The sequence below is a fragment of the Agrobacterium rubi TR3 = NBRC 13261 genome (assembly GCF_000739935.1).
In the GTDB taxonomy this organism is placed as follows: domain Bacteria; phylum Pseudomonadota; class Alphaproteobacteria; order Rhizobiales; family Rhizobiaceae; genus Agrobacterium; species Agrobacterium rubi.
The window spans coordinates 169,187-226,857 of sequence record NZ_BBJU01000014.1; the positions used below are offsets into that span (position 1 = coordinate 169,187).

The 57,671-nt window shown below is 56.9% G+C and carries 53 protein-coding genes and 1 pseudogene (2 of these 54 running past the window's edge); 16 read left to right on the top strand and 38 right to left on the bottom strand.

Going from position 1 to position 57,671, the window contains the following annotated elements:
- Positions 1-956, bottom strand: partial view of a tRNA dihydrouridine(20/20a) synthase DusA gene (gene dusA / locus RRU01S_RS11955; RefSeq protein WP_045230495.1) — the 5' portion only. The gene continues 58 nt to the left of window position 1, outside the view; the window shows 956 of its 1,014 coding nt (coding positions 1-956); the start codon lies at positions 954-956; its stop codon lies off the left edge, out of view.
- 138 nt (positions 957-1,094) lie between these two features.
- Here dusA and RRU01S_RS11960 point away from each other — a divergent pair, with 138 nt between their 5' ends.
- Both RRU01S_RS11960 and RRU01S_RS11965 read left to right on the top strand, forming a co-directional pair.
- On the top strand, positions 1,095-1,784 hold the full coding sequence (locus RRU01S_RS11960; RefSeq protein ID WP_045230496.1) for a fumarylacetoacetate hydrolase family protein: 690 nt from the start codon (positions 1,095-1,097) through the stop codon (positions 1,782-1,784).
- A gap of 13 nt (positions 1,785-1,797) precedes the next feature.
- Positions 1,798-2,325, top strand: a complete 528-nt coding sequence (locus tag RRU01S_RS11965; RefSeq protein WP_045230497.1) for a gamma carbonic anhydrase family protein — start codon at positions 1,798-1,800, stop codon at positions 2,323-2,325.
- Between the two features lie 7 nt (positions 2,326-2,332).
- Here the strand turns inward: RRU01S_RS11965 and RRU01S_RS11970 are convergent, their stop codons facing one another.
- Genes RRU01S_RS11970 through znuC form a run of 3 tightly spaced genes read right to left on the bottom strand, consistent with a single transcriptional unit; the run spans position 2,333 to position 4,459 of the window.
- On the bottom strand, positions 2,333-2,737 hold the full coding sequence (locus RRU01S_RS11970; protein WP_045230498.1) for a Fur family transcriptional regulator: 405 nt from the start codon (positions 2,735-2,737) through the stop codon (positions 2,333-2,335).
- Complete coding sequence (gene znuB / locus RRU01S_RS11975) at positions 2,734-3,552, bottom strand: zinc ABC transporter permease subunit ZnuB (protein ID WP_045230499.1); 819 nt, start codon at positions 3,550-3,552, stop codon at positions 2,734-2,736. Before znuB ends, RRU01S_RS11970 begins: the two co-directional genes overlap by 4 nt.
- Positions 3,545-4,459 (bottom strand): zinc ABC transporter ATP-binding protein ZnuC, encoded by a 915-nt coding sequence (gene znuC / locus RRU01S_RS11980; protein WP_045230500.1) that lies wholly within the window; start codon positions 4,457-4,459, stop codon positions 3,545-3,547. The genes znuB and znuC overlap by 8 nt, the downstream gene beginning before the upstream one ends.
- A 103-nt stretch (positions 4,460-4,562) precedes the next feature.
- Between znuC and znuA the strand changes: the two genes are divergently transcribed.
- Positions 4,563-5,531, top strand: coding sequence for a zinc ABC transporter substrate-binding protein ZnuA (gene znuA / locus RRU01S_RS11985; protein ID WP_045230501.1), 969 nt, complete (start codon positions 4,563-4,565; stop codon positions 5,529-5,531).
- Positions 5,532-5,634: 103 nt separating this feature from the next.
- Here znuA and RRU01S_RS11990 read toward each other — a convergent pair whose 3' ends face one another.
- From RRU01S_RS11990 to RRU01S_RS12000, 3 genes are all read right to left on the bottom strand, one after another.
- On the bottom strand, positions 5,635-5,961 hold the full coding sequence (locus RRU01S_RS11990) for an RcnB family protein (RefSeq protein WP_045230502.1): 327 nt from the start codon (positions 5,959-5,961) through the stop codon (positions 5,635-5,637).
- A 168-nt stretch (positions 5,962-6,129) separates the two neighbouring features.
- Positions 6,130-7,164, bottom strand: coding sequence for an L-glyceraldehyde 3-phosphate reductase (gene mgrA / locus RRU01S_RS11995; RefSeq protein WP_045230503.1), 1,035 nt, complete (start codon positions 7,162-7,164; stop codon positions 6,130-6,132).
- An 85-nt stretch (positions 7,165-7,249) separates the two neighbouring features.
- Positions 7,250-9,721 (bottom strand): beta-mannosidase, encoded by a 2,472-nt coding sequence (locus RRU01S_RS12000; protein ID WP_045230632.1) that lies wholly within the window; start codon positions 9,719-9,721, stop codon positions 7,250-7,252.
- A 480-nt stretch (positions 9,722-10,201) separates the two neighbouring features.
- On the opposite strand from RRU01S_RS12000, the gene RRU01S_RS12005 reads away from it, so the two are divergent.
- Complete coding sequence (locus RRU01S_RS12005) at positions 10,202-11,263, top strand: LacI family transcriptional regulator (RefSeq protein ID WP_045230633.1); 1,062 nt, start codon at positions 10,202-10,204, stop codon at positions 11,261-11,263.
- Between the two features lie 50 nt (positions 11,264-11,313).
- Here RRU01S_RS12005 and eno read toward each other — a convergent pair whose 3' ends face one another.
- The 3 genes from eno to RRU01S_RS12020 all read right to left on the bottom strand — a co-directional run bounded on the left by eno (position 11,314) and on the right by RRU01S_RS12020 (position 14,532).
- Entirely contained in the window at positions 11,314-12,588 is a 1,275-nt protein-coding gene (eno, locus tag RRU01S_RS12010) for a phosphopyruvate hydratase (RefSeq protein WP_045230504.1), read from the bottom strand.
- A gap of 223 nt (positions 12,589-12,811) precedes the next feature.
- Positions 12,812-13,660: a 3-deoxy-8-phosphooctulonate synthase gene (kdsA, locus tag RRU01S_RS12015; RefSeq protein WP_045230505.1), complete on the bottom strand. Its 849-nt coding sequence runs from the start codon at positions 13,658-13,660 to the stop codon at positions 12,812-12,814.
- A complete protein-coding gene (locus tag RRU01S_RS12020) occupies positions 13,657-14,532 on the bottom strand; it encodes a VOC family protein (protein WP_045230506.1) in 876 nt (291 codons plus the stop codon). The genes kdsA and RRU01S_RS12020 overlap by 4 nt, the downstream gene beginning before the upstream one ends.
- Before the next feature lie 205 nt (positions 14,533-14,737).
- Between RRU01S_RS12020 and lexA the strand changes: the two genes are divergently transcribed.
- Both lexA and RRU01S_RS12030 read left to right on the top strand, forming a co-directional pair.
- Positions 14,738-15,451, top strand: a complete 714-nt coding sequence (gene lexA / locus RRU01S_RS12025; protein ID WP_045230507.1) for a transcriptional repressor LexA — start codon at positions 14,738-14,740, stop codon at positions 15,449-15,451.
- Positions 15,452-15,926: 475 nt separating this feature from the next.
- Positions 15,927-16,604, top strand: coding sequence for a glutathione S-transferase family protein (locus tag RRU01S_RS12030; protein ID WP_045230508.1), 678 nt, complete (start codon positions 15,927-15,929; stop codon positions 16,602-16,604).
- Between the two features lie 33 nt (positions 16,605-16,637).
- Here RRU01S_RS12030 and RRU01S_RS12035 read toward each other — a convergent pair whose 3' ends face one another.
- Positions 16,638-19,121, bottom strand: coding sequence for a ComEC/Rec2 family competence protein (locus tag RRU01S_RS12035; protein ID WP_244446083.1), 2,484 nt, complete (start codon positions 19,119-19,121; stop codon positions 16,638-16,640).
- A gap of 262 nt (positions 19,122-19,383) precedes the next feature.
- Between RRU01S_RS12035 and gltA the strand changes: the two genes are divergently transcribed.
- Positions 19,384-20,673, top strand: coding sequence for a citrate synthase (gene gltA / locus RRU01S_RS12040; RefSeq protein ID WP_045230509.1), 1,290 nt, complete (start codon positions 19,384-19,386; stop codon positions 20,671-20,673).
- An 82-nt stretch (positions 20,674-20,755) separates the two neighbouring features.
- Here gltA and RRU01S_RS12045 read toward each other — a convergent pair whose 3' ends face one another.
- The 19 genes and pseudogenes from RRU01S_RS12045 to RRU01S_RS12135 all read right to left on the bottom strand — a co-directional run bounded on the left by RRU01S_RS12045 (position 20,756) and on the right by RRU01S_RS12135 (position 38,823).
- Entirely contained in the window at positions 20,756-21,487 is a 732-nt protein-coding gene (locus tag RRU01S_RS12045; RefSeq protein WP_045230510.1) for an amino acid ABC transporter ATP-binding protein, read from the bottom strand.
- Positions 21,465-22,124, bottom strand: a complete 660-nt coding sequence (locus tag RRU01S_RS12050) for an amino acid ABC transporter permease (RefSeq protein ID WP_045230511.1) — start codon at positions 22,122-22,124, stop codon at positions 21,465-21,467. The genes RRU01S_RS12045 and RRU01S_RS12050 overlap by 23 nt, the downstream gene beginning before the upstream one ends.
- Positions 22,121-22,792 carry an amino acid ABC transporter permease gene (locus RRU01S_RS12055; protein ID WP_045230512.1) on the bottom strand — a complete coding sequence of 224 codons (672 nt, stop codon included), beginning with the start codon at positions 22,790-22,792 and terminating at the stop codon, positions 22,121-22,123. Before RRU01S_RS12055 ends, RRU01S_RS12050 begins: the two co-directional genes overlap by 4 nt.
- Positions 22,793-22,861: 69 nt before the next feature.
- Positions 22,862-23,647: pseudogene (locus RRU01S_RS12060) on the bottom strand (transporter substrate-binding domain-containing protein).
- An 11-nt stretch (positions 23,648-23,658) separates the two neighbouring features.
- Entirely contained in the window at positions 23,659-24,366 is a 708-nt protein-coding gene (locus RRU01S_RS12065) for a GntR family transcriptional regulator (protein WP_045230513.1), read from the bottom strand.
- Positions 24,367-24,504: 138 nt separating this feature from the next.
- Positions 24,505-25,701 carry a lipid-A-disaccharide synthase gene (gene lpxB, locus RRU01S_RS12070; RefSeq protein WP_045230514.1) on the bottom strand — a complete coding sequence of 399 codons (1,197 nt, stop codon included), beginning with the start codon at positions 25,699-25,701 and terminating at the stop codon, positions 24,505-24,507.
- Entirely contained in the window at positions 25,698-26,564 is an 867-nt protein-coding gene (locus RRU01S_RS12075; RefSeq protein ID WP_045230515.1) for an LpxI family protein, read from the bottom strand. Before RRU01S_RS12075 ends, lpxB begins: the two co-directional genes overlap by 4 nt.
- A 3-nt stretch (positions 26,565-26,567) precedes the next feature.
- Positions 26,568-27,380, bottom strand: coding sequence for an acyl-ACP--UDP-N-acetylglucosamine O-acyltransferase (gene lpxA / locus RRU01S_RS12080; RefSeq protein ID WP_045230516.1), 813 nt, complete (start codon positions 27,378-27,380; stop codon positions 26,568-26,570).
- A complete protein-coding gene (gene fabZ, locus RRU01S_RS12085) occupies positions 27,377-27,844 on the bottom strand; it encodes a 3-hydroxyacyl-ACP dehydratase FabZ (protein ID WP_045230517.1) in 468 nt (155 codons plus the stop codon). The genes lpxA and fabZ overlap by 4 nt, the downstream gene beginning before the upstream one ends.
- Positions 27,837-28,901 (bottom strand): UDP-3-O-(3-hydroxymyristoyl)glucosamine N-acyltransferase, encoded by a 1,065-nt coding sequence (gene lpxD, locus RRU01S_RS12090; protein ID WP_045230518.1) that lies wholly within the window; start codon positions 28,899-28,901, stop codon positions 27,837-27,839. Before lpxD ends, fabZ begins: the two co-directional genes overlap by 8 nt.
- Before the next feature lie 49 nt (positions 28,902-28,950).
- Entirely contained in the window at positions 28,951-31,293 is a 2,343-nt protein-coding gene (gene bamA / locus RRU01S_RS12095) for an outer membrane protein assembly factor BamA (RefSeq protein ID WP_045230519.1), read from the bottom strand.
- A 201-nt stretch (positions 31,294-31,494) separates the two neighbouring features.
- A complete protein-coding gene (rseP, locus tag RRU01S_RS12100) occupies positions 31,495-32,628 on the bottom strand; it encodes an RIP metalloprotease RseP (protein WP_045230520.1) in 1,134 nt (377 codons plus the stop codon).
- A 36-nt stretch (positions 32,629-32,664) separates the two neighbouring features.
- Entirely contained in the window at positions 32,665-33,498 is an 834-nt protein-coding gene (locus RRU01S_RS12105; RefSeq protein WP_045230521.1) for a phosphatidate cytidylyltransferase, read from the bottom strand.
- Positions 33,498-34,241: an isoprenyl transferase gene (locus tag RRU01S_RS12110; protein ID WP_045230522.1), complete on the bottom strand. Its 744-nt coding sequence runs from the start codon at positions 34,239-34,241 to the stop codon at positions 33,498-33,500. The genes RRU01S_RS12105 and RRU01S_RS12110 overlap by 1 nt, the downstream gene beginning before the upstream one ends.
- Positions 34,242-34,300: 59 nt before the next feature.
- Positions 34,301-34,858, bottom strand: coding sequence for a ribosome recycling factor (frr, locus tag RRU01S_RS12115; protein ID WP_045230635.1), 558 nt, complete (start codon positions 34,856-34,858; stop codon positions 34,301-34,303).
- A gap of 65 nt (positions 34,859-34,923) precedes the next feature.
- Positions 34,924-35,646 (bottom strand): UMP kinase, encoded by a 723-nt coding sequence (gene pyrH / locus RRU01S_RS12120; protein ID WP_045230636.1) that lies wholly within the window; start codon positions 35,644-35,646, stop codon positions 34,924-34,926.
- Positions 35,647-35,843: 197 nt separating this feature from the next.
- A complete protein-coding gene (tsf, locus tag RRU01S_RS12125) occupies positions 35,844-36,770 on the bottom strand; it encodes a translation elongation factor Ts (protein ID WP_045230523.1) in 927 nt (308 codons plus the stop codon).
- Between the two features lie 248 nt (positions 36,771-37,018).
- Entirely contained in the window at positions 37,019-37,798 is a 780-nt protein-coding gene (gene rpsB / locus RRU01S_RS12130) for a 30S ribosomal protein S2 (protein ID WP_045230524.1), read from the bottom strand.
- Positions 37,799-37,980: 182 nt separating this feature from the next.
- Positions 37,981-38,823 carry a cell envelope integrity EipB family protein gene (locus tag RRU01S_RS12135; RefSeq protein WP_045230525.1) on the bottom strand — a complete coding sequence of 281 codons (843 nt, stop codon included), beginning with the start codon at positions 38,821-38,823 and terminating at the stop codon, positions 37,981-37,983.
- 115 nt (positions 38,824-38,938) lie between these two features.
- Between RRU01S_RS12135 and RRU01S_RS12140 the strand changes: the two genes are divergently transcribed.
- From RRU01S_RS12140 to RRU01S_RS12155, 4 genes are read left to right on the top strand one after another with little or no spacing between them, the layout of a single operon-like run.
- Positions 38,939-39,409, top strand: coding sequence for a RidA family protein (locus RRU01S_RS12140; RefSeq protein WP_045230526.1), 471 nt, complete (start codon positions 38,939-38,941; stop codon positions 39,407-39,409).
- Entirely contained in the window at positions 39,406-40,146 is a 741-nt protein-coding gene (locus RRU01S_RS12145) for a glycerophosphodiester phosphodiesterase family protein (RefSeq protein WP_045230527.1), read from the top strand. The genes RRU01S_RS12140 and RRU01S_RS12145 overlap by 4 nt, the downstream gene beginning before the upstream one ends.
- Complete coding sequence (locus RRU01S_RS12150; RefSeq protein WP_045230528.1) at positions 40,143-41,333, top strand: GNAT family N-acetyltransferase; 1,191 nt, start codon at positions 40,143-40,145, stop codon at positions 41,331-41,333. The genes RRU01S_RS12145 and RRU01S_RS12150 overlap by 4 nt, the downstream gene beginning before the upstream one ends.
- Before the next feature lie 27 nt (positions 41,334-41,360).
- The gene (locus RRU01S_RS12155; protein ID WP_045230529.1) at positions 41,361-41,786 is read left to right on the top strand and encodes an HIT family protein; all 426 of its coding nucleotides are present in this window, start codon (positions 41,361-41,363) and stop codon (positions 41,784-41,786) included.
- Between the two features lie 25 nt (positions 41,787-41,811).
- Here RRU01S_RS12155 and RRU01S_RS12160 read toward each other — a convergent pair whose 3' ends face one another.
- The 5 genes from RRU01S_RS12160 to clpS form a co-directional block, all read right to left on the bottom strand.
- Entirely contained in the window at positions 41,812-42,753 is a 942-nt protein-coding gene (locus RRU01S_RS12160; RefSeq protein ID WP_045230637.1) for a phosphatase PAP2 family protein, read from the bottom strand.
- A gap of 58 nt (positions 42,754-42,811) precedes the next feature.
- Positions 42,812-43,159, bottom strand: a complete 348-nt coding sequence (locus RRU01S_RS12165; protein WP_045230530.1) for an AzlD domain-containing protein — start codon at positions 43,157-43,159, stop codon at positions 42,812-42,814.
- Complete coding sequence (locus RRU01S_RS12170) at positions 43,156-43,911, bottom strand: AzlC family ABC transporter permease (RefSeq protein ID WP_045230531.1); 756 nt, start codon at positions 43,909-43,911, stop codon at positions 43,156-43,158. Before RRU01S_RS12170 ends, RRU01S_RS12165 begins: the two co-directional genes overlap by 4 nt.
- Positions 43,912-43,982: 71 nt before the next feature.
- Entirely contained in the window at positions 43,983-46,499 is a 2,517-nt protein-coding gene (gene clpA, locus RRU01S_RS12175) for an ATP-dependent Clp protease ATP-binding subunit ClpA (protein ID WP_045230532.1), read from the bottom strand.
- 10 nt (positions 46,500-46,509) lie between these two features.
- Positions 46,510-46,863: an ATP-dependent Clp protease adapter ClpS gene (clpS, locus tag RRU01S_RS12180; protein WP_045230533.1), complete on the bottom strand. Its 354-nt coding sequence runs from the start codon at positions 46,861-46,863 to the stop codon at positions 46,510-46,512.
- Positions 46,864-47,510: 647 nt separating this feature from the next.
- On the opposite strand from clpS, the gene RRU01S_RS12185 reads away from it, so the two are divergent.
- Both RRU01S_RS12185 and RRU01S_RS12190 read left to right on the top strand, forming a co-directional pair.
- Entirely contained in the window at positions 47,511-48,584 is a 1,074-nt protein-coding gene (locus RRU01S_RS12185) for a bifunctional transcriptional activator/DNA repair enzyme AdaA (protein WP_045230534.1), read from the top strand.
- Positions 48,581-49,345, top strand: a complete 765-nt coding sequence (locus RRU01S_RS12190) for an isocitrate lyase/PEP mutase family protein (protein ID WP_045230535.1) — start codon at positions 48,581-48,583, stop codon at positions 49,343-49,345. Before RRU01S_RS12185 ends, RRU01S_RS12190 begins: the two co-directional genes overlap by 4 nt.
- Positions 49,346-49,415: 70 nt before the next feature.
- On the opposite strand, the gene RRU01S_RS12195 is transcribed toward RRU01S_RS12190, so the two are convergent.
- Entirely contained in the window at positions 49,416-50,072 is a 657-nt protein-coding gene (locus RRU01S_RS12195; protein ID WP_045230536.1) for a helix-turn-helix transcriptional regulator, read from the bottom strand.
- Positions 50,073-50,228: 156 nt separating this feature from the next.
- Positions 50,229-52,826: a cell cycle histidine kinase CckA gene (gene cckA / locus RRU01S_RS12200; RefSeq protein WP_045230537.1), complete on the bottom strand. Its 2,598-nt coding sequence runs from the start codon at positions 52,824-52,826 to the stop codon at positions 50,229-50,231.
- A 355-nt stretch (positions 52,827-53,181) separates the two neighbouring features.
- On the opposite strand from cckA, the gene RRU01S_RS12205 reads away from it, so the two are divergent.
- The 3 genes from RRU01S_RS12205 to RRU01S_RS12215 all read left to right on the top strand — a co-directional run bounded on the left by RRU01S_RS12205 (position 53,182) and on the right by RRU01S_RS12215 (position 56,707).
- Positions 53,182-54,420 carry a flagellar biosynthetic protein FliO gene (locus RRU01S_RS12205; protein WP_045230538.1) on the top strand — a complete coding sequence of 413 codons (1,239 nt, stop codon included), beginning with the start codon at positions 53,182-53,184 and terminating at the stop codon, positions 54,418-54,420.
- A gap of 137 nt (positions 54,421-54,557) precedes the next feature.
- The gene (locus tag RRU01S_RS12210; protein ID WP_045230539.1) at positions 54,558-55,496 is read left to right on the top strand and encodes a DMT family transporter; all 939 of its coding nucleotides are present in this window, start codon (positions 54,558-54,560) and stop codon (positions 55,494-55,496) included.
- Between the two features lie 83 nt (positions 55,497-55,579).
- Positions 55,580-56,707 (top strand): S-(hydroxymethyl)glutathione dehydrogenase/class III alcohol dehydrogenase, encoded by a 1,128-nt coding sequence (locus tag RRU01S_RS12215; RefSeq protein ID WP_045230540.1) that lies wholly within the window; start codon positions 55,580-55,582, stop codon positions 56,705-56,707.
- Positions 56,708-56,813: 106 nt separating this feature from the next.
- Here the strand turns inward: RRU01S_RS12215 and RRU01S_RS12220 are convergent, their stop codons facing one another.
- A protein-coding gene (locus RRU01S_RS12220) for an aminodeoxychorismate synthase component I (RefSeq protein WP_045230541.1) crosses the window boundary here: on the bottom strand, positions 56,814-57,671 show its 3' portion. The gene runs 288 nt beyond the window's last position; only the last 858 of its 1,146 coding nucleotides appear in the window; its start codon lies beyond the right edge, outside the window — the gene reads right to left on this strand; its stop codon occupies positions 56,814-56,816.

The window sequence follows — 57,671 nt, forward strand, 5'->3', positions numbered from 1 at the left end:
ATAACCTCGGGGCCTGCACCTGGTTTTGTGGCATCGCTAGAGAGGATCTGGCGAAAGCGGCGTGCACCCGGTAGCCCCTGAAAAAGACCAACCATGTGGCGAGTAACATGGTTCAGCCGACCTCCCTTGGCGATGTAGTCGCTGGCATACGCCATCATCCTGTCGCGCAGATTCGACCAATCCGGCGTAGTCTGTGCCTCGCCGTAGATGCGGTGATCGACTTCGGCGAGAATGGAGGTGTTGTGATAGGCCGTCCGGCCCAGCATGACGCCATCCATATGCTTCAGATGCTCTTCGGCTTGTTCAAGATCGGTAATGCCGCCGTTTATGCCGATGAAAACGCCGGGGTTCTCCTGTTTCATATTATAAACGAGTGCGTAATCCAGCGGCGGCACATCGCGGTTTTCCTTCGGCGACAGGCCTTGCAGCCAGGCCTTGCGGGCATGGATCCACACCGCATCTGCCCCTGCCGCGACAACGCGCGCAATAAAGTCCGGAAGCACCGTTTCGGGTTCCTGATCGTCCACCCCGATTCTGCATTTGACGGTGACAGGCACCGTTGCAACCGCCTTTATGGCCGCTACGCAGCGGGCGACCGTTTCCGGCTCTCGCATCAGGCAGGCACCGAATGTGCCGGACTGGACCCGGTCTGAGGGGCAGCCGACATTGAGGTTGATTTCGTCATAGCCATAATCGCTGGCGATCTTCACCGCTTTAGACAGCTTTGCCGGGTCAGAGCCACCGAGTTGAAGCGCCACCGGATGTTCCTGGAGGTGGTAGCCAAGAAGCTTGTCGCGCTGCCCATGAATAATCGCATCGGCCACGATCATTTCAGTATAGAGCAGCGCATGGCTGGAGAGCTGCCGGTGGAGGAAACGACACCTGGTATCCGTCCAGTCGATCATCGGTGCTACGGCGAAAATCTTGCCGCCGGTTACGAGCGCTTGTTTGTACATGAGTAACGAAACCTTTTTCTGCGGGGGCTTCTACCGCAATGTGCTCAGGAAAGCCAGTTTTCTGCCAAGCCCGATTTTAAACTGGAAATCCCGGCAGAATCGCGGGACAAACGTCATCTGAAATCAGGAGCCAGACCCATGTCCGCGACCGTCATTCCCGTCCCACCAACCACTCTGTTGCCCGTGGAGGGCACGGATGAGACATTTCCGGTGCGCCGGGTCTATTGCGTCGGCCGCAATTATGCCGACCACGCGATTGAGATGGGGCATGATCCGTCTCGCGAGCCGCCCTTCTTCTTTCAGAAGAACCCGGACAATCTGCTGCCAGCGGGCAAGGTTTTCCCCTACCCTGCACTGTCTTCGAATGTGCATTACGAGGTGGAGTGCGTGGTCGCTCTGAAAAGCGGCGGCTCGGATATTTCGGTGGATGACGCGCTGGAGCATGTCTGGGGTTATGGCGTCGGGATCGATATGACGCGCCGCGACCTGCAGGATGCGCTGAAGAAAATGGGCCGCTCCTGGGAAAGCGCCAAGGCATTCGAATTTTCCGCACCCGTATCGCCGCTCGTGCCAGCCTCCAAAATCGGCCACCCGGCAAAAGGTGCCGTCTGGCTTGAAGTAAACGGCGAGCGCAAGCAGACCGGCGATCTCGATCAGATGATCTGGAAGACGGCGGAAATCATTGCCGAGCTTCCCAAGCTGTTCACGCTGGCAGCTGGCGATGTCATCATGACCGGCACACCGGCGGGTGTCGGGCCGATCGTCGTGGGTGATCGTATCGATTGCGGCGTGGATAGCGTTGGAACGCTGTCCGTGAAGGTCGCTTAAGCGAGGAGAAGACATGCCGCTTTACAGGCTCGGAGAACGCGTACCGCAAACCCCTGCCCGTGAAAGCTACTGGGTGGCGCCCGATGCCAATGTCATCGGGTCCGTCATTCTTGGTGAGGACGTTGGCATCTGGTTCGGCGCAACGCTGCGCGGCGATAATGAGCCCATCACGATTGGGCGCGGCAGCAATATTCAGGAAGGGGTGATGGTGCACGCCGATCCCGGTTTTCCGGCAACGATTGGTGAAGGTTGCACCATCGGCCACCATGCCATCATCCACGGCTGCACGATTGGCGACAACTCGCTGGTCGGCATGGGCGCGACCGTGCTGAACGGCGCAAAGATCGGCAAGAACTGCCTTGTTGGAGCCAATGCCTTGATTACGGAAGGCAAGGAATTTTCCGACAACTCGCTGATCGTCGGCTCGCCTGCACGCGCAATTCGCACATTGGATGACGCGGCGGTCGAAGCATTGCGGATGTCGGCGGAAAATTATGTTCGCAACTGGCAGCGTTTCGCCGAGGATTTACAGCCGCTCTGACCCGCGCTCAGGCGGCGCAGGCTTCGCACAGGCCGCGAATTTCAATTGTGGTCTTTTCCGCCTTGAAGTGACGCTTCTTCGCCCACTCGCCCAAACGGTGATCCACGTCGTGGTCATGAAACTCCGTCACCTGGCCACAGGCATTGCAGATGGCGAAGGCCACGGTGCCATGGTGATGCGTGCAGCAATCCGACTTGGTGTGCGAACAGGCCACGAAAGCATTGAGGCTTTCCAGCCGATGCACCAAGCCAAATTCAATCAGCTTTTCCAGCGCGCGATAGACCTGAAGAGGGGCGCGAAAGCCTGCATCGCGTAGTTTGTCGAGAATGACATAAGCGCTGAGCGGCGCTTGCGAACGGGTCAGCGCATCGTACACCAGAGACTGGTTGCGGGTGAGGTTCTGTGTGGTCATGAACGGCCTCCTTGCTCTGCCTTGCGCGCCAGTTTTGGCGTGGGCAGAAGACTCAAGATGAAAAGCATAACGGCGGCAACGACGATGGATGGGCCGGATGGGGTGTCATAATTCAGCGAGCCGAAGAGGCCGCCCACCACCGCTACCGCGCCGATCAGAGAAGCCAGAACGGCCATGATTTCAGGCGTGGATGAAAAACGACGTGCGGTGGCTGCCGGTATGATGAGCAGAGAGGTGATCAGCATGATGCCGACGATTTTCATGGCAATGGCAATGACAAGCGCCATCAGCAACATGAACAACAGCTTGGATCGCTCCGGCCGCATGCCTTCGGCTTCCGCCAGCTCTGCGTTCACGGTCGAGGCCAGCAGCGGCTTCCACAGATAGGCAATGGCGAACAGCACCACTACTCCGCCACCCCAGATGAGATAGATATCCGACACGGAGACAGCGAGAATATCACCAAACAGGAAGGCGACGAGATCGATGCGGACCCATGTCATGAAGGCAACGATGACGAGACCGAAGGCAAGCGCCGAATGCGAGAGAATGCCGAGCAGCGCATCTGACGATAAAGCCTGACGGCGTTGCAGGAACAGCAGAATGAGCGACACGACAGACGCGACGATGAAGACGCTGACGATCAGGTTCAGCTGTAACAGCAAAGACAGCGCGACGCCGAGAAGCGCCGAGTGTGCCATGGTATCCCCAAAATAGGCCATGCGCCGCCAGACGACGAAACAGCCCAACGGACCCGCCATCAGGGCGACGCCAACACCGGCAACCATGGCTCGCACGAAGAAATCGTCAAACATGCTTGGCTCCCTTGGCGTGATGGTCGTGGCGAGCGTGATCGTGACTGTGATCATGCCCGCAACCGCATGCATCCTCCTCGCTCCCGTGCTCATGCACATCATGATGATGACCGTCATCGGGGTGGCAATGGTCTGTCACCGAACCATCGGCATGTTGCACGCGACCATCCGGCAGATGCGTGTGATCGTGGTCATGGCTATACACCGCAAGCCCACGCCCCGCAGCCCCGCCGAACAGCCGCATATATTCTGGGCTCTGGCTGACGACCTGTGGGGTGCCGCGGCAGCAGACATGGCCGTTGAGGCAGATCACCGTATCGGTCTCGGCCATCACCACATGCAGGTCATGCGAAATCAGCAGAATGCCGCAGCCGGTGGAGTTGCGGATATTCTTGATGAGATCGTAAAGCGCGATCTCGCCGGAAAAATCCACGCCCTGCACCGGCTCGTCCAGAACCAGCAAATCCGGTTCGCGGGCAATGGCGCGGGCCAGCAGCGCACGCTGAAACTCGCCGCCGGACAGATGCTGCACTTCGGCCTTGGCCAGATGCGCGATGCCGGTGGCGTTGAGAGCCGCATCGATTTCGCGTGCGGGAAGCTGTCCGGTCAGCGTCATCAGCCTGCGCACCGTCAGTGGCATGGTCCAATCGACGGACAGTTTTTGCGGCACATAACCGACCTTCAGCCCGGTAACGCGCGACACGTTGCCCTCGTCCGGTCTCAGCACGCCCGTCGCCATTTTGGCGCTGGTGGATTTTCCGGAACCGTTCGGGCCGATGAGCGTCACGATCTCGCCGCGGCTGACGGAAAACTCCACGCCACGCACCAGCCAACGCCCGCTGCGCTTCACGCCCGCATTGGAAAGGGAGACGAGATGTCCGTCACTTTTGACTGGCGAATGAAGCATGTGTTTTTCCGATTGTCGGTGTTGCCTAGGGCTATCGCATACGTTATAGCGTTACGCAACATATGTAATAACATAACAAATCCATACAAGTGGAGCATACCACATGAAAACAATCGTCACGCTTCTTCTCGCCTCCGCAGCCATGATTGCGTCTTCGAACGCCATGGCAGCGCCCAATGTGGTGGTGTCGATCAAGCCGATCCATTCGCTGGTTGCTGCCATCATGCAGGGCGTGGCAGAGCCGGAGTTGATTGTCGATGGCGGTGCGTCTCCGCACACCTACGCGCTTAAGCCTTCTAATGCTCGCGCCATCGAGGGTGCGGATGTGGTGTTCTGGGTTGGTGATGGGCTGGAAAAGTTCCTGGAAAAGCCTCTTCACTCGCTGGCAGGCAAGGCGACGGTTGTCGAACTGGACGATGCGAAAGGCCTTGAAAAACTGCGCTTCCGCGAAGGCGGCCCGTTCGAAGGTCATGACCACGGCGAACACGAAGGCCACGACCATTCAGCAGAAGCTGGCGACGCTCACAGTCATGAGGACGGGCATGATCATGAAGAGGGCGAATACGACATGCACCTCTGGCTAGACCCCGCCAATGCAAAGGCGATGGCTGTCGAGATCGAGAAGACGCTGATGACGGTCGATCCGGCCAATGCGAAGACCTATCAGGAAAATACCAAAACGTTGGTGGATAATCTCGACGTGCTGGACAAGGAAATTGCAGAAACCGTGGCGCCGATCAAGGACAAGCCTTTTGTCGTCTTCCACGATGCCTATCAGTATTTCGAACACCATTACGGCGTGAAGACCGCAGGCTCGATCACCGTCAGCCCGGAAAGCATTCCCGGCGCCGAGCGCATCAAGCAAATCCATGCGAAGGTGAAAGAACTGAACGCAACATGCGTCTTTGCCGAACCGCAGTTCGAGCCAAAACTGGTCAACGTCGTGATCGAAGGTACCCAGGCAAAGTCCGGTACGCTCGATCCTGAAGCGGCAACGCTCGAGGCTGGCCCTGATCTCTACTTCAAGCTGATGCGCGGTATCGCGACCTCGCTGAAAGACTGCCTGTCATAAAAATCCAGTCACGGAACGATGGAGCCGTGACAGAAAATATTGCCCTTGAAACGACTGCGGCCGTGGACATGATCCACGGCAGCAGGTGTTATGAAGAGATGGATCAACGGCTGCTGGAAAGGCCGATAATGATGCCGTTGACAGCGTTGATCAGAAGATACTGGTTGTCGACGCGCACCCAGCGCTGACCACGACCTGGCTCTCTCAGATTGTGACGACGATAGTCACGACGATCTACCATATGACGACGTTCCGCCGCTGACAGACGCTGGCCACGATCCCAACGGTGCTTCTTGATGATCACCTTCTTGGTGGTCACAGAGCGTTCCATTCTGTGGCCGGGGCGGTCATCATGACGGCTCTGGGCCTGAGCTGCCAAGGGAGCTGTAAGAACCGTTGCAGCGAGAAGGATGGATAGAAACTTTTTCATCGGTATTTCCTTTCGTAAAGTGATGAGCAGACCATATCGTCACAACAATGAACGGAAACTGAACCGGGGAATTACAATTCTGTAATGGTTGTTAATGCTTAGCGTCGTCAATTAAAGTTCCTCAATAAAAAAGCCGCCCCCGGATGTGTTCAGGGGCGGCTCATTTTTCTATTTCGCCCGTTCGGCAGACTTGGCCCACAGATTGATATCTGCATCCTTGGCAAAACGGTCGATTTCCGCCAGCTCGTCCGCAGTAAAATCGGGCTTGTCGAGCGCCTTCACGCAATCCTCTACCTGCTCGGGACGGCTGGCGCCGATGAGCGCGGTGGTGATGTGACCGCCACGCAGAACCCAGGCAATGGCCATCTGCGCCAAGGTTTGTCCACGGCGTTCGGCAATTGCGTTGAGACCGCGAATGTTTTCGATGTTGCGTTCGTTGAGGAAAGCGGGGTTGAGCGACTTACCCTGGCTGGCGCGGCTCGTGTCCGGCACGCCGCCGAGATATTTCGTGGTCAGCATGCCCTGCGCCAAGGGTGAGAAGACGATGGAGCCGATGCCCAGTTCCTCCAGCGTATCGACCAGACCATCCTCTTCGATCCAGCGATTGATCATAGAGTAGCTGGGCTGGTGGATGATGCAGGGCGTTCCGAGATCCTTCAGGATGGCTGCGGCCTCACGGGTGCGCTGCGAGTTGTAGGAGGAAATGCCGACATAAAGCGCCCTGCCCGACCGCACGATATGATCCAGCGCGCCGCAGGTTTCTTCCAGCGGGGTATCTGGGTCGAAGCGGTGCGAATAGAAGATATCCACATAGTCCAGCCCCATACGCTTCAGGCTCTGGTCGCAGGACGAAATCAGATATTTGCGGCTGCCCCATTCGCCATATGGACCGGGCCACATATTGTAACCGGCCTTCGAGGAGATCACCAACTCGTCGCGATAACCGGAGAAGTCGGTCCGCAAGATTTCACCGAAGGCTGTCTCGGCGCTGCCGGGCGGTGGGCCGTAATTGTTGGCAAGATCGAAATGGGTGATGCCGAGATCAAACGCCTTGCGGCAAATATCCTGCTTTGTTTTATGCGCAAAATCATTGCCGAAATTGTGCCACAGGCCCAGCGAGATCGCTGGAAGTTTTAGGCCGGATGTGCCGCAATGATTGTATTTCATGGACGCGTAACGGTTTTCAGCCGGTTGCCAAGCCATGGATAGTCCTCCCTAAACTGCTGGTGCCTTGCGCAGAGTGCGCAGGCCTTGATGTGGTTGGTGAAACCTAGAGACTGCGTTCGCCTCAATCTTGAGATTGCGACGAATACAGGTCGAAGATCTTGAAGGATGGACGGGACATCTCATTCCTGTCCTTGGGTGAAAATACGATGCGCCGTGTCTCGCCTGCTGCCAGATCGAACAGATTGTCGGAATAACGCCCGGCCACATCGGCTTCGATCATCACGAAAAGCGCAAGCCCGGCCGCTGTAACCTCCACCTCGAACTGACCGTCATCCAGCGGTTTGACACTGTGCTCCAGGCCGGAGGATTGCAGGTCCAGCGCCTTATAGGTCTGCGGGACGTGGTGCCCCTCGCCGGTCATGCCGTTGGAAGCGATGAAGTTCCAGGACAGCAAAGCGCCATCGGCAAGTTGGTGCATGTCGATGTCCGTCATGGTCACGGCTGCATCCGGGCCGCAGGTGCCGCTCGCGGATTTTAGCGGCGTTCGCGTTCCATCGGTCGAGAGCGCGAAGATGTTCATATCGATCTCCACTTCATCCGCCGTATCGTTGACGGTGGAAAACCGCACCGTGCTGCCGTCATCGGATGGAATGGCAGCAACGGTGACTGGCTGGAAGAAACGCCGCGCGGCGTAATGCAGGGCTTTCCAGCTGCCGCCATAGTCGAGGCTCGACCATGATGCCACCGGCCACGTGTCGTTCAGCTGCCAATACAGCGTACCCATGCAATGGGGTTTCAGAGAACGCCAATATTCCACCGCCGTTTTTATGGCGAGTGCCTGCTGCACCTGGCTAATATAGACGAAATTCTCGAAGTCCTTGGGGAAGCGGAAATAGCGGAACATGGTCCCGGCAATGCGCTCGTTGCCACCGGCATTCTTTTGGTGAAGCTCGATCACCGGTGAGGAGATATTCATGTCCTTTTCATCTGCATAGGTGCGGATAACCGGCATCGATGTGTAGGATTGGAAACCGAACTCCGAGCAGAAGCGCGGCTTTACGGCACGGTAATTGTCGAAGGATTTGTTTTCGTGCCAGACAGACCAGTAGTGCATATCGCCCGAGCCATCAGCATGCCAGGCATCGCCATAATCCATGTAGCCGGACGCGGGGCTGGATGGCCACCACAGCGCCGACGGCGCGGCTTTCTTCAACGCCTTCTCGATCGTCCGGTTCAGCCGATCATAGGCCACCAAATAGCGATCGCGATTGTCGCGGGATTGATCGAACCAGGTGAGAGCACCGACAAGCTCATTATCACCGCACCACAGCGCTATAGACGGATGCGAGGACAGGCGCTTCACCTGATAGGTGACTTCGTGCTCGACGTTGTCCAGAAAATCTTCGGTACAGGGATAGAGATTACAGGCGAACATAAAGTCCTGCCACACCATCAGCCCCATCTGGTCGCACAGATCGTAGAACCAGTCCTGCTCGTAAAAGCCACCGCCCCAGACGCGGATCATGTTCATATTCGCTTCGACAGCCGAAGACAGCAGATCCTCGGTCTTTTCGCGGCTGCTCAGCGAATGCAGCGCATCGGCCGGAATCCAGTTCGCACCCCGGCAGAAAATCTCCCGGCCGTTGACGCGAAAGGCAAAACGGCTGCCCGCCTCGTCCTTGTCCGTCAGCACCTCGATGGTGCGAAAACCGATCTGCCGCTTCACGACTTCGTCCGGCAGTTCCACTGTCAGCGTGTAGAGCGCCTGCTCGCCGCTGCCTGCTGGCCACCAGAGTTTTGGCTTCTCGACAAAGAAGACATGCCGCAGCACGGTGTCTCCGGCATTGACGCCGCAATCCAGACGCAGCCTTTCATCTCCAAGCATAAGGTAAATGGGCACGCTCGCCGCCTGTGCGGCATGAAGCGTGACCTCCACATGCAATTCTACACCGTCATTCCCATGGTGCTGCAAGGTGCTGACACTCTCGATCCGCGCCGTATCCAGCCGCCGCAACGCTATGTCGCCATAGATGCCGAGCGGTGCGAGTGCGATATTCCAGTCCCAACCGAAATGGCATTGCGGCTTGCGCAGCATGTTGCCGTGCGGAATGGGTGAGTTGCCGGGGTGGTAGGGCACATAAAACGGCTGCGCCGCCTGCCGTTCCGCACCCGCCTTGATGCTGGAATGGAAATGGATGCGGATGGTGTTTTCGCCCGGCACCACAGCGCTGGAGACATCCGGTCTGTAACGGCGAAAGCAATTATCGGCTGAGAGCACCGGAACGTCATTCAGGAAGACCACGGCGACCGTATCGAGATAATCGACATCCAGATACCAACTGGCATCGGCATCAGCGATGTGAAAGCGGCGTTCGATCATCCAGTCCCGCTCAGCTACCCACTGCACGTCATTTTCGTTTCGCCCGAAATAGGGGTCGGGAATGATCTTCGCCTCACGCAGAGCCGTGTGCACATCGCCTGGAATGGTGATGCGAGCATGATGTTCACCCTCAGCGCATGAAAGTTCCCATTCCCCGGAAAGGTCGATCGTCACGTCGTGTGCATAAGATGATGTCATGTCCTGCCCTGTCATTTCGCCATGCCGCATCGGAAGACGGATGAATCATGGCGCTACGGCAACGTCGTATGATTGCCCCTGCGACGCGCGATGGACGCGCATCAATCTCCACGAAACACCAGATCATCCTCCCAGCGGCAACGTTACCGGAAAATTTTCTAGAGGTCACCAAGGTATTGAAAGTGATAGACGACGCATTGGGAAGTCGCACCGAACCTATCGCGACCGGCAATCGTTTATCTAAAATAAAATAAATAATATCATGTATATAGATAATTTTCTTAATGTGAAAACGGGATCAATTATAGCCTTCATAACGAGTCATTTTTCTTACCAACGGCGGTAACGGTCCTCCCCTGATTCTGCCAAAATCACGCATTCACCGCTGTATCGTTACTGCTCGCTACCACGCAATCCGCACCCAAAGCGGCTCTGCGCTTTGCAACGGTCGAAAAGCGCTCTACCATATCACGAGAACGTATGGTGAGTGGCGACATGAATGACAGCATAAAACCCGGACAGAGCGGCCAGCCATTTGCGGGTTACGAGCGCCCCACCCTCAAGACGATCGCCTATATGACAGGCCTCGGCATCACCACCGTATCCCGCGCCTTAAAGGATGCACCGGATATCGGCGCCGAAACCAAGGAGCGTGTGCGCCAGGTCGCGCAACAGATCGGTTATCAGCCGAACCGTGCCGGCGTACGTCTTCGCACCGGCAAGACCAATGTCATAGCTCTGGTTCTCAGCGTCGATGAAGAGCTGATGGGCTTCACAACCCAGATGGTGTTCGGCATTACCGAGGTGCTAGCCAGCACCCAGTATCATCTGGTCGTCACGCCGCACACCCACGCCAAAGACCCGATGATCCCGATCCGTTATATTCTGGATACGGGCTCGGCCGATGGCGTCATCATCTCAAAAATGCAGCCGGACGATCCGCGTGTGCGCTTCATGACGGAGCGCAATATGCCCTTTGCTGCCCATGGGCGCACCGAGATGGGCATCGAGCATCCCTATCATGATTTCGACAACGAGGCTTACGTCTATGAGGCGGTCAAACGGCTGTCGCAATGCGGGCGAAAGCGCATCGCCGTTCTTTTACCACCTAAGCAGTTTTCCTATCACGACTTCGCCCGGCGTGGCTTTGAGCGCGGCTTGCGCGATTTCAGTGTTGGCGAGTTTGCGCTGAACGGCATCATCAGCAACGACACGCCATTGGACCAGATCAAGGAGGTCAGCCAAACGCTGATGAGCGCACCGGATTGTCCCGACGGGCTCGTCTCGATCAGCGGCACATCCACCATCGCCTTCATCGCAGGTGTTGAGGAAGCGGGGAAAAAGGTTGGCAAGGATATCGACGTCGTATCCAAACAATCTGCAGACTTTTTGAACTGGCTTCGTCCGGAAATTCACACGGTGAATGAAGACATCAAGCTGGCGGGCCGTGAACTGGCCAAAGCCCTGCTGGCGCGCATTGACGGAAAGCCGGTGGCGGGCTTGCAAACCTTGAGCCAGCCCGTCTGGTCCAGTCGCACCCCCAAATTCGGCGCATAGAAAAGGCCCGGAGCGATCCGGGCCTCTTGTTCGAATATCGTGTGAATAGCTTAGCCGCGCAGGATCGAACGACCGGCGTAGGCGGCCTGTGGACCCAGCATTTCTTCGATGCGGATCAGCTGGTTGTATTTGGCAAGACGGTCGGAGCGCGAGAGCGAGCCGGTCTTGATCTGTCCGCAGTTGGTCGCAACCGAAAGATCGGCAATCGTGGAATCTTCCGTCTCGCCGGAGCGGTGAGACATGACGGCGGTGTAGCCAGCCTTGTGTGCGGTTTCGACGGCGTCGAGCGTTTCCGTCAGCGAGCCGATCTGGTTAACTTTGACCAGGATAGAGTTGGCAACGCCCATCTTGATACCGTCACGCAGGCGTGCGGAATTGGTGACGAAAAGATCGTCGCCGACTAGCTGAACCTTGGAGCCGATCTTGTCGGTCAGGTACTTCCAGCCGTCCCAATCGTCTTCGGCCATACCGTCTTCGATGGAGATGATCGGGTACTTGGCTGCGAGTTCCGCGAGGTAATCCGCCATGGCTTCAGGCTCGAGCGTGCGGCCCTCGCCTTCCATCTCGTACTTGCCGTTCTTGAAGAATTCTGTCGAGGCGCAATCGAGAGCGAGCGCAACGTCGTCGCCTGGCTTGTAACCAGCCTTTTCGACCGACTTCATGATGAAGTCGAGAGCTTCAGGCGCGCTTTTCAGACCCGGCGCAAAACCGCCTTCATCACCAACGTTTGTATTGAAGCCCTGTGCCGACAGTTCCTTTTTCAGAACGTGGAAGATTTCCGCGCCGATGCGCACGGCGTCACGGATGCTTTCCGCGCCAACCGGCATGATCATGAATTCCTGGAAGTCGATTGGGTTGTCGGCATGCGCACCGCCATTGATGATGTTCATCATCGGAACCGGCAGCAGATGCGCGTTCGGGCCACCAACGTAACGATAGAGCGGCAGACCTGTGGTTTCGGCCGCAGCCTTGGCGACAGCCAGGGAAACACCGAGGATGGCGTTTGCACCGAGGCGGGACTTGTTCGGCGTGCCGTCGAGTTCGATCAGCGTGTTATCGACATGGATCTGGCTTTCGGCATCGAAACCACCGAGAGCATCGAAGATTTCCGTGTTGACGGCTTCAACGGCCTTCTCGACACCCTTACCGAGGTAACGCTTGCCACCGTCGCGCAATTCGACAGCTTCATGCGCACCCGTCGAGGCACCCGATGGAACCGCTGCGCGACCAAAGGAACCGTCTTCGAGATAGACGTCGACTTCAACAGTCGGGTTGCCACGGCTGTCGAGGATTTCGCGTGCGATGATGTCGGTAATGGCTGTCATGATCTCTCCCTTTGGGACTGGAACAGGATTTTCAGTTGCCTGTCTTAGAGCGCATACCGAAGCCTGTGAAGCGCTTTTCCGAAGAGTTGCGCGATAAACAGAGCGTCGGAATGACGACTCGATGGAATTTCCTCAGTCGCTTTAGACGACCATCAAGAAATTACAATGACGGCGCCCGATCAGGCGCCGTTTGTGCATAAAAGTCGATTGAGGCCAAAACCCGTCACACCGATTTGGCGATATCGTCAAAGGCCAGCAGCTTTTCCAGAAGCTTCGGCATGTCTTTCAGGTGAACCATGTTCGGGCCATCAGACGGCGCATTGTCAGGGTCTTCATGCGTTTCCACGAACAGACCGGCAATACCGACCGCGACAGCCGCCCGCGACAGTGTTTCAACAAATTCACGCTGACCACCCGTGGAACCGCCCTGCCCGCCTGGCTGCTGAACCGAATGGGTCGCATCGAACACGACTGGCGCGCCGAGCGACGCCATGATGGGCAAAGAGCGCATGTCGGAGACAAGCGTGTTGTAACCGAAGGACGCACCGCGTTCGCACAAAAGCACATTCGGATTGCCGCTGTCATTCAGCTTGGCCAGCACATTCTTCATATCCCAAGGCGCCAGGAACTGGCCTTTCTTGACGTTGATCACGCGACCGGTCTTGGCGGCTGCAACGAGAAGGTCTGTCTGACGGCTGAGGAAGGCAGGGATTTGCAGAATGTCGATGACAGGCGCGACGGTCGCGCACTGTTCTTCCGTGTGGATATCGGAGAGAACCGGAAAGCCGAACTGCTGCTTCAACTCCGCAAAGACTTCAAGCGCCTTATCGATGCCAATGCCGCGCTGACCGGACAGAGAGGTGCGGTTGGCCTTGTCGTAAGACGACTTGTAGACCAGCCCCAGCCCCAGCTTGCCGCAAAGCTCAGCTAGGTTTTCGGCAATCATGAAGGCATGGTCGCGGCTTTCCATCTGGCAGGGGCCAGCGATCAGCGAGAATCGTTTCGTGTTGGAAAAGGTGACCTGTCCGGCACCTTCGCCGACGACCACCTCAAGATTGTTCTGAACGCTCATTCTAGCTCCTCAAAAGCAAATATCGCACCTTGACCGGATGCTGGCTGGACCAGCAAACGGGTGCCCTTGCGCGTGTATGCAACGCCATTAGCAGCAAGCACGGCTGCTGTCACGGCGAGATCGGACACCGAAAAGACGATTCCCTCGCCGGTTAAACCAGAAGCGGTATTCTGCGTCGCCGTGTCAAAAAGATGGTGTGCACTCGCTGGTGTGAGAACCCGGATACCGACATTCGACGTCTGGATATAAAGTTCGCCATCACTGTCTTTAACCGCCGACACACCAAAGACTGTCTCGACCAAAGCAGCGAAGTCATCGGGGCTGTTAGCGCTCAACACCACCTCATGGATGCCGGTGACACCGTTTTCGTGGCGCTCGAGGCTGGAGCGGTCAGCCGGAAGTGCTGCAATGCGCTGACACGCGAAGAAGAAAAAGTCACTCTCGTCATAGCTCGCAAAGGCCAGACGAAAGCTGGCTTCAGACACACCGCCATCTGGCAGTGTGACCGGCCGACTGAAGGAAAAGGCGTCTCCGCCAGACATTTGTGCGGCCACGAAGCGCTGGTGATCCGAATCGGCGTCATCGCTCTTGGCAACAAGCGCCGAAAAACCATCCTGGCCGCGTTTATCGCGAAACTGTTTGTCCTTCGCAACGAAGGCGTTTCCAGCCGCCGCATTGGCCGAATAGGTTTGAGCATCAGAGATTGCCAAAGGTTCGAGATATGTCCCGTCTTTCAGAAAGACGCAGGCATTATCTGTTCCGAAGGGGTGTCTGGCGTTCGCAGCGATAGTAAAGCCTAACAACGAAAGCCTTTTCCGTGCCAAATCGAGGCTCGAAACCGGCAGGACGAGATGATCGACGTCACAGCTCATTTGGAAATCCTTGCCTGTTTTATATGCCACACATACGCTCTGAACTGTTCACAACTCTTGGACTGTGACTATGTCACGCGAGACGAAGCAAAATCATGGGGCCTTCACAAAATTTTAGGGGATTGCAGAACACATATGGAACATATAGTGTTCGTTCTGTATTTGTTTCGCGAATCTTCGCCTCGAATTCCAAGGGTATTTGTCCATGCTCACGCGCAAACAGCAGGAATTGCTTCTCTTCATTCATGAACGAATGAAAGAATCAGGCGTGCCCCCATCCTTCGATGAAATGAAGGACGCACTCGATCTCGCTTCCAAATCCGGCATCCACCGATTGATCACGGCTCTGGAAGAACGCGGCTTCATTCGCCGGCTACCGAATCGTGCCCGTGCCCTCGAAGTCATCAAGCTTCCTGAGTCCTATACACCCACGGCCAAGCCGCCGCGCGGCTTTTCGCCGAGCGTTATCGAAGGCAGTCTTGGCAAACCAAAGGCTGTCGAGCCACCGCCACCCGCAAACGATGCGATGTCCAACGCCGTCAGCGTGCCTGTCATGGGCCGCATCGCAGCGGGCGTTCCCATCTCCGCCATCCAGAACAACACGCATGACGTGGTCGTTCCCATGGATATGCTGGGTTCGGGCGAGCATTACGCGCTGGAAGTCAAAGGCGATTCGATGATCGAAGCGGGTATTTTCGATGGCGACACCGTCATCATTCGCGACGTGAACACCGCAAACCCTGGCGATATCGTCGTTGCCTTGGTAGATGATGAAGAGGCAACCCTGAAACGTTTCCGCCGCAAGGGCGCGTCGATTGCGCTGGAAGCCGCCAATCCTGCCTATGAAACCCGTATTTTCGGGCCGGATCGCGTCAAAATCCAAGGCAAGCTGGTTGGCCTCATTCGCCGCTATCACTAAAGGCAGATGATGCAAGGTGGATTCGTTGAAGCGCTCTGATTGAGGGCGCTTCGCCTCTTAACGGACGCTGAATGTCTCACCAAAAAATTGCTTATGGTCGATGATCGATAACCGTCGATGTGGTGGTAGGCGGTGGAGGACGCACACTCATTTGCGCTCAAGACCCACATAGCCTCGATTTAATTGAGATTGATCAATAGTGACGTCAATTCTGAAGTTTCCGGTTCCGCTGGCAGCGCCTCATTTTACAGACAAAGTGGAATGTCATCTAACTCATTAGCCGACTTACGATTCGCTTCAGTAAGAAGCGTGTGATCGGTATTTTATCCCGCCCTGACTGTGTTTCGGCGGAGCTTATGCCCTCGCAATCAACATCCACATTCCCCATCAATTAATTTGACGTCTGCCATCGCTCGATCTGTCTGTATCGGCTGTGGCACCTGCGGTAACCTCCTATTACAACAAGGGGCGTCTTATGTATGAACTGTATATAACCAACAAGAACTACTCGTCTTGGTCGTTACGGCCGTGGGTGTTGATGGAAGAGCTTGCAATTCCGTTTGCAGAAAAGCTGGTGCCCTTTGGCGAGGCGGCGCACGACTTCACATCATTTTCGCCAACGGGCAAAGTCCCCTGCCTGGTTGATGGCGACCTCACCATTTGGGAATCCGTCTCCATCATCGAGTATCTGGCGGAACGGCACGAGGGCGTCTGGGCCCATGACGCCAAGGCGCGTGCGTGGTCCAGATCTGCCACAGCGGAAATGCACGCGGGGTTCTCAACGCTGCGCAACCAGCACCCCATGACGGTCGGCCTTCGTATCCGGCCAAGCCAGATCAGTGCGAGCCTGCAAAATGACATCTCCCGCGTCGACGCCTTATGGCAGCAAGGGCTTTCTGCATTTGGCGGTCCCTTTCTTGCGGGTGAGACGTTCACGGCGGTCGATGCTTTTTTCTGCCCTGTCGCGTTCCGGTTCCAGACCTATGGAACGGTTCTGTCTGAGGCAGGCGCGCGCTACAACAACCTGCTTCTGTCCGTCCCCGCGATGACAAAATGGCAAACAGCTGCGTTGCAGGAAGTGTGGCGAGACGCTGGGCATGAGGCCGAAGCGCGGGCGGTCGGAGAGTGGTTGGAAGATTTACGCGGCAACTAGGCCGAAGGAGACGAATATCGGCCAAGCGGATTACTAGTTGGCTGACAACATCTGCTCGATATGGTCAGGCAATGCGGCATCATAGCTCTTGCTGCGCCAATCATAATTGCGATGCATCGTCCAGAAACGGTTCTGCCCTTGCATCGCAGCACTTGCGCGCACCACCGGCTGATCCTTGCTCCCAAGCCATAGTTCCAGCGAGCCGGTGCGTCGCAACGTATCGGAGCTGATGAGAATGGCACCGGATCGACAGGTGGCAAAGGGTGATCGGCGCGTGGTCACGACGATGTCGGCGACATCGCAAGCCGTACCGGTGAAGGCCGTGTTGCCGACGACGGCGACGGTCACGTCCTTGGCAGATTTCGCCACGCACCACATGTCCTTGCGACAGGTAAACACCTCCGCAGCCGATATCGCCGCCGTCATGTCCTGCGCAGCTTTGCGTCTGTCTGCATCGCTGAGCGTGGTAAAACGCCGCGACGGTGTGGCTGCGGTCTCTCCTGTGTCGTCCTCATCGGGCGTCGGGGAATCGAGCATTTTCGCTCCAATGTGCTGGGCTGGCAGTGGCAGCGCTCTATCCCACTGCTCATAGACGAAACCGGAGCCGCGTTGTTTGGTCGTCGCCACCGCATCGTTGGACAGGAGAGCGACAAGCGAGCCATCTTCATAGATCAGCACATCCGGCTTGCTGCGCCATTGCTCGGTCACCAACATGACAAATCCGGCGACAATGAAGGGTAGTCCGATCAGCGCAAGCCGTGTCCGCAGCAGCGCAATCAGCATGAACCCGCTGGTCGACACCGCCAGAAACCAGCCGTTCTGGCGGCCGATCGTGGTGTCGCCGCCCCAGCTCGAAACCTCCTTGGCGATTTCGATGACCATGGCCATGCCATAGCCCATGACCTTGAGGAAAGGTCCATCCAGCCCGAACGGCATCAGCAGCATTCCCACCAGTCCAAACGGCATGACGATCAGCGACATGATCGGCATCGCCGCAAGATTGGCAGCCAGACCATAGGCGGTGATACGGTGGAAATGTTCGATGGAATAGATGGCCGTCGAGATGCCACCGATCAGTGACGTGATGACCACACCGCCGATGACGGTCGCCACCTTGGACGACAGCGACAACCACCATGGCGGATGCGCCATCGCCAGACCTTCGCGGTCGCCACGCCACCGGCTCCAGGCGGCATATCCCGATACCAGCGCAAGGGTTGCGGCAAAGGACATCTGGAAGCTCGGCCCCATCACCTCGTGCGGTGATAGGACGATGATGATGATCGCAGACAGCGCCACGTTGCGCAGGCTGATCGAGGGCCTATCGACCAGCACGGCAAACAGCATGATCGACATCATCAGCCACGCACGTTCCGCCGAAACGGCAAAGCCTGAGATCAGGTAATAGGCCAGCGTCATCAAAAGGGCGGCGAAGGCGGATATTTTCTTGACGGGCCAGCGCTGCGAAAACCCCGGAAAAAGGCTGAATGCCGTTCGCATGCCCACAAAGAAGATGCCGGCCGCCAGCGCCATGTTGAGCCCTGAGATCGCAACAATATGCGCCAGACCGGAAACGCGCAGCGCCTCCATCGTATCATTGGAAATCGCACGTCTCTCATCGGTGACAATGGATGCCGCGAAAGCACCCGCATCGCCGCCGATCAGATCACGGATGCGCTGGGCGATGTCACTTCGAAGTTTGTAAAGCCACGTATCGGCCGCCTGAGCCCATGGTTTTGTCTCTTGCTGATCCGGGTTGGATGAGACCGGCTTGGGTGCACCGTAGAAAAATCCTGTCGCGCCGACGCCATTGAAATAGGATGCGAAGGCAAAATCATTGAGCCCCGGCAAAGCCGGGCCGGATGGCGGCGAGAGGCGGGCTTTGCCGGTGATCGTCTGGCCGATACCCACTGCCTCATGGCGACTGCGCGACACAACGGAGACCCGCTCCGGCGGGCGCGTGATTGTCGGCTCCGTGGTGGATTTCAACGCAACCAGATAGCGCCAGTACCCCCTCGCATCCAGTTCGCGGCGTTCCACGGTTCCGCTGATCATCGTCGTTACCGACGTGTCGAGAATGATGGTCCCTGCCCGACGCGCCTCCCAATCGGACAGCAGCATGCCGACAAAGATCAGCACCGCGGCCTTCAAAATAGCGGGCATCACGCCCGGGCGATGAAACGTCGCAACAGCGATCGCGGCCATGCAAACGGCAACACCCAACAACATCAACGGTGATGGTGTGATCGGAAGCGCAAACCAGAATGCGGCACCCGCGGCGATGAAAACGGGAATGAAGAGAAAGCCCTGCCGATAGGCGCTTTCTTCCGCGAGGCACCGGCGAAGGCCTTCGCTGAAACGCAAGGCCTTGCTTTTTGAGCGATGCGGAAAATGCTCAGTCGCGACCAGCGCGCCTCTGGAGGTATGCAGCGGCAACAGCAAATCATCGAGGTCCGTCTGCGAGACGAAACCCGTTGCTGCAGCTCGGATCTGCTGTTTGTCTTCCTGCACGTTCACACGACTGGCGCCCCCTGCCGCAAGGGCTTAGTTTGCAACCAGGAAAGGCAGATTGCAACGGGTTGCGCGATTAAGGAAGCGTTGACCTAGAATGAAACACGATGCCGTAGAAATGCTCCATTTCGGGATTTTGGCGTGCCGCAATGCACAATTCGCCCTTCGCATAGCTTGGCTTTATCGCTCGGATCATATAGCTAAATCGCTGACGCTTAAACTGGCTGATGCGTCACCCCGCATCGCCTGCATATTTCGGAGGTATGGTATGACGGAAACTAGCGCGACAGTGACACTCGGCGACAATAAGGTCGATCTTCCTGTCCGAGAAGGCACGATCGGACCTAAGGTTGTCGATATCGGCACGCTTTACAAGAACACCGGCACCTTCACCTACGACCCCGGCTTCACATCGACTGCGTCTTGCGAATCCAAGATCACCTATATCGATGGTGACGAAGGCGTTCTTCTGCACAGCGGTTACCCGATCGAGCAATTGGCCGAACAGGGCGACTTCCTCGAGACCTGCTATCTGCTGCTCTACGGCGAATTGCCGACGACGGCGCAGAAGAAGGACTTCGACACCCGCGTCACGCGCCACACCATGGTGCATGAACAGATGAGCCGCTTCTTTACCGGCTATCGCCGCGACGCCCACCCCATGGCCGTCATGTGCGGCACGGTCGGTGCGCTCTCGGCCTTCTATCACGACTCGACCGACATCACAGATCCGCACCAGCGCATGGTCGCTTCGCTGCGCATGATCGCCAAGATGCCGACGATTGCGGCGATGGCCTATAAATATCATATTGGCCAGCCTTTCGTTTATCCGAAGAACGATCTGGATTACGCATCCAACTTCCTCAACATGTGCTTCGCCGTTCCCTGCGAAGACTACAAGGTCGATCCTGTTCTGGCCCGCGCCATGGACCGCATCTTCATTTTGCATGCCGACCATGAGCAGAACGCATCCACATCCACCGTGCGTCTCGCCGGCTCTTCGGGTGCCAACCCGTTTGCCTGTATCGCAGCGGGCATTGCCTGCCTCTGGGGCCCTGCCCATGGCGGTGCCAATGAAGCGGCGCTCAACATGCTCAACGAAATCGGCACGGTTGATCGTATTCCGGAATATATCGCCCGCGCCAAGGACAAGAACGATCCGTTCCGCCTGATGGGCTTTGGTCACCGCGTTTACAAGAACTACGATCCGCGCGCCAAGATCATGCAGAAGACGATGTATGAAGTTCTGGAAGCCACCGGCAATGGTGACGACCCGATCATGCAGGTTGCGTTGGAGCTGGAAAAGATCGCTCTGTCTGATCCATATTTCGTTGAAAAGAAGCTCTACCCGAACGTCGACTTCTACTCCGGCATCACGCTGAAGGCGCTCGGCTTCCCCACAACCATGTTCACCGTTCTCTTCGCTCTCGCCCGCACCGTCGGCTGGATCGCACAGTGGAACGAAATGATCGAAGACCCGCAGCAGCGCATCGGTCGCCCTCGCCAGCTCTACACCGGCGAAGCCAAGCGCGATTACACGCCTGTTTCCAAGCGCTAAGTTTGGGCGTCTGAATAGAAAACAAAAGCCGGGTCAACGCCCGGCTTTTTTTATGTCTTTTATCCGCGCCGGATCATCGATCTTAATGCGTCGTCATTCCCAAGAACTGTTTCAGTTCCGCTGTCCTCGGCGCTGAGAACACCTCCTCCGGCGGGCCGATTTCGTGGACCTTTCCCTCATGCATGAAGACGACGCGGGAGCAGACATCGCGGGCGAATTTCATTTCATGGGTGACCATGACAAGCGTCATGCCTTCCGCTGCCAGTTCTCGTACGACGGCTAAAACTTCGGCCACAAGTTCCGGGTCAAGCGCCGAGGTGATCTCATCGCACAAAAGCGCTGTCGGCTGCATGGCGAGCGCGCGGGCGATGGCAACGCGCTGCTGCTGGCCGCCGGAGAGTTCGTCGGGATAGGCATCGAACTTGTGGGCCAGACCCACGCGTTCCAGCATCTTGCGCGCCAGCGCCGCCGCTTCCGCTTTCCGCGTTTTCTTGACGACAGTTTGCGACAGCATGACGTTTCCGCCGACAGTCAGATGCGGAAACAGATTGAACTGCTGGAAGATCATGCCAACCTTCAGGCGCAGCGCCTTCAGATGCAGTTCGTCATCCAGAAACTGCGCGCCTGCGACGGAGATCGCGCCCGATGAGATCGTCTCCAGACCGTTGACACAGCGCAGCAGCGTCGACTTTCCCGAGCCGCTCTTCCCAATGATCGCGATAACCTCGCCTGGTTCGATATCGAGGTTGATGCCTTTCAGCACCTCGTTGGTGCCGTAGCTCTTGCGGACTTCAGTGATTTCGATGAGCGACATTAAGCTTCCTTTCGAGAATCTGGCTGCTTTTCGACAGTGGCCAGCACAGCGCGAAATAAATGAGGGCAACGAGGCCATAAACGGTGAAGGGCTGGAAGGTGGCGTTGGTAACCACCGTGCCTGCCTTGGAAAGCTCCACGAAGCCGATGATCGATGTCACCGCCGTTCCCTTGATGACCTGAACGGCAAAGCCGACGGTTGGCGGAATGGCGACGCGCATGGCCTGGGGCATGATGACATAGCGCATCTGCTGAAAGCGTCCCATGCCAAGGCTGGCGGACGCCTCCCACTGCCCCTTGTTGACCGCCTCGACACAGCCACGCCATATCTCCGTCAGAAACGCCGCTGCCCACAGAATGAGGGTTATCGTCGCGGCAAGCCAAGCGGGAACGTCGATTCCCACCAGCCCCAGCCCAAAAAACGCGATGAACAGCTGCATCAGCAGCGGCGTGCCCTGAAACAGCTCGACATAATATTTGGAAAAGATCCGCAGCGATTTCTTTTTGGAAATGCGCATGAACAGCAGCACAAGGCCGACCAGTGCGCCGCCGATGAAAGAGACGAGCGATAGCAGCACCGTCCAGCGCGCTGCCAGCAGCAGGTTTCGCAATATGTCCCAAGTGGAAAACTCGATCATCGGGCACTCCTTCTGGAAAAAACCAAGCCGCCGACCACAAGCAGTATCTGTCGCAGCAGGATGGCAAGGACGAGATAGATGACGGTCGAGACCATATAGGCTTCAAAGGCGCGGAATGTGCGCGACTGGATGAAATTGGCGGCAAAGGTCAGGTCCTCGGCTGCAATTTGCGAAACCACGGAAGACCCCAGCATGACGATGACAACCTGTGACGACAGAGCCGGCCAGATGCGCTGAAGCGACGGCACGATCACCACGTGGCGAAACGTCTCGAACGGCGTCATGGCAAGGCTTGCACCCGCCTCGAACTGGCCCTTTGGCGTTGCCTGAATACCAGCGCGAATGATTTCGCAGCTATAGGCACCCAGATTGATGACCATCGCGATGTTGGCCGCCGTCAGTTCCGTCAGCTGCAATCCGAGCGATGGCAGGCCGAAAAAGATGAAGAACAACTGGATCAGAAACGGTGTGTTGCGGATCAGCTCGACATAAAGGGCAATCGGCGGACGCAGCCATGTTGGCCCGAGCGCACGAACCCAGGCACAGAAAATACCAAGCGCGATCCCCAGGATGCCACCGATTGCGATCAGTTGAAGGGTGATCAACACGCCTTTGACGATGGCCGGATAATATTCGAGAAGCCACCCGAACTCGAAGGTGTAATTCACGACGGTTCCTTTCGAAAAAGTACAAGGAACCGCGCCCCGCGTGATGACGAGGCGCGACTTTAAATGGTCTTAAATATCCTTGGGAAGATCGGTCTTCAGCCACTTTTGCACAATGGCGTTCAGGCTGCCATCCGCCTTGGCAGCGGCAAGGATCGCATCGACCTTTTCACGCAGAGCCGGCTGGTCCTTGTTCAGGCCGATGAAGCAGGGAGAATTCTTCATGAGGAACTTCAGCTCCGGGCGCTTCGGCGGGTTCTTTTCCAGAATAGCCGCCGCGACGACATTGCCCGTCGCGACGGTCTCGACCTGGCCGGAGAGGAATGCCGAGATCGTGCCGTTGTTGTCTTCGTAACGCTTGATGGTGGTGTCGGCAGGCGCGATTTTCGTCAGTTCAAGGTCTTCCACCGCACCGCGTGTGACGCCGATGGTCTTGCCGGAGAGGTCTTCGGCCTTTTCGATCTTGACGCTATCAGGCGCGAACACACCATTGAAGAAGGGCGCTTAGGCAACAGAGAAATCGATGACCTTCTCTCGGTCCGCGTTTTTGCCAAGGCTGGAAATGACCAGATCGACTTTGTTTGTCTGGAGGTAAGGCACGCGGTTGGCGCTGGTGACAGGCACGAGTTCGGCCTTTACGCCGAGCTTTTCGGCAATCAGGTTTGCCACATCGATGTCGTAGCCGCGGGGTGCCATATCGATGCCGACGCTTCCAAAAGGCGGGAAGTCCTGCGGCACGGCGACGCGGATTGCGCCGCGAGACGAGATGTCACTCAGGGCATCTGCAAAGACTGGCGCGGCAAAACCTGTGCCGGCAGCAATGGCGATGGCGGCAAAAAAAGCACGTCTGTTGAACATCTTGAAATCTCCTATGGGTTAACAACATGAAGCGGTGGAAGGGAAAGAGAACTGCGAAGGTCCGAGAGGCGGTCTCTTTGGCGTGTGAGGTCCAACCCCGTCTCGACCTCATCCAGATGCGTGACGGCAAGCTCTGCCGCATGCGTGAAATCACCCGCATCCATCGCATCGAAGATGCGGCAGTGCCCTTCATGGGACTGCGCGGCGTAAAAATCGGATTGATAGAGCATCGAAATGAGGATGGTGCGTGCAGTGAGATCACGTAGCAAATCGATGATGATCGTGTTGCCGGCAATCTCAGCAATGCGGATATGGAAATCACCCATTAGGCAAGTCAGCCGCTGACGGTCGGCGACAGCCAACGCTTCCTTCTCTGCGTCCAAATGGTCGAGAAGGATCTGGCGTCCGGTCGCCGGTAGCTTCGTCATCGTGCGCAGCAAGCCAAACTCGATGACACGCCGCGCCTGATACACCGTTACCGCCTGCTCCGCTGATGGCTCCACAACGAACCAGCCCCGGCGCGGGCTGACCTCAACGACACCCCGCGTCACGAGCCGCATCATGGCTTCGCGAATCTTGGTTCTCGAGACACCATAAATTTCCGCAAGCTGCGTCTCGCCCAGCCGGGTGCCCGGGCGTATGCGTGCTGACAGAATGCCAGATACGATGGCCTGTTCTATCGTGCTTTGGTCTGACTGGACTGTATGTCTATCTTGCATACAAGACTGGTAAGCAAGCTGTGTGCCAGTCTGCAGGATCGGGGAGAATACAGCTCTGCGAACGGTAGACAACCGATTTTGATGATTTTTTAATCGCCGATGATTTTCATCGCGGCTATAAATTGGGCGGCAACAGGCTCAGGTGGTTGGGTTGATGGCGCCTGTTTTGCTGCGATAAACGGACAGCAATATCTGTGCGCCCACCTCGCCCGGCGGACGTTCCGTGCGCAGGCGCTCCTGTACCAACGCAAACCCGTCCAGCATCGCCTGACGCTGGAGTGTGTCAGACGACAGACGCTCGGCCCACCGCAGCATGGAGCCTGCACGCACGACTTCGTTGATATATTCCGGAACGACCGCATAATCTGCGATGAGGTTGGGCAATGCGCCGGTCCAGGTCTTGATACGCCTGCTCAGCATCGTGAAAATCCAATCCGTTTTGTAAACAGAAACAACCGGCACATTGGCCAGCGCCAGCTCCAGAATGACCGTGCCGGATGCAGCGATTGCGGCGTCTGCTTGAGCAAAAGCTTTCCATTTGAATGCGGTGTCCGTGCCGATCTCCGGGCGGATATGATCCGGCCAGGATGCGGCAAGTTCACGAATGCGTGCCTCCTGTCGCGGAACCGTGGGCAACACAAAGCGCGTCGGGCCATTCCGCTCAACGAAAGCGATTGCTGCGGTTTGAAATGGCTCCATCAAACGGGTTGTCTCGGTAGAGCGTGAACCAGGCAACAAAAGAATAGTTCTCGGTTCACCGCCTGTGGGCAGCGCCCTTGCCGCGCGTTGTTCACGAACGGCCAGCAAATCCTTGTCCACACTCAAACGATGCCCGACGAAGGTCGTCGGGGGACCACCAAGACGGCGCATGGTCTCAGGCTCAAATGGCAGCAATGCCAGAACGTGGTCCACGTAAGACAGCATGGCCGGTGCGCGCTGTTCTTTCCAGGCCCAAACACTTGGGCACACATAGTTGACAACCGGCAGGGTTGGCAAAGCCTTGCGAACCCGCTTTGCCACGCGGTGCGTGAAGTCAGGGCTATCGATGATCAGCAGCACATCCGGTTTTGCGGCAATGATGGCATTCGCCGTTTCCTTGATCCTTGCGATCAGCTGCGGCAGTTTTTTCAGGACTTGAGTAAATCCCATGATCGACAATTCGGAATAATCAAAAAGCGAGGTCAGGCCTTCTGCGGTCAAGGCATCGCCACCGACGCCCACCAGTTCAACACGGCCTGGATATTGGGTTTTCAAGGCACGCACCAGATCGGCGCCCAACAGGTCGCCGGAGACTTCGCCCGCAATCACGGCCAGCTTCAAAACACTCTCGGTCACATCATGTCTCCCGCAAGTCGCGTATCGATACCGCAGACAAACAGTCCGGCCTCATTTGCTGCCTGCAACATAGTTTCGCGATCCAGAATGAACGCCCTGCCCGCCTCCACGGCTATTCCAGCTAGTCCGGCCTTGGCTGCGTTGTGCACGGTCGATGGACCGATGGTGGGCAGATCGGCGCGGATATCCTGCTGCGGCTTGCACAGTTTGACCAGAACACCTTTTCTACGACTGGAAATGCGGCCTTCGGCGCGCAACGCGGCAACGCGGCCCAGCATCCCATCAGTGCCCTCCACACCCTCCAGCGCGACCAGACGACCGCCGACGGAGACGGCGCCCTGCCCGACATCGAGCGCGCCAAGCGCCAGAGCCGCCTGGGCCGCCTTGGCAATGTCGCGTCGATCGTCTTCGCTAGGTTCGATCTTGCCGAGAGAACCCGTCGTCGCCAGCAGACCGGGTGCGATCTCATGGGCTCCGATCACCCGCGCGCCCTGCGCCTCGATCAAACCGATCACCATTTGCAGTACCGTATCGTCCCCGCCCGACAGAAGCGTGCGGATGATGGACGGCATTTTCGCGATCATTTTGAGGTTGGGGCGGATTTCGCGCCACTCGGGCCGGTGCGAGACGGCGCCTGAGAGAACGACGCGATCGATGCGATGACCGGACAAAAGCTTACCAAGGCTCGATACATCGCCAACGCTGACCGATGCATTCTCGAATTTCGACCAGTCGAGATCGGCCTGGTTTTGCAAGCGGATGATGAAGGGCGTTTCTCCGCCATCGCGTGCGGCCTCTGCCACGTAATAGGGAAGAAAACCACTGCCCGCGATGATCGCCAAACGCCCCGCTTCCTGTGGCACGGGCTATTTTCCCCGGTTGGGCGAAGAAATGGCCCTGTCATTGGCCGCAGCGATGAAGTCGATGATCTCCAGCGCCTCAGGGCAATCCAGAAACTCGTCGCGAATGGCGGCAGCATTCGCCCGCACATTGCCTTCGCTTTCGAATATCTGCTTGTAGGCGCGGCGAACCTTGTGGATTTCCGCGCGCTCGATACCTGCACGTGTCATGCCAACGATGTTCAGGCCGCTGAGAAGGCCCGGATTTCCGTTCAGCATACCGTAAGGAATGACGTCATAGCTGACGGCCGAAAGGCCACCGATAAAAGCCTGACGACCAACGCGGGTGAACTGGTGAACGGCGGAACCGCCGCCCAGGATGGCGCGGTCCTCGATCGTGACATGGCCTGCCAGCATGACATTGTTGGAGAGGATAATGTTGTTGCCCAGACGGCAGTCATGCGCCACATGTGCATAGGCCAGAAACAGATTGTTGTTGCCAACAACCGTCGTGCCGCCATGCTCCACCGTGCCGGTGTTCATCGTCACCCCTTCACGGATGGTGCAATGCTGACCGATGACCAAGGTGGTATCGACGGCACTGTGATGCGCGCTCTGCGAGTCCCCGCCGATCACGGCAGAGGGCCAAATCTTGGTACCTTTGCCAACGGTCGTGCAACCCAGAACGACGACATGGCTGATCAGTTGGACATCTTCATGCAGCGTTACCTTCGGCCCGACATGGCAAAACGGACCCACGACGACGTTCTCGCCGATGACAGCGCCATCTTCGATGAAGGACATCGGATGAATTTTAGCCGAAGCCGCAATCTTGCTCATTGCTGATCCTCGGGGATCATCATCGCACCGATATCCGCCTCGGCCACCAGAACGCCGTCCACCTTCGCATCGCAATGGAATTTCCAGACATTGCCGCGCTGACGCTGCTTGACGACGTAAATCTCCAGCCGGTCACCCGGCACGACAGGCTTGCGGAAGCGGGCATTGTCTATGGTCATGAAATAGACGAGATGACCGCCGTCGCCCTGCTTGCGCGCACAGATCGCGCCAGCCGTTTGCGCCATCGCTTCCACGATCAAAACGCCTGGCATGATCGGGCGGTCTGGGAAATGGCCGGTGAAATGCGGTTCGTTGACCGTGACGTTCTTGATGCCGGTCGCCGAATTATCGGCATCGATATCGATGATCTTGTCGATCAGCAAGAATGGATAACGATGTGGCAGCAGCTTCATCACTTCGAGGATGTCAGCCGCGCCAAGCGTCGTTTTCGTCTCTTCAGACATTTTTCTCTCCTGTCTTCTTATCTCGCTCCTCGGCGCGCGCCAGCAATTCCGCCATGTCGCGCAGGAAATGTTTGAGAGGCCGCGCCGGAACGCCGCCGTATTTGGCACCGGCAGGTACGTCGGCGACAACGCCGCTCATGGCTGCAATCTGCGCGCCGTCGCCGATGGTGATGTGGCCGTTGATGCCGCTGGCACCGCCGATCATGACACCGTCGCCGATGCGCGTGCTGCCAGCGATGCCCACCTTGCTGACGATGCCGCAATGGCGACCGATGCGCACATTGTGGCCAATCTGAACCTGATTGTCGATTTTCGTGCCTTCGCCGATGACCGTGTCATCCATTGTCCCGCGATCGACGGTGGTGTTGGCACCGATCTCGACATGATCCTGAATGATCACGCGGCCGATCTGCACGATCTTGATCATGCCGCGGGGACCGGGCGCATAACCGAAGCCATCTTGCCCGATGCAAGCACCATTGTGAATGATGACGCTGTTGCCAATCAGAGCCGACAGAATGCTCGCGCCACCCGCAATCGTGCAGTCGCGCCCGATCTGGACATCCGCGCCAATGATCGCGCCCGGCCCGATGCGGGTACCCGAACCAATATGCACATTGGCACCGATGACAGCCAGCGGCTCGACAATCACGCCGGCCTCAAGCTTTGCAGTGGGATCGATATGCGCTGACGGAGAAATTTCTGCGTCCTGAACCACGATCGCCGATGGCTTCATGGCGGATGCGTGTAGCAGAGCACCAGCCTGAGCAAACACGGTGTGTGGATTTTTGCAAATCAATGCGGGAATATGCGCTGGCAAAAGGCTTTTCAGAGCTGCATCACAGATGATGGCTGCGGCTTCGCAGGTCAGCAGTTCTTCCCGGTTTTTTCGCGACAGAATGTAGCAGAGCTGGTCGGACTTTGCCCGATAGACAGGTGCTATGGAGCGCACCAGACGATCAGCAGCCGTCTCATCAGACAGTTCCGCCCCAAGACGGTCAACGATATCTCTCAATCGCATGCCTTCATGGGGCGGAAAAAAAGCATTATATTCCATCAACCGAATACTCCAGAACGTTCAAACTTGCAGTTCTGGACTGCCGATATCAGAAAGTGTTGGACATGCCAAACCGGAAGTTCTGCACTTCGTCGTAGTCTTCCTTCATGAACGGCACTGCGTAGTCTACGCGCAGAGGACCGAACGGAGAAGCCCACATCAGGCCGATACCGGCAGATGCACGGATCGAGCTGTCGTCTTTCACACCGGCGCTGTTGGCAACCTTGTTGCCGTAGAGCGTACCGGCATCAACGAAGCCAGCGAGACGAAGACCGAAGTCCTCGGGAACGCCTGGCATTGGTGCCGTGACTTCAGCAGAGGCAGCAAAGTATGTCGTGCCGCCAATTGCGTCATCGCCGATGCGTGGACCGATACCGTCATTTTCGAAACCACGGATCACGCGGCCACCGATCTTGAACTGATCGAAGACCAGCAGATTGTCACCAGTCGGTGCAACGTAACCAGCCTGGCCGGTCAAGGAGCCGATGATGTCATACTCGTCAGACAGCGTGTGATAGTAGCGAGCCTTGGCATAGATCTTGTAGTATTCGGAATCGCCACCCAGTCCGGCAAACTCGTTGGTCAACGCACCCTGCCAGCCTTCGCGTGGCATGTTGCGGTCATCGAGAGAGTTGTACGTCAGCGTGTTGGAGATAATCGACTGCGTCCAGTCCTTGCCATTGATCAGATCAACGTAAGGGGCAGCCAGATTTGTGTAGTTGCCACTTGCATCGACATCATCGAAGCCCGACTTGCCGTCATATTGAATCTGCTTGTAGGTATATTTGAACGTCGTCGCCAGATTTTCAGTAATAGGAGCGGTTACGCGAAGTGCGAAGCCCTGCTCGTCATAATCATAATAATCTTCGCTCGAGCTCTGGCTCTTGAACAGGTCGAAGCCTGCAGCAAGACGATATCCAAGGAAATAGGGCTCGGTGAACGAGAAGTTGTAGCTCCGCGCATCATCCTGACCTGCACCCGCTGCAATGCGGATATACTGGCCGCGACCGAGGAAGTTCTTTTCTTCGATCGATGCTTCGAGCAGCGCGCCATCGTTCTGAGAGTAACCAGCACCGATACCGAACGAGCCGGTTGCCTGATCTTCGACATCCACCACGATCACGACGCGGTCCGGGGCACTGCCCTGGGACGTGCCGATATTGACCTTGGAGAAATAGCCGAGAGCTTCCAGACGACGCTTTGCAGCCGTGATGATCGTCTGGTTGAAGGCGTCGCCTTCGCTGATGTCAAATTCGCGGCGGATAACATAGTCACGTGTACGGGTGTTACCGCGGATTTCGATACGCTCGACATAGGCGCGCTCGCCCTGGTCGACGATATAGGTAACACCGATGGTGTTGCCGTTCATGTCGCGGTCGCCACGGGGCGTAACACGGGCAAAAGGATAACCTTCAGCAGAAACGCGCTTGGAAATCGCTTCCATGCTCTGCTGAACTTCCTTGGCGCTATAGCCGGAGCCAGCCTTGGTTTCTACGAGGCCTTGCAACTGCGAACCATCGACACCAGGAACCGTGGACTCGACAGCAACATTACCGAATGCGTAACGCTGACCTTCATCAACAGTGATGGTGATCGTGTACTCGTTGGTCGCTTCATCCAGCACGGCGTCCGAAGACGTGACGCGGAAGTCGGCATAACCACGGTTGTAATAGAACTGGCGCAGCGCTTCTTCGTCAGCGCGCAGCTTGTCCTCATTATAGACATCCTTACGCGTCAGGAACGACAGCATGTTGGATTTCTTGGTGTTGAGAACGGCAGCAAGACGACCATCGCTGTAGGCATTGTTGCCGACGAAATCGATGCGGGCGATCTTGGTGCGCTCACCTTCGTTGATGACGAATGCGAGATTGACGCGACCCTGACCGACATTGACGACCTGCGTGGTCACCTGAACATCGCTACGACCGATGGCAGCATAGGCTTCCTTGATGCGGGCAATATCGGCCGTTACCAGTGTCTGGTCGTACGGGCCCAGAGACTGGGTCTGCACGATGCCCTGAAGCTTGTCGTCCTTGATCTTGCGGTTGCCGTTGAACACGACCTGGTTGACGAGATTGTTTTCACGCACCGTCACAACCAGCGTGCTGCCGGAAACGCTCATGCTGACATTGGAGAAATAGCCGGTCGCGTAAAGACGCTTGACCGATTCATCAATGTCGGCGTTGGAAAAATTACGACCGGGAGCAATGGTGATGTTGGAGCGAACTGCATCCGCACCGGCGCGCTCAGCGCCCCGCACATCAACGCGCTGGATCACCGCTGCATTTGCAACACCAGAAGAAGCAAGCACCCCCAGGACTGCGACGGAAGAAACACCAGCAGACAGCGCAACCGCCGACACCGCGTTCAAAAATCTTGAACCAGCCTTCATTTTCAATTCTTACCTTTTCCCGTTGTCCCTCAGCGGGCGGAACCCGACTCCGGCCATCTGCGTCGTTTTTACCTGCTTTTACTCTACAAGCAAGCCCGACGGTTAATTTCTATTTACTTCGCAAGCCACCGTGGCTCAATCGCCACTTTGGCATCAAAACAAGGTAAATGCCCCCTTAACAAAACAGCCTCAAAGCCACCTTTAGCCTATCAAGCTGCTGATATCATTCCATGTGGCGAAAACCATCAAACTGAAAATCATCGCCAGACCAATGCGGAATGCAACCTCCTGCGCACCCGATCCTAGCGGCCTGCCCCGCACCGCCTCGATGGCGTAAAACAGCAGATGGCCACCATCCAGAATCGGGACGGGCATTAAATTAAGAAGACCTATCGACACCGAAAGCAAGGCTGCAAGCTGAATTACCGCTGCAAAACCGAGCGATGCCATCTGACCTGATGCCTGTGCGACACGCACCGGCCCGCCCAACTGGTCAGCATTCATGCGTCCCGTGACGAGATTGCCGATGTAGGCGAAGGTTCCCGTCACCACATGGCCGGTCTCGCGAACGCCTTCGACCAGCGCCTCGGTGGGAGAATAAGTGACGTGGCGGAAGTTTCCGCGGGTCTGATCGGTGACGATACCGATGATACCCAGTTCCATCTTGTTGCCGAACTGGTCCTTGGTCTCGGTACGGGTCGGCACCATTGGCAGCGAAAGGTCCTGTCCGTTACGCTCGACCGTAACCGTGATCGGTGTACCTGGACGGATGGCGACATAGCGGCGAACATCTTCGAACGTCATGACCTTTTCGCCATCGATCGCGACCAGCCTGTCGCCTGCCAGCACACCGGCCGCCTGAGCTGCACTGTTTTCGCGGACCTCTGATACGATCGGGTCGGAAATCATGCGGCCGTAAATGGTGAAGAGAGCGGCGAATATCAGGATTGCCAGCAGGAAATTCGCAATCGGCCCGGCCGCAACAGTTGCGGCTCTTTTCCACAGCTTTGCGCCTGCCAGTGTTTGCGCACGCTCCTCAAGCGATAGATTGGCAAGGCCCTCGCTGTCCGGCTTGCTGGCAACATCATCGTCGCCAAAGAATTTGACATAGCCACCCAGCGGAATGGCTGAAATCTTCCAACGTGTGCCACGCTTGTCGGTAAAGCCGACAAGTTCGGGGCCAAAACCGACGGAGAAGGCAGTGGATCTGATGCCGCACCAGCGTCCGACGAGATAGTGGCCCATTTCATGAACGAAAACGAGGAGAGACAGAACCAGAATGAACGGCACCATATAACCGGTCAAGAAACCAACCGTCGCCGTTACCATATCCATAATTCAAGTCCTTCGTTTATTGCCTTCAAGCCATGATCAGAAGCCGGGCAGAATTCCGCCGCCTGATCCTGGCACATCACCGGTTATCGCCGCGTGAACAACAGCAATGAGGAATACGGTAAAGCAGGCAAAAACAAGTCCGTCAACCCGATCCATAAAGCCGCCATGACCGGGAATGAGATGGCTGGAATCCTTCACCTTGAAGCGACGCTTGATGAAGGATTCGAAGAGATCGCCGATCTGGCTGAAGACGGACAAAAGCAGCGCAAGTCCGAGAATGACCAGGCTGATGCGCCCGTGATAGCCCATCGAGACGGCGCCGCCCGCAACGACGCCAGAAACGGTGCCGCCGATCGCGCCGGACCATGTCTTGCCAGGAGAGATGGCCGGAGCCAGTTTCGGCCCGCCAATGGCGCGACCGACGAAATAGGCCAGAATATCGGTTGCCCAGACAACGGAAAAGACAAACATCATGGCTGCAAAGCCCGTCAGTTCCTCGCCACGGATCGCTGCCAGCGAAATGCCGCTGAGGCCAGCATAGACGATTCCGCCCACCAGCCACCAGTTCCGCCCGCGCAAAACCGGAAACAGCACCGCCGTCAACGTGAAGCCCGACAGCAAGGGGAGATCGAGCGACGGCTCACCGAAAATCGTGTTGCCGCTCATCACCGCCACGGAAAACCAGCCCCAGGCATAGCCGGTGGGATTGGTATCCGATAATTTGGTGATGGTGCTCCATTCGTAATAGAGCAGCAGAGACAGCAGACCGGCCACCAGACGAAACATCATCCCGCCATACCAAGTGGCGACGAGAATGACTGTGGCCATGACAATGGCGGATATGATGCGTAACCTGAGTTCGCGGCTCATCAGACGCCCGCCAGAGCGACTTGATCCGACAATCCGCCAAACCTGCGGTCGCGCGTCATATATTGATCAATGGCAGCAAAAAACGTCTTGCGGTCGAAATCCGGCCAGTAGTCCGGAATGAAAAGAAACTCGGAATAGGCTGCCTGCCACAACAGGAAATTCGACAGCCGCTCCTCGCCGCTGGTGCGGATGATGAGATCGGGATCGGGTATGCCCGCCGTATCCAGTCGGGCGGCAATCGCATCCGGGTTTATTGCAGATGGATCGAGCTTGCCCTCGGCTACGTCCTTCGCCAGCGATGCCGCAGCACGGGCAATTTCGTCGCGGGAGCCGTAATTGAACGCGATCACCAGCGTCAGCGCCGTATTTTCGCAGGTTCTCTGCTCGGCGTCGATCAGCAGGCTTTTAATGTCGTCTTTGAGGCCTGCCCTGTCACCGATAACCCGCACCCGGACATTTTCCTTGTGCAGATCGGCAAGGTCGCGGCGGATGAAGGCCTTCAATAAACCCAGCAGATCGGTGACTTCCGTTTCCGGCCTGCGCCAGTTTTCGGATGAAAATGCAAACAGCGTCAGATATTTGAGACCGCAATCGCCGGCGGCGCGCACGGTTTCCCTGACAGCTTCGACGCCACGCCGATGCCCCATGATACGCGGAAGCCCGCGCTGCTTTGCCCAACGCCCGTTGCCATCCATGATGATGGCAACATGCTCAGGGGGTGAGGAACGTGTAATGTCCGACATCTCGATCCAGTTTAAGCAGCACGGAATTGAAGGAAAACAGCGATAGGCTCGAGAGCCATCTACACCTGCATGATTTCTCTTTCTTTCTCTGCAAGCAAGCGATCAATTTCCGAAATGGTCTCATCCGTCATTTTCTGAACCTTGTCGGACTGCGCACGGCTTTCATCCTGACCGATGTCACCATCCTTTTCGGCTTTTTTCAGACCGTCCATACCATCGCGGCGGACGTGACGAATAGCGACCTTGGCCTTTTCCGCATAGTCATGCGCAACCTTGACCAGCGACTTGCGGCGCTCTTCGTTGAGCTCGGGCAGCGGAATACGCAGGTTTTGACCATCGACAATCGGGTTCAGACCGAGATTGGATTCACGGATCGCACGGTCGACAGCGCCAACCATCGACTTGTCCCAGATGTTGACACCCAGCATGCGCGCTTCAGGCACCGTTATGTTGGCGACCTGAGACAGCGGGACGCGCGAGCCATAGGCATCAACCGTGACGGGGTCGAGAATGTTGGCCGAGGCGCGCCCGGTGCGCAGCGATGCAATATCGCTCTTGAAGGCATTGATCGCGCCATCCATGCGACGCTTGATATCGTTGATGTCAGTACCACTCATATTCATACTCCGTCAGTTCTGGCCTTTAAGGCCTAATTTCACACCGTGGAATCAGCGCCCAGCCATCATTTGTCGTGCACGATGGTCTTGCGACCGCCGCCCGTCAATATTGCTGCAAAACCGCCCTTCTCGTGGATCGAGAAGACGATGATGGGAATGTGGTTTTCACGGGCAAGCGCGACAGCCGCGATATCCATGACCGCAAGTCCCTTGCCCAAGACTTCCGAATGAGTCAATTCGTCAAAACGGGTGGCGGTCGGATCTTTCTTCGGATCGGCCGAGTAAATGCCATCGACCTGCGTTCCCTTGAAGATCGCTTCTGCACCGATTTCGGCGGCGCGCAATGCGGCGGCCGAGTCCGTCGTGAAGAATGGATTGCCGGTGCCGCCTGCGAAAATCACGACGCGGCCCTGTGCAAGATGAGAGAGTGTCGCGCGCTGGGAGAAGCTTTCGCAAATCTCCGGCATGGCAATGGCCGACAGAACGACCGTATCGATGTCGAGCTTGCGCAGTGAGGTCGCCAAGGCCAATGCGTTAATGACGGTTGCCAGCATGCCCATGTGGTCGCCTGTTACCCGGTCGCCACCCTTGGAGGCGACAGCCACACCACGGAAGATGTTTCCGCCGCCGACGACGACGCCCACTTCGACGCCCATGGCGCGTGCTTCGGCAATATCAGAGGCAATGCGGTCTGCGACGGCAACGTCGATACCAAAACCCTGATCGCCCATGAGGGCTTCGCCCGACGCCTTGAGAAGAACACGTTTATAAAGCGGCTTGGAAGACATCATGACTCCTTAAAGCATGTCGCGGACAGTCACGCAGCAATTGCAGGGACGACATGCGAGATCGAGAGAGAACCGCAACGGCGAGCCAATCTGACACGATTGCCACGCGCTGCGAGGTATAACCGCATCGCGGATACACGAAGGGCACCGCGTTGTCACGCGATGCCCCGTAGTTTTCCCGTATTTGGGTAAATGGATCAGCCCTTGGCGACAGCAGCAACTTCTGCTGCGAAGTCGCTTTCTTCCTTCTCGATGCCTTCACCGAGAAGCAGACGCGCCATGCCCACGACTTCGATCTTGGCGCCAGCTTCCTTTTCGGCTTCCTTGACAGCGTCACCAACGGTGATGTCAGGGTTGATGACGAAAGCCTGCGACAGAAGAGCGACTTCTTCGAAGAACTTGCGCATACGACCGTCAACCATCTTTTCGATGATGGCTTCTGGCTTGCCGGATTCGCGAGCCTGTTCAATGAACACGTTGCGTTCGCGCTCTGCAACAGCAGCGTCAACTTCTTCAGCGCGGATAGCGAGCGGGTTGGTCGCAGCAATGTGCATGGCAACCTGACGGCCGATGGATGTCAGAACGGCCTTGTCACCTTCCGACTGCAGCGCAACGAGAACGCCCAGCTTGCCGATGCCGTCGCCTGCTGCGTTGTGAACGTAGGTCGCAACAACGCCGTGCTTGACTTCGAGCAGAGCGGAACGACGCAGCGCCATGTTTTCACCGATGGTGGCGATAGCGTCCTTGATGGTGTCGGTAACGTTCTTGCCAGTGGCTGGGTACGTCGCAGCAGCAACGGCTTCAACGGAACCGTCCGTCGTCAGGGCAACGGATGCAATGCCACGAACGATGTCCTGGAAGGCATCGTTACGGGCGACGAAGTCGGTTTCGGAGTTGACTTCAACGACAACGGCCTTGTGGCCGGCAGATGCGATACCAACGAGACCTTCGGCAGCTGTGCGGCCAGACTTCTTGTCGGCCTTGGCGATACCCTTGGCGCGCAGCCAGTCGATTGCAGCTTCCATGTCGCCGCCTGTTTCAGACAGCGCCTTTTTGCAATCCATCATGCCTGCGCCAGACTTCTCGCGCAGTTCCTTTACCATTGCGGCTGTGATTTCGCTCATTGTGTGCCTCTTGTCGGTTCGTCGGTCACGGCGCGGTTGCAGCCAGACCTCAATCGGATTTTTGGGAACGAATGTACCCGGAACTGTGACAGCCTGATGAAGAGGCCATCACGAATATCATAAACGTCACGCTTTGCCATGCGGGCGGCGTGGTTGAAACGAACAAGGCCGCCGAACTTTTCTAGTCCAGAACGGCCTTGTCTCGTCTCATGGAGAAGGCGGCATTGTCATGCCGCCCGTAGCCTTGATTATGCAGCAGGCGTCGCGCCTGCTTCGTCTTCGAGTGCTGGCTCGATCGGAGCTTCTTCGGAAGCGCCGATGTCACGACCGGACGAACCCTGCTGACGTGCGATACCGTCGATGGCTGCACGGGCAATCAGATCGCAATAGAGCGAAATGGCGCGCGACGCATCGTCGTTACCGGGGATCGGGAAGTCGATCTGGTCTGGATCGCAGTTCGAGTCGATGATCGCAACGACCGGAATGCCAAGACGCTTGGCTTCTTCGATAGCGATCTTTTCCTTGTTGGTGTCAACAATGAACATCAGGTCAGGAACGCCGCCCATATCGCGGATACCGCCGAGAGCCTTTTCAAGCTTTTCGCGTTCACGCTCAAGGTTCAGACGCTCTTTCTTGGAGTAGCCAGATGCGTCGGAGTTGAGGATTTCGTCGACCTTGCGCAGACGTGCGATCGAGTTCGAAATCGTCTTCCAGTTCGTCATCATGCCGCCGAGCCAACGCGAGTTGACGTAGTACTGAGCAGAACGCTTCGCACTGTCGGCGATGATTTCGGACGCCTGGCGCTTCGTGCCAACGAACAGAACGCGGCCGCCACGTGCAACCGTGTCAGACACGACCTGAAGGGCGCGCGACAGCAAAGGAACCGTCTGAGCCAAGTCGATGATGTGAATGTTGCTGCGGTCGCCGAAGATGTACGGCTTCATCTTTGGGTTCCAGCGGTGTGTCTGGTGACCAAAGTGAACGCCAGCTTCCAGAAGCTGACGCATAGAGAAATCGGGCAATGCCATGCCTAGTTATCCTTTTCCGGTTTAACCCCCGCGAAGCAAACAGCGTCATCAAGATGACACCACCGGGCGGAACGATCCGGATTTCTCCCGGAACATCCCAAGCTTCGCGTGTGGAATGGTGTGCCGCATACAGGCTGTTTGAACGAAACGCAAGTCAATATGCGTCAAATTGGTGAAATCGATCAGCGAACCGGCTGTTTGTCGCAGGTTTCAGGCTTGAGGATATCAAGCTTGGCCAGTTTTCCGGTCAGCACGAAGTCGCCATAATCCATCGTCAGATCGCGGGTGATTCCATTGTCATAGAGCTTGAACGACATGCGGTAGATCGGCAGGGAATCGGTGCCGGTCTTGTCATTGTAATAAGCGATGGTCACAGGCCAGAATGATGTCTTGGCGAAGTCTCCCGCCTTGCCGGCATCGACATCGCCATCAGCGGGCGCCTGCTGCTTGCCGACCAGGGTCGAGGTGATCAGGCTTTCATCGCCATCATCGGAACCATCGAAAACGCGGGATTCGAAAATACGTTTGCCGAGCTTTGCGTTCTCGATGACCTGCACCATGTGCTCCGTCGGGAACTCGCCCGCGACCAGATCGATCTTGCGCGCATCCGGCTTGGTCAGGTCGATTTTCATCGCACCGTTTTCATCTGCGGCAGAGCCCGTGACTTCCTTGTCCAGCTTGTCATCCGTGAACGACTTAGTCTCGAAGGTGAACTTTTTGGACGCCACGTCCTCGAAGGTCGTCGTCTGCTGGTCGGTCAGGCGAACGGCATCGCCCGTGTTGATCTGGGTGACGAAACGGAAGTCGGTCTTGTAGCCCTTGCAGGACGATCCGGTGAACTCATAGACCATTCTGCCGGTCATGCCTTCGATGCCGGAGCGATCCGAGGCATCCTTCAATTCCAGATCATAGACGGCACGGTGCGAGATCAAGTTGGGAACGGTGGCAGGCACAGCGCTTGCTACACCCGGCACCACCATAAAGGAGCCGGAAGCAAGTGCGATGGCAAGGTTCCTGACAAACATTCAATATCTCCTGTTGGACTCACCGCTCATATTGTACAAGCAACCGCCCGGCTTTTGGACATCATGATCTGTCTGCCGGATTTTTGAAAGATTTACAACAAAAGCGGAGACGAAAATGTCGGATGCCATCGAAGCTCGCCTCAAGGACTTGGGCTACACCCTGCCCGCCGCCGCAGCGCCTGCTGCAAATTACGTACCTTACACGATCAGCGGCAATCTGCTCTATGTTTCCGGCCAATTGCCGATGGAATCCGGCAAGATTGCGGTCACGGGTCATGTGGGTCGAGACGTCGATGTTGCGACTGCCCAGCGTGCCGCCGAACTGTGCGCCGTCAATATTCTGGCTCAGGTCAAAGCTGCACTTAATGGTGACCTGTCGAAAGTGCGTCGTATCTTGAAGCTGAACGGCTTTGTCGCCTCCGTGCCGGAATTCACCGAACAGCATCTCGTCATCAACGGCGCATCGAACCTCATCGCCAATGTTTTGGGCGAGGCAGGTAAACACGCCCGTGCCGCCGTTGGCATGGCCTCCCTACCCTTCAATGCCGCAGTCGAAATCGACGCCATCGTGGAAATCGACGTATGACACTGAAGCTTTCCTGGCTGACCGCTGAACCGGTCGCCCATCGTGGCTATCACGACCAGAACAAAACCGTGTGGGAAAACACCCTCACGGCCTTTTCCCGCGCCATCGATGCGGGCTTTGCCATCGAATGCGATTTGCAGCTGGCGTCCGATAGTGTGCCCGTCGTCTTCCACGATGACGAGATGACACGCCTCACCGGTATCAAGGGAGATGTCCGCGAGCGGACCTCTGGTGAGCTCGGCATGTTATCCGTCGGCCAGACCAAGGACCGGGTGCCGACCCTCAAGCAGCTCCTTAAACTTTGCGCCGGCAAAGTCCCGCTCGTGCTGGAACTGAAGGGCCGCAAGGGCGAAGGCATAGATGATGGCTTTGCCGAAGCGGTTCTGGAAGTTCTGGAAGGGTATGAAGGCCATGTCGCGTTGATGAGCTTCGATCATCATCTGCTGAAGGCTCTGAAGGCTGCCGGTTCGCCATGGCCTTTGGGCCTGACGGCAGAAGGCGCCAAGCCGGAAGACTTCTTCAAGCATGATGACGCCATGCAGATCGGCCTCGATTTCATCTCCTATGCATGGCCGCATCTGCCCAACAGCTTCATCGATGCCCAAAGAAAACTCGGTCTTCCCGTGATTACTTGGACCGTGCGGGATGAAACTGGGCGCGTGAATACCTATAAATATGCTGATCAAATGACGTTCGAAGGTTTCGATCCAAGAGAAAGCGTTACAGCCAGCGCATGAGCGAAGACTATTCCATTCGTGTAGAGCAGTCCTTCAGGGACATCGATCCGGAAAGCTGGAACAGGCTTTCCGGAACATCTAAATCTACGCGAACAGAAGACTATAACCCATTCATATCGCATGCTTTCCTGTCATCCATGGAAGAGTCCGGCTCCGCTACCGCCAAAACCGGCTGGCGCGGGCACCATCTTCTCCTGGATAATGGCGATGGTCGCCTGACGGGCGCAATGCCTGCCTATCTGAAGAGCCACAGCCAGGGCGAATATGTCTTCGACCATGGATGGGCGGATGCGCTGGAGCGGGCGGGCGGCCATTATTATCCCAAGCTGCAATGCTCGGTCCCGTTTACACCTGCGACCGGACCGAGGCTTCTGACGAATGGCATTGATGACGCTGCCTTCCGGCAGGTTCTAGCGTCCGGTCTGCGGCAGGTCACCGAAAAGATCGGCGTCTCCTCGTCCCACGTCACCTTCGCGCCGGATGATGACATCGACGCACTGGTGCAGGAAGGTTTTCTACCGCGCACGGATCAGCAATTTCACTTCATCAACAATGGTTATCGCGACCACGCCGATTTTCTCGACGCCCTTTCGTCGCGCAAGCGCAAGGGCCTCAAGAAAGAACGCCGCGCGGCACTTGAAAACGGCATCGAAATCGACTGGCTGACGGGCAGCGATCTGACCGAAGACATATGGGACCAGTTCTTTGCCTTCTATAAAGACACGGGCAGCCGCAAATGGGGTCGCCCCTACCTCACCCGGGAATTCTATTCGCTGATTGGCCAGCGCATGGCCGAAGACATCCTGCTCGTGATGGCAAAACGCGAGGGCCGCTACATCGCAGGCGCCATCAATTTCATCGGCGGAGAAGCGCTTTACGGCCGACATTGGGGCTGTATCGAGGATCACCCGTTCCTGCATTTCGAGGTCTGTTACCACCAGGCTATCGATTTTGCGCTGGCAAAGGGCCTGAAGCGTGTGGAAGCCGGTGCACAGGGTGAGCACAAGCTGGCGCGTGGATATACCCCAGTCACCACACGTTCCGCTCACTTTATCAACCATCCGGGCCTGCGCCACGCCATTGCGGATTATCTTCAGCGCGAGCGTGACGAGGTGGAGCAGATCGGTGACTATCTCGACGAGCACAGCCCTTTCCGCAAGGGCGAGCGCCCGGAAACAGACGACTGATTGCGCGAGAAGACGAGGAGAGATTTCATGACATCGGCCTATGACACCAACAACATATTCGCCAAAATTCTGCGTGGCGAAATCCCTTGTGCGAAAGTCTACGAAGATGACCACACGCTGGCCTTCATGGATGTCATGCCGCAAGCACCAGGTCATCTCCTCGTCATCCCAAAGGCAGGTTCCCGCAATATTTTGGATGCCGATCCTGCGGTCTTGGCAAAGACCATAACCGTGGTTCAGAAGCTTGCCATTGCCGCCAAGCAAGCCTTCGACGCAGACGGTGTCTACGTCGCCCAGTTCAACGAACCGGCCGCCGGGCAGACGGTGTTCCACCTGCACTTCCACGTGATACCGCGCAACGAAGCGGAGCCGCTGAAGCCGCACAGCGGCGGTATGGCCGATGGTGATGTGCTGAAGGCGCATGCAGAGAAGATCAAGGCTGCGCTTCCCTGAGTTTTCGTGCCTTTGCGATGGCTGATTATGGGCGCTGACCTAACGTCGCGGCGTCCCTCGTCTCGCTCTTCGGTGAAGACAAGTGTTCCAGCACCTTGCTCGCCAGCAGATAAGCCACAACAAACATAGCGATGCCGCCAAAGACATCGCTGAGGTGATGTCCGCCATGAGCCAGAATTGCGGGCACCATGGCTGTATTCAGAACGACTGCAAACGGAAAGACCCATCTGAACCGCGCCAGAAACACCGCGGACATACAGGCCATGACGGTGTGGAACGAGGGGAAACCGATCAGCCCGAGCACATTTGCGGGCGAGATATAGGTCGGCCCGTCACGACCGAGACGCAGAAGTTCCTCACCATATTGCGGTGTCACGCCCAATTCGATCTTCGACAGCAGGTCTGGCGACAGGGTGTAAAGCGTCGATGGCCCGAAGGTTGGAAACACGAACCAGACCACAATGCAGCCCATCACGCCCAGCACACCTGTCAGCAGAAAGTGCCACAAGGCGTTTGCTTTGCCGGAAAAGCCCAGGAGCAGAACAACGAAGACAAGCTGGGGCAGCGAACTAAAATAGACGTAAAACAGCGTCTTGGAAATCGCAGGCCATTCGGCCACCAGCGCGACAGCCTTTGGCCAACTATAGCCGACCATCGCATCGACTTGCACCAGCATACTGTCTGCGGGCGCGGTGCGGACCGGCAACAGCAAATAGTTGAAAACGGACGCCACGAGCGTGAAAAGGATGAACAGGCCAGACGCAGTCAGAGCCAGCGCGATTCGCTCTTCCCCACGGTGCATGCGGTAATATTGGCCACCGCCAATCAACGCCAAAGCCGCAGCCCCGGGAAGCGCATAGCCAAGCCAATCGATCGCCATGCCCTTTGCGACGATCAATATCGCATCTGCCAGAGCCAGGGCGACAACAACAAAAGCGAAGAAACGTTCGGCTGGCAACAATCGCATGGGCATCTCCCTTGCCGCGATCCTAACCAACAGGCCTGAAATTCACGTAAATGCGGAACTACCGCACATCGAGAACCAGCAGACCGACCGCCAGCAACAGGATCGGCACCAACACGCCGACCAACACCTTTTGCCGCGCCATCAGGAAGATGGCAAATCCAAGCGTCGCCGCACCGATGCGCAGCCACATGGGTGAATGTTCCAAAGTTCCCGTTGGAAAGACGATCAGCTTTGCCGTGACTGCCATCACCAGAGCCGTGGCGACGGCCCTCACCCAGTTCAGCGTTTCGGAACCCTCTTTCAAACGATTGCCAGCGATGACGCCCAGCCAACGCCAAAGGTCTGTCGCGAGCCAGCCCGCAATGGCAATGAAGAGATACGGCGCCCACCACGCGTCGGTCATCATGGTTCACCCTCCACCGATGCAGGATCGATCCTGCGGCGAAACCAGAAGCGATCGATGAGATAGGCAAGCGTGCCGCCGCCGATGCCAGCATAGAGAATATCGAATTCCGGTTCGATCACCGCAAACAGCGGACCGGCGATGACGCCAATCACGAAGGCGACCTTGACGACAGTATGCCGGGCAGTGGCCCATATGGACGAGATGAAATAGACCGGCGTCAGGAAGAACAAGACACCCGCAACGATGGGCGGAAAGGCCGCGACCAGGCCGTAGCAGATGCCGACGATCACGGCGTTGATGAGTGTCAACGTCATGCCGAAGCCGATGAACCATGCAACGCGCGCCTCGCGCGGAACCTTGCTGAGGTTCTGGGTCGCATAGACCCAGGCGGTGATGGCGACGAAGTGCGACAGGAAGAGCAAAATCCAGGTCGGCGTCTTTGCGGTTCGCATTTCCGGCACGATGGAGGCTACCATTGGCATCATGCGGATCGAGGAGAGAGTCACGACCAGAAAGCATGTCGCCAATCCAGCACCGCTTGTCATCGCCCCGATCAGGATCATCTTGGCAGGCAAGGCCCAAATGGTCAGCGTCATAAACACCGCTTCACCACGCGTGACACCGGATTCCAGAGCAAAGGCGCTAAACCCGACAAAGGAGGTCATGAGAATGAGGGCGGGCAGCGAAAAAATACCCTTCATGCCTCTGAAAAACCAGAGATAGAGGGGCTCCGCGTCGCTTTCTGAGGGCATGTCGGTTTCCGGTATCAAAACAACAAAGTGCCGGGCATAAACCCGGCACTGTCTAGATTATAAAACGAAGATTACTTCTTTTTCGGTACCTTAGGCACAGTGTTGGTCTTGCGAGGCGGCTTGGCAGCCTCGTTTGCCTTTTCCGTATCTAAGACGGCGACATCGACATCAGGCTCGGCTTTTTCAGCCTTCGATGTCTTCGCCTTGCCTTTTGCCTTGCTGACGGTTTTGGCAGCCTTCAGTTCTGCTTCCGGTTTGGGTTTGACAGAGGCGCTTTCCGAGACCACATCGAGTTTCAGCCCTTCAGTGCCATCATCTCTCTTGCCGATAGAAACATTGACCACGCCGCCCTTCTTGAGTTTTCCGAAGAGAATCTCGTTGGCGAGCGGCTTCTTGATGTATTCCTGAATGACACGACCCAGCGGACGGGCACCCATCTTCTCGTCGTAGCCTTTTTCCGCCAGCCAGCTGACCGCATCATCGTTCAGATCGAACGTGACGTTTCGCTCAGAAAGCTGCGTTTCCAACTGCATGACGAACTTCTGGACCACCTTGTGAATGACCGCAGTCGGCAATGGCGAGAACGGAATGATCGCATCCAGACGGTTGCGGAATTCCGGCGTGAACAGGCGGTTGAGAGCCTCCTCATCTTCGCCTGTGCGCTTGGACGAGCCGAAGCCGATGGCGGACTTCGCCATTTCAGACGCACCGGCATTGGTGGTCATGATCAGGATGACATTGCGGAAATCGATCTTCTTGCCGTTGTGATCTGTCAGCGAACCGTGGTCCATGACCTGCAACAGAATGTTGTAGATTTCCGGATGGGCCTTTTCGATTTCGTCCAGCAACACCACGCAATGCGGATGCTGATCGACGCCGTCTGTCAGAAGGCCGCCCTGCTCGAAGCCCACATAGCCGGGAGGTGCACCGAGCAGACGCGAGACCGTGTGCCGCTCCATATATTCCGACATATCGAAACGCAGCATTTCCACGCCAAGCGAAGCCGCAAGCTGCTTGGCCACTTCCGTCTTGCCCACGCCCGTTGGGCCAGAAAAGACGTAGGAGCCAATCGGCTTGTTGGGCTCGCGCAGGCCAGCGCGGGCGAGCTTGATAGCCGTTGACAGGGCCTCGATTGCCGTATCCTGACCATAGACCACGTAACGCAGTTCTTTTTCGAGATTGGCAAGAACCATCTCGTCGTCTTTCGACACCGTCTTGGCCGGAATGCGCGCCATCGTCGCGATCGTGACCTCGATTTCCTTTTCGGTGATCAACTTGCGACGTTTGGAGACTGGCAGCAGCATCTGCGCAGCACCCGTCTCATCGATGACATCGATGGCCTTATCCGGCAGCTTGCGGTCCGAAATGTAACGTGCCGACAGCTCTACCGCCGCCTTGATCGCCTCATTGGAATAGCGCAGGTGGTGATAGCTCTCATAATAGGGCTTCAGCCCCTTCATGATCTCGATGGCATCTTCGATCGAGGGCTCGTTGACGTCGATCTTCTGGAAGCGACGAACGAGCGCCCGGTCTTTTTCGAAGAACTGACGATATTCCTTATAGGTGGTCGAACCGATGCACCGGATTGCGCCGGATGACAAAGCAGGCTTCAGCAGATTGGACGCATCCATCGCGCCGCCGGAGGTAGCACCTGCGCCGATCACCGTGTGGATTTCATCGATGAAGAGAACTGCGCCTGGCGTCTCTTCAAGTTCCTTGACAACCTGCTTCAAACGCTCCTCGAAATCGCCGCGATAGCGCGTTCCCGCCAGCAATGTGCCGATATCCAGCGAGAAGATCGTATCGTTCTTCAACGCTTCAGGCACTTTGCCCTCAACGATGCGCTTGGCCAGACCTTCGGCGATGGCGGTTTTACCCACACCTGGGTCACCGACATAAAGCGGGTTGTTCTTGGAGCGACGGCACAGGATCTGGATGGTGCGGTTCACCTCGGCGTGGCGCCCGATCAGCGGATCGATTTTGCCGCCCTTGGCCTTTTCATTGAGGTTGACGCAATAGGCCTTCAGCGCGTCCTGCTGCTTCTTCGGCCCGGCAGAATCATCTTCGACGCCGCCACCACCACGAGTCGGCTTTGCCTCGTTCTCATTGTCTTCTGCACCGCGCGGCGCACGGGTCTGGGACGATCCGGGACGCTTGCCGATTCCGTGGGAAATATAGTTCACGGCGTCGTAGCGCGTCATTTCCTGCTCCTGCAGGAAATAGGCCGCGTGGCTTTCGCGTTCAGCGAAGATGGCAACAAGAACATTGGCACCGGTTACCTCTTCGCGACCGGACGACTGGACATGGATGACGGCACGCTGGATGACGCGCTGGAAACCTGATGTGGGCTTGGAGTCCTCATCATAACCCGTCACCAGGTTGGAAAGCTCGTTGTCCACATAATCGACGACCGTCTTGCGAAGGGCGTCGAGATCCACATTGCAGGCGCCCATGACGGCAGCCGCATCTGCGTCGTCCACCAGCGCCAGCAGCAGATGCTCCAGCGTGGCATATTCATGATGACGCTCATTTGCAAAGGTCAGTGCCTGATGCAGCGCCTTCTCTAGACTTGGGGAAAAAGTTGGCACGTTGCGATCCTCATTTCTTTTCCATGACGCACTGCAGCGGATGCTGGTGCTGTCGGGCGAAATCCATGACCTGGCTTACCTTCGTCTCTGCGACCTCATATGTAAATACCCCGCATTCGCCGACACCATGCTGGTGTACTCGCAACGTGATGCGGGTCGCACTTTCCCGGTCCATCTGGAAAAAGCGCTCAAGAATGTGAATAACGAACTCCATGGGAGTATAGTCGTCGTTCAACAAAAGAACACGGTAAAGATTGGGTTTTTTCGTCTTCGGTTTGGTGCGCGTAATTACGGAGGTGCCGCGGTTTGCGCCGCCGTCTTCCCCTTCATTCTCGCCCTGCATGTCGATCGACTTGGCGATCATCTCTCATCATTCTCCAGATCGGACTCGCAGTCACGTTTCGGTCACGCGAGCCTGTATTTCGCTTAACCATATCTAGGTCTTCTCGCGCCGATTTTAAGCCCCCTGTGGCGCAGTGCAATCACTAATACGTTCATGACAGGCGAAGTCAGGTCGGATTTTCGCAAACTGACCTTTAGATGGCCACTGAACATTAAAGCGGCGCACAAATACGGCAAGCGAATCAAATACCCAATGTCAGTGGCAGGGAGCAACTATCGTGGAGAACTGGTTTTTCGTAGAAAGAGTCACCAGTGAGATTCACATACTCTCACGTAAACGGTGACACGCTGCAAAGGCTGATCGTCAAAAAACCAAAACATGCCTCGGCCGCCCATATTGGTAGCCTGAACGGTGGAGCAACCGTTCAAGACGACACCCGCGAAATTGCGCTTTACTCGAGCCACGATGATAAAACCGGAGACGAAAGTATCCAATCTCTAAATCACTCGCCAGACAAGGTATCGTTTTGTCAGTCCGGTGGGGGATGTGCGAGCTGATGGACTGAACTATTTGGAACGGTAGAGCGCGAAACCTCAGCCAATCGAACAAACAAAATACACGCCTGAAAAACGGCGGCATGTTGCCTCTAGCAAGTGTAGAAATTTCAGATGCTATTTGATCTCCCAGACCCCGACACCCTCTATGCAGCTCTACTTGCACGAAATGAATGTTTCGATGGGCAAGCCTTCGTGTGTGTCTCATCCACCGGCGTTTTTTGCCGTCTGACGTGTCCTGCTCGTAAGCCGAAGCGGGAGAATTGTACATTTTATCCAACGATCGGCGAATGCATTGAGGCTGGCTTTCGCCCCTGCAAGCGTTGCCATCCTCTTCAGGCGGCTGCACTAGCCGATCCCGCGATTGCCGCCCTCTTACATGCTCTGGACACGCGGCCGAACCTCCGTTGGTCTGAAGACCACGTGATCAGGCTTGGTTATGACCCTTCAACCATTCGGCGAAGCTTTAGACGTCAATTTGGAATGACATTCCTGGAAATGGCGCGTCAACGGCGCCTCCGCGAGGGGTTCAAGACTCTGGCTGTCGGCGGAAAAGTCATCACGGCTCAGCATGAGGCCAGCTTTGAATCTGCCAGCGCATTTCGCGCCGCTTTTGCTCGTCTGCTCGGCCAATCTCCATCTGAGTTGCGATCGGATAAGCTGCTGCAGGCAACATGGATACCGACGCCGCTCGGCGACATGATCGCCGTCAGTAGTCGAAGCCATCTTCATCTTTTGGAATTCGTGGATCGAAAAGGCCTCCCTGCGGAGCTTACGAGATTGCAGCAAACCTCCAAGGAGGGAATCGGTATCGGCTGCATGCCTCCCTCAGAGCAAGCTGCGGCGGAACTCATTGAGTATTTTGCTGCCCGTTGCGACAGGTTTTCAACACCACTAGCGGTGCCTGCCAGCCCTTTTACTCAACGAGTATGGGATGCGTTGCGCGAGATACCGGCTGGCGAAACCCGAAGCTATTCTGAAATTGCCCGCCAAATCGGTCGCCCAACGGCAATTCGGGCGGTGGCACGTGCCAACGGTGCCAACCAAATCGCGCTGATGATTCCTTGCCATAGAGTCATTGGAGCAGATGGATCTCTGACCGGATATGGCGGCGGCCTTTGGCGTAAACAGCGGCTGATCGAAATCGAACGACAACTCAAAATATTAAACAAGGAACACGTTGAGTGACATCCCAAATCGAAAATGCCCAGTATTTCCGAAGCCTACATACGCCTCAAGCCCCGCTATTTCTGTACAATATCTGGGATGCTGGGAGCGCAAAGGCCGTTGAACGCGCTGGTGCAATGGCTGTTGCGACCAGTAGCTGGTCCATGGCTGCTGCTCAAGGTTATGCAGATGGCGAACAGCTTCCTTTCGAGGATATGCTGGCAGTCGTCACGAGGATAGCAAAATCGGTGAACGTGCCTGTCACCGTCGATTTTGAGAGTGGATACGCCTCCGATCCTGAGACCGTCGAACAAAACGTCCGCAAATTACTAGAACTCGGCATTGTCGGATTCAATTTTGAGGACCAGATCGTGGGTGGAACCGGTCTTTATAGTATTGATGATCAGGTCTCTCGGATACGTGCTGCTCGCCGAGCTGCCGACTCTTCAGGCGTTCCAGCGTTCATCAATGCCCGGACGGACGTTTTTTTAAAGGTTGATCAGGCAACCGCGCACGCTCATTTAATCGAGGAAGCTCTTGTCCGCGAGAAAGCATATACATTGGCTGGTGCTGACGGCTTTTTCGTCCCTGGACTGATAGATACAGTGTTAATCCATCAGGTCTGTGAAGCAGCAACATTGCCCGTAAACATCATGACGGCAGTAAGCGACCTTAAAGCGAGTGAACTATCAGCGTTGGGTGTCGCTCGCATCAGCTTAGGATCGGCACCATATGTCACTCTCATGTCAACCATTGAAAAAGAAGCAAGCGCACTCCTGTAATTTGAACGACCGTGCCAGGCTGTAACATATGCCCGTACCCCTTTAATGTCAGGGCCGTAAAATGTCCGCTTCATGGAATCATTCGTCGCCTCAGCGTCACAGCTACGGCGTGCTCGATGGTTTCCACCTCCATCTTGCGACAGATAGCCTCGACCAGATAGTTGATCGTTCGGCTGGTCAGCGCCATTGTCGTGCCAATGCTCTCGAAACTGTGGCCTTCCATAGCCAATGACATCACCTGTTTTTCAAGCATGGACAAAGGCTGTCTTTTTTGTACTCCGTTCCCGACAAGGATGGTCAGGCGGGCATGGGCGTGGAACATCAGAACGTTCAATCGTTCGATATCATCGACGTCGAGATGGGGCCTGTCACCTGCAAATCCGATGAGCCGGGGCGCTCCTGAAATTCCCAGAGCGGGAAACGTTGCTCCGCGCACCATGCGAGCTCCGCGAAACACGGCGGCGGCATCTGGTGTTATGCAATCATGGGACTCGATTTCCGCCATGTCCCACAACTCAGGCCCGAGACTGCCCGGAGACTGAATGAAGATCGACGCATAATAAGCGAGGCATTCGTCCAGTTCATAAAACAGGGAGGCCGCGATATTGGAGGGAAAGAGAAAAGAGATCGGCTCTTTTTCCTCCAGACGCGATGTGTCGAGGACGTAATAGCATCGAAAATCGAACAGCTGCTGTATCTCGGCCAGAACACAGCCCACCTCTTCCACTGTGGTGGTTTTTTGCAGCCTGATGAGCAGGTCCTGAGAAATTTTGGCGCCTCTGGATCAAGAGAATGGCCGTCCGTTCTATCACGGTCCGGCTCAGCGGTCAGCACTATGAGGTGGTCTTGCTTTGATGCAGCCTATTGGTGCGCGCGAGGCCTGTCAATTTTCACTGTCGAGCATTTCACGCACGGCGACAGCCAGTTGCTTTAGTGAAAACGGCTTTGGCAGGAAGCCGAACTTGGCGTCGGCTGGCAGATTCTTGGCAAACGCATCCTCGGCATAACCGGACACGAAGATGAACTTCATATCGGGATAGGTCTTGCGAAGCTCCCGTAGCAGGGACGGGCCATCCATCTCAGGCATGACCACATCTGAAACGACGATATCGACCTTGCCGTCCAACTCCTCCAGCACCTCCAGTGCCTCCGTGCCGGAGCCTGCCTCGTGAACCGTATAGCCGCGCGTTTCCAGCATGCGCTTGCCGCCACGGCGCACGGCCTCTTCGTCTTCCACCAGAAGAACGACTGCGGATTTGCCGGTCAGATCGAGCGGCTCGTCTTTGGCTGCTGCGTCCTTGGCGGCGGCAGCTGCGACAGCCTCTTTCAGCGCCTCTCCTTCGAGCGGTGCAACCACTTCCACGATGTGGCGCGGCAGGAAGATGCGAAAAGCGGTTCCCTTGCCCACTTCCGAATCCGGATAGATATAGCCGCCGGACTGCTTGACGATGCCGTAGACCATCGACAGGCCGAGGCCGGTACCCTTGCCGACTTCCTTGGTGGTAAAGAAGGGTTCGAAAATCTTGTCCATGATCTCAGGCGGAATGCCGGTGCCGGTGTCTGCGACCTCGATCATGACCAGATCTTCCGTGGGAAGGTCGGCACGCCCAAGCGCGAAGACGTCGTCGGCCGTCATGTTGCGGGTGATGATCTTGATCTTGCCGCCTTGCGGCATGGCATCGCGCGCGTTGACGCACAGGTTGATCAACACCTGTTCAAACTGCGATAGATCGGTCTTCACAGGCCACAGGTCACGACCATAGTCCACGTCGAGCTTGACGTTGGTGCCTGAAATCAAGCGATCGACCAGCATCCGCAGATCGCCGATGACATCGGTGAGGTTCAACACGGCCGGGCGCATGGTCTGCTTGCGCGAAAAGGCCAGCAACTGCCGCACGAGAACAGCGGCGCGGTTGGCGTTGCGCTTGATTTCCATCAGGTCGGCAAAGCTGGCATCGGCAGGACGTGCCTGAAGCAGCAAATGGTCGGACGACAGCAGAATGGCGGTCAGCACATTGTTGAAGTCATGCGCAATACCGCCAGCCAGCGTGCCCACAGCATTCATCTTCTGCGTTTGCGCCATCTGCGTTTCGAGCGCTTTCTGCTCTGTCACCTCGATGGCGTAGACGATGGCGACCTCTTCCGGCGCCTCGTCATCCTGATCGATCACAGCGTGAACATAGAAGCGGAAATGTCGCGCCTCATCGGTCGGGTGGCGCGAATCAAATGGCGGGATATCGCCTTGGCGATCTTTCGCCGCATTGATGGCCTCCAGCAGCTTCGGCTTGTCATTATCGAGCAGAACGGCATCGAGAACCACACCATTATCGATATCATCGCGCCCGACGACGCCCGAAAACAATTTCAGGAACGGCGCGTTGGTGCGCAAGATCCGCCCGTCACCATCCAGAGACGCAATCGCCATCGGTGTGTTGTTGAAGAAGCGCGTAAACCGCATGGCCGACGCGGACTCGGCATTTTCCTTGCCCTTGGCGCGCATCAGCACGATGGTGCGGCTTTCGCCTGGCGCACCGTCACGCGCGGCGGTAACCTCATGCACCAAACGGGCCGGCATGCTTTGACCGTTGACGCGACGCATATCCAGATCGAGCATTTCCGTACGCTTGGCACCGGCCTGCGGCTGGACGGATTCGATGAGCGCCATGCCCTCGCCCGCAACGATATCCGAGACCGTCAGCGAACCGGGTGAAAACTGCGCCAAATCGATCCCCAGCCACTGCGACAGCGTGGCGTTGAGATAAACGATCTCGCCTTTCTTACCCGCAGAAAAGAAACCCGCAGGCGCGTGGTCGAGGTAGTCGATGGCGTTTTGCAGTTCGCGGAAAAACCGTTCCTGATCTTCTCGCTCGGTGGTGATATCGGCAATCTGGAAGACGTGGAGGTCGTTACCGCTGGCATCTTTCAGCAAACGCGCCTTCAGGCGGTACCAGTGCGGACCGGACTGCGATGGCGCGGAACTCAACGGCTTCAGCAGACGAAACTCTTCGTAACCGTCTTTACCATCGCGCAGACCGTTGATGAGACGATAGAGAGCCTCTGTGGACTCACGGTCCCGAGACAGCAGCGTTTCGAGGCTTTGAATTTCGGTTGCCTTGGTTGCGCCGGTCATCTCGCAATAGGTGGCGTTGGCATAGACCAGCCGCCCTTTCGGATCGGTGATCAGCGTGCCATCCGGGTTGGACGACAGAAACCGCCGCGCCATTCCATCGGATTGGGATTGCGGCATGACCTCGATGAAGCCGATGGCCGACGACACCAGAAAGAAAATACCCAGCATCGCCAGAATACCGAGAATGCCGAGCACGACCTCGTTTTCCAGCGAATTCTTGAAATAGACGAAACCGACGGCGGCAGCGACGAGAACGAGGGCGAGGAGCAATATCCGCAAAAGGGTGCCGGACCTGGCCCGCCTGTCCACCAACGGGAAGTCATTGTCGCTGGCTTGGCTCACCTTGGTCATTGAGGCTCTAACCCTTGCAGTTTAGCCGATCCCTGTGCATTCGAAGGCAAAACCTCGAACGGAATCGCTTTTGTCTTTCCCTTGTAGCAATTTGCAGAAATATCAAAAAGCTCCGTTACGCCATAAACCTTTGCCAATACACAAAGAATACGGCTGTTTGAGCGCGATATCGTGCTCGGCGTGGCACCTTTGCCACGTCAGAACGTTGTTGGCAGGATGACGCACAGCATTTTCGTGTCGTCCGCAGGATAAAAACTTGTACTCGGCGCAAAAAAATCGTCTTTTCGCGTCAAACTTCTTGAAAAAACGAGATGCGGCAATCATTTGCCCGGCAAAAGACTGAGGGACTGGCTCGATGATGGACGAATTGATCGGCACATATGGCAACAACCTGATCGTTGCGGTCGTGGGTGTCGGCGTTGCACTTTTGGCGCTGGCCGTAGTCTTGTGGATCATCCGCAGACGTGGCGGCTCCTCTCCCTTCATACGCGGCGGCAAAAACCGCCAGCCGCGTTTGCAGGTTCTGGATGCGACAGCCGTGGATACCCGTCGTCGGCTGGTTCTGGTCCGTCGCGACAATGTCGAGCATCTGGTGATGATCGGCGGTCCCACCGATATCGTCATCGAAAGCGGCATCGGCGCCATCCCTTTCATGAAAGACGTTCGCGAGCCACAGAACGAAGCGCTGGAAGCGCCAGCACGTGAAAAAGCCATCGCCTCTGAGCGCCCCCGTGCTCTTGCTGCGACCCGTGAGGAGGCCCGCCCCTCGACGCCGATTCCGCCCGCGGCAACCGCACCCCAGCCGGTATCACGGCCTGCACCTGTCGCAACACCTGTGCCCCAGCCAACGCCACCCGTCGCCCAGCCTGCTCCACCCGTGTCTGCAAGGCCGGCACCAGTACCAGCACCCGCCCCAGCGCCGAGACAGCCAGCGCCCGTTGCACCGCCTGTCGCCGCTGCCGCACCGACACAGCCTGCGCCACGCCCCACGCCTCCTCCAGTGCCGTCGCCAGCCCCTGAGATCGCATCTGCGCCCAAGGCAATCGCCAAGGAGCCTGTTGTCGCGCCTCTCGCACCCGCCGTGGTGCCTGCGGTCACTGCGGCCTCTCTTGCCGTTGAACCCGTCGAAAAGCCCAATCCTCCAGCACCTACCGTTCAAGAACGCCCTGTTGCGCCGCCACCTGTCACACCTGCACCGGCGATCGAGCCGGAGCCTGCATTCCAAGCGCCCTTCGTTGATCAGAACAATGCGGTCGATTTTCTCGATGCTGCGCGTGAGCGGGTCTTGCCGACTTACCGCAATGAGACACCAATCACCGCCGCCGCAAGCCCGGCAAAACCCGTGCCGCTCGCACCTGATGAAAACGGCGCTGTTTTCGGTGACCAGTTGACCAGTGATTTCGAGAGTTTCCTGGAAGCGGAGATCGCCAAGAACAATGCCGCCAACACACCCGACGTCAGCCTGGAGCCCGCAAGCGAAAAAGCGCCTGCAGAACGTGTTTCTCCGCCCTCGACTGGCAACGCCGCAGATGACAATGTCCAGAAGGAAATGGCGCGGATTTTTGGAGAAATGTCCGTCACCCGCGACAAGTAATTCGGACGTTTTCTGACTCGTGAAACAAACAGACCCGCTGATATGTCGGCGGGTTTTCTTTTGGTATCACGCTTCCCATGATTGCGCCGTCCGATAGACTCTGATCAATCTCGATTTTCAGCACGGATGGTGATCGCATGACTTCCCCTCTTCCAAGCTCTGACGCCTTGAAGGGCATGCTGATCATGGCGGCCTGCATGATCGTGCTGCCGGTCATGGACGCGATTGCGAAATATATGGCGACCAGCGAAGGCATGTCGCCAGCACAGGTGACGTTCTATCGCTTCTTTTTCCAGCTCGTCTGCACCCTGCCCCTGTTGCTGATCATGTCGCCGAGAGCGCTGCTGTCCGCCAAGCGCCCATGGCTCAATCTGCTGCGCGGCGTCTTGCATGCCGCAGCCAGCCTGGCCTTCTTTGCGGCCGTCAAATACATGCCGCTGGCGGATGTCTTCGCGATCTATTTTGTCGAGCCGTTTCTCCTGACCATGATGTCTGCGCTGTTTCTGGGCGAGAAAGTCGGCTGGATGCGTTGGAGCGCTATAGCCGTTGGCTTCATCGGCGCCATGATCGTGATACAGCCGAGCTTCGAGGTCTTTGGTTGGACCTCGCTCCTGCCCGTCGCCTGCGCCTTTCTCTTTACGCTCTATCTCTTCCTTAACCGCGCCATGGGAGATGCCGACAGCCCGCTCGTCATGCAGACCATGGCGGGTATCGCGGGTACGGTGTTCATGGGCGTGACGCTGTTGATCGGCCACGGGCTGGGTGATGTGAATTTCGACATGTCCCTGCCCGGCTGGGGGCACGGCCTGGTGCTTCTCGTTCTCCTAGGCTCCATATCCGGCTACATGCATCTGCTTGTCGTCAAGGCGTTCAGGCTTGCGCCTGTTTCCCTGCTGGCTCCCTTTCAGTATTTCGAGATCATATCGGCGACCATCCTCGGCTATATCTTGTTTTCCGACTTCCCGACCGCATCGAAATGGCTGGGCATATTCATCATCGTCGCGTCCGGCCTGTTCATCATCTGGCGCGAGCGCAGAAGCGCGCAACGGGTAGCAATCGGCGTTGCAGAAGTTTGACGAATATCGCCCGCTGCCCTTGTTCCCTTCGTCAAGGTCGGGCAAAAGTCTTTGCAAATTGAGACGCACTTAAGGAGACGAAAATGGATGTTCGCGCCGCAGTCGCTGTTCAGGCAGGCAAGCCACTGGAAATCATGACCGTTCAGTTGGAAGGTCCCCGCGCTGGCGAAGTGCTGATCGAGATCAAGGCAACGGGGCTATGCCACACGGACGATTTCACGTTGTCTGGTGCTGACCCCGAAGGCCTGTTTCCGGCCATCCTCGGCCATGAAGGCGCTGGCATCGTCGTCGATGTCGGACCGGGCGTAACATCCGTCAAGAAGGGCGACCACGTCATTCCGCTCTACACGCCGGAATGCCGCGAATGCCCATCCTGCCTGTCGCGCAAGACGAACCTCTGCACCGCCATCCGCTCCACCCAGGGTGAGGGCGTTATGCCTGACGGAACCAGCCGCTTTTCCATTGGCAAGGACAAAATCCACCACTATATGGGCTGCTCGACGTTTGCGAATTATACGGTTCTGCCGGAAATCGCAGTTGCCAAGATCAACCCTGACGCGCCGTTCGACAAGGTCTGCTACATCGGCTGTGGCGTCACGACGGGTATCGGTGCTGTCATCAATACCGCCAAGGTTGAAATCGGCTCGACCGCCATCGTCTTCGGTCTGGGTGGTATCGGCCTCAACGTCATTCAGGGCCTGAAAATTGCCGGAGCCGATATGATCATCGGTGTGGACCTGAACAACGACAAGAAGGCCTGGGGCGAAAAGTTCGGTATGACGCACTTCGTTAATCCGAAGGATGCGGGCGACGATATCGTGCCTTACCTCGTCAACCTGACGAAGCGCGGCGCAGACCAGATCGGCGGCGCTGACTATACATTCGATTGCACCGGCAATACCAAGGTCATGCGCCAGGCGCTGGAATCCTCGCATCGCGGCTGGGGCAAGTCCGTCGTCATCGGAGTAGCAGGTGCCGGCCAGGAAATCTCCACCCGCCCCTTCCAGCTCGTCACCGGTCGCACCTGGATGGGCACCGCCTTCGGCGGCGCACGCGGCCGCACGGACGTGCCGAAGATCGTGGACTGGTACATGGAAGGCAAAATCCAGATCGACCCGATGATCACCCACACCATGCCGCTGGAAGACATCAACCATGGCTTTGAGATGATGCATTCGGGTGAAAGCATTCGTGGCGTCGTGGTTTATTGATTGATTGATCAATCAACACTGTCCTTCGGCGGAAGCGCCGAAGGACCTTGGCATTGAGACCAGCCGATGAGGGCGGTCCCAGGCCAGCATTCAAGGCGATTTAGAGCTACTCCAGCCGCCTCTCACCTGTGGCAAACTTCGCTTTCAACAAGCACTCTTCATATTCCGTATCCGCAGTCGAATCGAACACGATGCCGCCGCCGACGTTGAAGGTGGCGGCGCCGGTTTCGAACAGGGTGATGGTGCGGATGGCGACGGAGAAGCGCATGTCTCCGGCGGGTGATATGATGCCGATGGCGCCGCAATAGGCATTGCGCGGGGCGGTTTCCAGATCGCTGAGTATTTCCATGGCCCGCATTTTCGGTGCACCCGTTATCGAGCCGCAGGGAAACAGGGCTGCGAAGATATCGGCGATGGAGAGATCGGGTAGGAGCCTGGCGCTGATATGGCTGACCATCTGGTGAACGGTCGGGTAGGTCTCGATCTCGAACAGGCGGGGCACGTCGAGCGTACCGACCTGCGTGATGCGCGATATGTCGTTGCGCAGCAGGTCCACGATCATGCGGTTCTCGGCGAGCGTCTTTTCATCCTGCAACATGCTCGCGATCAAGGCTGCGTCTTCAGCCGGCGACGTTCCGCGCCGGATCGTGCCTTTCATCGGATGCGTTTCGATCCAGCCATCCTTGACCGAGAAAAACAGTTCTGGCGAGCGGGAGAGGATGACGGGGCCGCAGAGATCGATCAGCGCGCCGTATTTGACCGGCTGACGCTCGATCAGCGACCAGAATGCAGTGAGCGCATCGCCGTGCCAGCGCGCATGGATCGGCATCGTCAGGTTGGCCTGATAACAATCGCCCTGCCGCAAATGCTGGTGCAGCTTGCCGAACTGTTCGCGGTACTGCGCCAGCGTCCAGGCGGGTTTGATATCGCTCAGAAAATCATCGACAGGCATCAAGGCTGCGGG

Coding starts and splice junctions, on each gene's coding strand:
- lexA (WP_045230507.1), top strand. CDS start 14,738: ATGCTCACGCGCAAACAGCAGGAATTGCTTCTCTTCATTCATGAACGA.
- RRU01S_RS12170 (WP_045230531.1), bottom strand. CDS start 43,911: ATGCCCTCAGAAAGCGACGCGGAGCCCCTCTATCTCTGGTTTTTCAGA.
- RRU01S_RS11965 (WP_045230497.1), top strand. CDS start 1,798: ATGCCGCTTTACAGGCTCGGAGAACGCGTACCGCAAACCCCTGCCCGT.
- kdsA (WP_045230505.1), bottom strand. CDS start 13,660: ATGAGCGTTCAGAACAATCTTGAGGTGGTCGTCGGCGAAGGTGCCGGA.
- cckA (WP_045230537.1), bottom strand. CDS start 52,826: ATGACCAAGGTGAGCCAAGCCAGCGACAATGACTTCCCGTTGGTGGAC.
- RRU01S_RS12140 (WP_045230526.1), top strand. CDS start 38,939: ATGTCGGATGCCATCGAAGCTCGCCTCAAGGACTTGGGCTACACCCTG.
- RRU01S_RS12105 (WP_045230521.1), bottom strand. CDS start 33,498: ATGAGCCGCGAACTCAGGTTACGCATCATATCCGCCATTGTCATGGCC.
- znuC (WP_045230500.1), bottom strand. CDS start 4,459: ATGCTTCATTCGCCAGTCAAAAGTGACGGACATCTCGTCTCCCTTTCC.
- znuA (WP_045230501.1), top strand. CDS start 4,563: ATGAAAACAATCGTCACGCTTCTTCTCGCCTCCGCAGCCATGATTGCG.
- RRU01S_RS12215 (WP_045230540.1), top strand. CDS start 55,580: ATGGATGTTCGCGCCGCAGTCGCTGTTCAGGCAGGCAAGCCACTGGAA.
- rpsB (WP_045230524.1), bottom strand. CDS start 37,798: ATGGCATTGCCCGATTTCTCTATGCGTCAGCTTCTGGAAGCTGGCGTT.
- bamA (WP_045230519.1), bottom strand. CDS start 31,293: ATGAAGGCTGGTTCAAGATTTTTGAACGCGGTGTCGGCGGTTGCGCTG.
- RRU01S_RS12005 (WP_045230633.1), top strand. CDS start 10,202: ATGAATGACAGCATAAAACCCGGACAGAGCGGCCAGCCATTTGCGGGT.
- RRU01S_RS12185 (WP_045230534.1), top strand. CDS start 47,511: ATGCTATTTGATCTCCCAGACCCCGACACCCTCTATGCAGCTCTACTT.
- RRU01S_RS12145 (WP_045230527.1), top strand. CDS start 39,406: ATGACACTGAAGCTTTCCTGGCTGACCGCTGAACCGGTCGCCCATCGT.
- RRU01S_RS11970 (WP_045230498.1), bottom strand. CDS start 2,737: ATGACCACACAGAACCTCACCCGCAACCAGTCTCTGGTGTACGATGCG.
- mgrA (WP_045230503.1), bottom strand. CDS start 7,164: ATGGCTTGGCAACCGGCTGAAAACCGTTACGCGTCCATGAAATACAAT.
- RRU01S_RS12150 (WP_045230528.1), top strand. CDS start 40,143: ATGAGCGAAGACTATTCCATTCGTGTAGAGCAGTCCTTCAGGGACATC.
- eno (WP_045230504.1), bottom strand. CDS start 12,588: ATGACAGCCATTACCGACATCATCGCACGCGAAATCCTCGACAGCCGT.
- gltA (WP_045230509.1), top strand. CDS start 19,384: ATGACGGAAACTAGCGCGACAGTGACACTCGGCGACAATAAGGTCGAT.
- lpxA (WP_045230516.1), bottom strand. CDS start 27,380: ATGAGCAAGATTGCGGCTTCGGCTAAAATTCATCCGATGTCCTTCATC.
- RRU01S_RS12020 (WP_045230506.1), bottom strand. CDS start 14,532: ATGAGCTGTGACGTCGATCATCTCGTCCTGCCGGTTTCGAGCCTCGAT.
- RRU01S_RS12000 (WP_045230632.1), bottom strand. CDS start 9,721: ATGACAGGGCAGGACATGACATCATCTTATGCACACGACGTGACGATC.
- RRU01S_RS12045 (WP_045230510.1), bottom strand. CDS start 21,487: ATGTCGCTCATCGAAATCACTGAAGTCCGCAAGAGCTACGGCACCAAC.
- pyrH (WP_045230636.1), bottom strand. CDS start 35,646: ATGTCTTCCAAGCCGCTTTATAAACGTGTTCTTCTCAAGGCGTCGGGC.
- RRU01S_RS12050 (WP_045230511.1), bottom strand. CDS start 22,124: ATGATCGAGTTTTCCACTTGGGACATATTGCGAAACCTGCTGCTGGCA.
- znuB (WP_045230499.1), bottom strand. CDS start 3,552: ATGTTTGACGATTTCTTCGTGCGAGCCATGGTTGCCGGTGTTGGCGTC.
- fabZ (WP_045230517.1), bottom strand. CDS start 27,844: ATGTCTGAAGAGACGAAAACGACGCTTGGCGCGGCTGACATCCTCGAA.
- RRU01S_RS11960 (WP_045230496.1), top strand. CDS start 1,095: ATGTCCGCGACCGTCATTCCCGTCCCACCAACCACTCTGTTGCCCGTG.
- clpS (WP_045230533.1), bottom strand. CDS start 46,863: ATGATCGCCAAGTCGATCGACATGCAGGGCGAGAATGAAGGGGAAGAC.
- RRU01S_RS12165 (WP_045230530.1), bottom strand. CDS start 43,159: ATGATGACCGACGCGTGGTGGGCGCCGTATCTCTTCATTGCCATTGCG.
- lpxD (WP_045230518.1), bottom strand. CDS start 28,901: ATGGAATATAATGCTTTTTTTCCGCCCCATGAAGGCATGCGATTGAGA.
- tsf (WP_045230523.1), bottom strand. CDS start 36,770: ATGAGCGAAATCACAGCCGCAATGGTAAAGGAACTGCGCGAGAAGTCT.
- RRU01S_RS12135 (WP_045230525.1), bottom strand. CDS start 38,823: ATGTTTGTCAGGAACCTTGCCATCGCACTTGCTTCCGGCTCCTTTATG.
- RRU01S_RS12110 (WP_045230522.1), bottom strand. CDS start 34,241: ATGTCGGACATTACACGTTCCTCACCCCCTGAGCATGTTGCCATCATC.
- RRU01S_RS12160 (WP_045230637.1), bottom strand. CDS start 42,753: ATGCGATTGTTGCCAGCCGAACGTTTCTTCGCTTTTGTTGTTGTCGCC.
- RRU01S_RS12210 (WP_045230539.1), top strand. CDS start 54,558: ATGACTTCCCCTCTTCCAAGCTCTGACGCCTTGAAGGGCATGCTGATC.
- RRU01S_RS12155 (WP_045230529.1), top strand. CDS start 41,361: ATGACATCGGCCTATGACACCAACAACATATTCGCCAAAATTCTGCGT.
- RRU01S_RS12030 (WP_045230508.1), top strand. CDS start 15,927: ATGTATGAACTGTATATAACCAACAAGAACTACTCGTCTTGGTCGTTA.
- RRU01S_RS12205 (WP_045230538.1), top strand. CDS start 53,182: ATGATGGACGAATTGATCGGCACATATGGCAACAACCTGATCGTTGCG.
- RRU01S_RS11990 (WP_045230502.1), bottom strand. CDS start 5,961: ATGAAAAAGTTTCTATCCATCCTTCTCGCTGCAACGGTTCTTACAGCT.
- rseP (WP_045230520.1), bottom strand. CDS start 32,628: ATGGATATGGTAACGGCGACGGTTGGTTTCTTGACCGGTTATATGGTG.
- RRU01S_RS12065 (WP_045230513.1), bottom strand. CDS start 24,366: ATGCAAGATAGACATACAGTCCAGTCAGACCAAAGCACGATAGAACAG.
- frr (WP_045230635.1), bottom strand. CDS start 34,858: ATGAGTGGTACTGACATCAACGATATCAAGCGTCGCATGGATGGCGCG.